Origin of the sequence: Aeromicrobium phragmitis, from assembly GCF_003674095.1 — a bacterium.
GTDB classification, from domain to species: Bacteria; Actinomycetota; Actinomycetes; order Propionibacteriales; family Nocardioidaceae; genus Aeromicrobium; species Aeromicrobium phragmitis.
Genome location: NZ_RDBF01000008.1, coordinates 55941 through 111555, shown reverse-complemented (window position 1 = coordinate 111555; position 55615 = coordinate 55941). Strand labels below are relative to the sequence as shown.

Here is a 55615-nt window from a genome sequence, read left to right as displayed (position 1 = left end):
GACCAACCGTACCGACACGCCGGGGATCGCAGCCAGGAGCTGCGTCGCGAAGTCGCGCGCCTTGGCGGCCGCGGCACCCTCGCGACCGGACAGGCCGACGGGCAGGCCGACGACGCACTCGATGGCCTCGTACTCGCGGACCAGCGCCGCGATCCGGGCGATCGGGTCGCCGCCACGGGCCGGGACGGTCTCGACCGGAGTGGCGATCGTGCCGTCGGGGTCGCAGCTCGCCACCCCGATGCGGACCTCGCCCACGTCGATCCCGAGCCGACGCCCTCGTCGCATGTTCAGAGCGCCGCCTCGACCGCGGCGAACGCGGCGTCGATTCCCGCGAGGTCGCTGCCGCCGCCCTGCGCGACGTCGGCCTTGCCGCCGCCGCGTCCGCCGATCTTCTCGCCGATGACGCCGACCAGCTGGTTCGCCGCAATGCCCCGCTCCTGCGCGGCCGGGTTGACCGCGACGACCACGCTCGGCTTGTCGCCCGCCGTGCCGATCACGACGACGACTGCCGGCCGGTCCTGGAGACGGCCGCGGATGTCGAGAGCCATCTGGCGAACGTCGCCGCCACCGACGCCGTCGGCCCGGTGGGCGACCAAGGCCACGCCGTCGACGTCCTTGGCGTTCTTGGCGAGGTCGCCGGCAGCACCGAGCAGCTGCGCGGACTTGAGTCGTTCGAGTTCCTTCTCGCTCGCCCGGAGCCGGCTGACGAGATCCTGGACTCGACCGGGCACGTCGTCGGGCTTGGTTTTGAGCAGGTCGGTCAGCTGGAGCACGAGGTCGCGTTCCTTGGCGAGGTAGCGGAAGCCCTCGATGCCGACGAGCGCCTCGACGCGGCGGTTACCCGCGCCGACCGAGGAGTCGGAGGTGACCACGACGGTGCCGATCTGGCTCGAGCGCTGCACATGGGTGCCACCGCACAGCTCCCGCGACCAAGGCCCGCCGATCTCGACGACGCGCACGTCCTCGCCATACGTCTCACCGAACAGGGCGAGCGCGCCGATCTCGCGGGCCTTGGGCAGCGGCATGATCGCCGCCGAGACCGGCAGATCCTCACGCAGAGCCCGGTTGGACGCTTCTTCGACGTCGTGGAGCTGTTCGGGCGACAGGGCGCCGTTCCAGCCGAAGTCGAGACGCAGGTAGCCGGGCCGGTTGTACGAGCCGGACTGCAGCGCCGTGGGGCCGAGGACCTCACGTAGCGCGGCGTGCACCACGTGGGTACCCGAGTGCGCCTGGCAGGCGCCGACGCGCCACTCGCGGTCGACGTCGGCGGACAGCAGCACGTCGACGGTGAGCTCGCCCTCGAGGACGCGCACCTGGTGTACGACGAGCCCGCGGACCGGCCGCTGGACGTCGAGGACCTCGGCGCGGCCGCCGTCCCACACCAGCGTGCCCGCGTCGGCATTCTGACCGCCGGACTCGGCGTAGAACGGGGTGCGATCGAGCACGACCTCGGCAAGAGTGCCTGCACCGGCCGCGGGTGTGGCGGCGCCCTGCGCGTACAGCGCCAGCACACGGGACTCGGTGCTGAGCGTCGTGTACGCCTGCCAGTCGGTGGGGCCGTGGGCGTCGAGCGTCTCGCGGTAGAGCGTCGTGTCGGCGTGACTGCCCTTCTTGGCCTTCGCATCGGCCTTGGCCCGCGCGCGCTGCTCGGCCATGAGCCCGCGGAAGCCCTCCTCGTCGACGCTGAGCCCCTGCTCGGCGGCCATCTCGAGGGTGAGATCGATCGGGAAGCCGTACGTGTCGTGCAGCTGAAAAGCCTTGTCGCCGCTGAGCCGCGAGGCACCGGTGCGCTTGGTCTCACCGGCGGCGAGGTCGAAGACCTGCGTGCCCTTGGCCAAGGTAGAGCGGAACGCTTCCTCTTCGGCGTAGGCGACCTGGCTGATCCGGGCGAAGTCGGCCTCCAGCTCGGGGTACGAACGCTTCATGCGGTCGAGGCTGACCGGGAGGAGCTCGGGCAGTGCCGGGCCCTCATAGCCCAGCAGGCGCATCGAGCGCACCGCGCGGCGCAGCAGCCGGCGCAGCACGTAGCCTCGCGCCTCGTTACCCGGCGTGACGCCGTCGCCGATGAGCATCAGGCCGCTGCGGACGTGATCGGCGATGACCCGGAAGCGCACGTCGTCGACGTGGTCGGCGCCGTAGCGCTTGCCCGAGAGCTCCGCGGCCCTGGCGATGACCGGGAAGACCTCGTCGATCTCGTACATGTTCTCCTTGCCCTGCAGGAGATACGCGACACGCTCGAGGCCCATGCCGGTGTCGATGTTCTTCTTCGGCAAGGGAGCGAGGACGTCGAAGTCGTCCTTCGCGCGGACCTCGCTCAGCTCCTCCTGCATGAAGACGAGGTTCCAGATCTCCAGGAACCGGTCCTCATCGGCCTCCGGCCCGCCGTCGGGGCCGTACTGCGGGCCGCGGTCGACATAGATCTCCGAGCACGGTCCGCCGGGACCGGGAACGCCCATGTTCCAGTAGTTGTCGAGCAGGCCGCGGTTCTGGATGCGTTCGCCGGGAAGCCCGGCGATCTTCTTCCACAGCTCGCGCGCCTCGGTGTCGCTGTGCAGCACGGTCACCCAGATCCGGTCCGGGTCGAACCCGAGGCCGCCGGCGTCGACGGGGTTGGTGATGAGCGACCACGCCAGCTCGATGGCGCCTTCCTTGAAGTAGTCGCCGAAGCTGAAGTTGCCGTTCATCTGGAAGAACGTGCCGTGCCGGGTGGTCTTGCCGACCTCCTCGATGTCGAGGGTGCGGACGCACTTTTGAACACTCGTCGCCCGATCGAACGGAGGCGTCTCCTGACCGAGGAAGTAGGGCTTGAACGGCACCATGCCCGCGTTGACGAACAGCAGATTGGGGTCGTCGAACAGCAGCGGCGCCGAGGGCACGACCGTGTGGCCGGCGGCCTCGAAATGCGCGAGGAATCGGCGCCGGATCTCTGCGGTGTCCATCAGGTGGGGTCCTTCTCGAGTGACAGTCGGGGCTGGTCGGTGGGGGCGGGATCGAGCTGCGGCGCGCCGAGCGCCTCGGAGCGCAGTTGGTACTCCTTGGCCTGCATGCCCTCCCGCATCTCGGCGTTGAAGGCGCGCACGCCCGAGCCGAGCGCGCTCGCCTGATCGATGAGGCCGGGCATCGACATGCGGTAGGCGGCGCGCCGGGCCTTGACCGAGGCGTACACCCCGGCGGCGGTTCCCGCGACGAACCACAGGACACGTGGGGTCATGAGCTCATCCATCCGTCGGTCTGGCCAGGAGGAGGTGGGGCGACGCGCGCGGCGCGGCGAGCCGCGCGCTGGCGTGCCCGGCGCCGCTGGCGGTACTCGCGGCGCATGAGGCCACCGATGCGGTCACGACTCTCGGGGCGCAGAGCATGCATCACCCCGGCGACGACGATGGCGATCCGCACACTGGGCCGAGTCATCTGCGCGGCCACGAGCTGCTCTTGGGTCGGCGGGACGATCACGCGCCCCTCGATGATGCGAGCCTCGGGGGCCGAGGCGGGTGCCACGAGCGATGCCTCCGCCGGGCGGACCTCGAGGTCCTGACCACCGTGCTGCTCGGGCTCGCCGGACGCCCGGACCGGTGCCGTGGAGGCGCGCAACGCCTTGACCTCCCGGACCGCGCGCAGGGCGACGAGCGCGGCGACAAGCGCGACCACGGCGAGCACCGCGGCCACGCCGAGCACGACGACGTCGACCGAAGAGGGCATACGACGAGGTTACCGGTCACGGAGGATGGCGCGAATACGGGCGAGGCGATCGGCAAGCGCGGCCTCAGCACCGTGACGCCCCGGGCGGAAGTACTCCGCACCGTCGACGTCGTCGGGCGCGTACTGCTGGGGGACCACACCGCGCGGGTCGTCGTGCGCGTAGACGTAGTCGTGCCCATGCCCGAGCTTCTTGGCCCCCGCGTAGTGGGCGTCCCGCAGGGCCGGTGGAACGGCTCCGACCTTGCCGGCTCGCACATCGGCGAGTGCCGCGTCGATCGCGGTGATGACGGCGTTCGACTTCGGTGCCGTGGCCAGGTGGATGACGGCCTGCGCGAGCGGGATCCGCGCCTCGGGAAAGCCGATCATCGCCACCGCCTGCGCGGTCGCCGTGGCCACCGGCAGGGCCGTGGGATCGGCCATGCCGATGTCCTCGCTCGCGTGGATCATGAGTCGGCGGGCGATGAACCGAGGGTCTTCCCCCGCCTCGATCATCCGGGCCAGATAGTGCAGCGCGGCGTCGACATCGGAGCCGCGGATCGACTTGATGAACGCGCTCGTGACGTCGTAGTGCTGATCGCCCTGGCGGTCGTATCGCACCGCGGCGCGGTCGACGGCGAGCGCGGCGTCCTCGACGGTGATCTCCGTCTTGCCCTGCGCCGTCGCCGCACCGGCTGCCGCCTCGAGATAGGTCAACGCCCGCCGGCCGTCGCCGCCGGCGAGCCGGACCACGTGCTCTCGGGCGTCGTCGGTGAGCGTGATCGCGCCGGCTAGACCGCGTTCGTCCGTGAGGGCGCGGTCGACGAGGGTGGCGACGTCGTCGTCGGTCAACGATTCCAGGGTGAGTAGCAGCGAGCGGCTCAGCAACGGCGAGATGACGCTGAAGTGCGGGTTCTCGGTCGTGGCCGCGACGAGGCTGACCCAGCGATTCTCCACGCCGGGGAGCAGCGCGTCCTGCTGGGCCTTACTGAACCGGTGCACCTCGTCGACGAACAGCACGGTCTCCTGGCCGGTGGCCGCCAGCGCTCGGCGGGCGCCGGCGATGACCTCACGAACCTCCTTGACCCCGGCGCTGACCGCCGAGACCTCGACGAACCGCCGTTCGGTCTGGGCGCTGATGAGGCTCGCCAGCGTCGTCTTGCCGGTGCCCGGAGGTCCCCAGAGCAAGATGGTGAGCGGCTTGTGACCGTCGATCATCTGCCGCAGCGGCGAACCCGGCGCGAGCAGATGCTGCTGCCCCACGAGCTCGTCGAGGCTGCGCGGTCGCATCCGCACCGCGAGTGGCGCCGAGGCGTGCTGGTTCCCGGCGAGCGTCCCGCCCGAATCGGGCCGGGACGGCGGCGCGTCGGGCAGGTCGAAAAGACCGTCAGAGGTCATGTTGCGAGCCTAGCCGCCACCCGCACCGCCCCGCCTCGGGCGGTGAGCTGTCCCGCACCGAAGCGCGTGCGCTGCGTGATAGCTCACCGCCCGCTGAGCGGGTGCGGGATGGCTCACCGCTCAGAGACCGACGTACGGGATAGGTCACCGCTCAGACGTCGCCCTCGGGGACCGCGTCGACGCCGGCTTCTTCGCGCTGCTGAGCGGTGATGGGTGCCGGAGCCGCAGTGAGCGGGTCGTAGCCGCCGCCGGACTTCGGGAACGCGATGACCTCTCGGATCGAGTCGGCGCCCGAGAGCAGCGCGCACGTACGGTCCCACCCGAAGGCGATGCCGCCGTGCGGCGGCGCGCCGAACCGGAAGGCGTCGAGCAGGAACCCGAACTTCTCCTGGGCCTCCTCAGCGCCGATCCCCATGATCTCGAAGACCTTGGACTGAACGTCGTCGCGGTGGATACGAATCGAACCGCCGCCGATCTCATTGCCGTTGCAGACGATGTCGTACGCCTGCGCGAGCGAGGTGCCCGGGTCGTCGAGGGTCGCGGGATCCTGCGGCGCGGTGAAGGCGTGGTGGACGGCAGTCCACTCCCCTGCACCCACGGCGACATCGCCGGAGTCCAGCTCGTTCACCGGCTCGAACATCGGCCAGTCCACGACCCAGCAGAACGCCCAGGCCGACTCGTCGATGAGCCCGCAACGGTGCCCGATCTCCAGGCGCGCGGCACCCAGCAGGTTCTGGCTCGACTTGCGCGCACCGGCCGCGAAGAAGACGCAGTCGCCGGGCTGGGCGCCGACGAACTCGGCCAGGCCGGCCTTCTCGTCATCGGACAGGTTCTTGGCGACCGGTCCGCTCAGCTCACCGTCCTCACCGATAAGCACGTATGCGAGGCCCTTGGCACCGCGCTGTTTCGCCCACTCCTGCCAGGCGTCGAGCTGGCGGCGCGGCTGGGAGGCACCGCCGGGCATGACCACCGCACCGACGTACGGCGCCTGGAACACGCGGAAGGGCGTGTCGGCGAAGTACTCGGTGCATTCGGTCAGCTCGAGGTCGAGGCGCAGGTCCGGCTTGTCCGAGCCGTACTTGGCCATCGCGTCCGCGTACGTGATTCGCGGGAACGGCGTGGGCAGGTCGACGCCGATGAGCTTCCACAGCTCGACGTAGATCTCCTCGGCGAGCGCCATGACGTCGTCGGGCTCGACGAAGCTCATCTCGAGGTCGAGCTGGGTGAACTCCGGCTGCCGGTCGGCCCGGAAGTCCTCGTCGCGGTAGCAGCGGGCGATCTGGTAGTACCGCTCCATGCCGCCGACCATGAGGAGCTGTTTGAACAACTGCGGGCTCTGCGGCAGCGCATACCAGCTGCCCGGCTTGAGCCGCGCCGGAACGAGGAAGTCCCGCGCGCCCTCGGGCGTCGAACGCGTGAGCGTCGGCGTCTCGATCTCGACGAAGGCGTGCCGCTCGAGCACCCGGCGGGCGGCCGCGTTGACCTTGCTGCGCAGCCGGATCGCAGCGGCCGGGCCGCTGCGGCGCAGGTCCAGGTAGCGATGCTTCAACCGCACCTCCTCGCCCACGTCGACAGCGTCGTCGATCGGGAACGGGAGCGGCGCGGCCGAGCTGAGGATCTCCACGTCGTCGGCGATGACCTCGATCTCGCCGGTCGCGATGCCCAGGTTCTCGTTGCCCTCGGGGCGCTTCTGCACCGTGCCGACGATCCGCAGGCAGTACTCGGCGCGGAGCTGATGCGCGACGTCCTCACGGACGACCACCTGGACGACGCCGGAGGCCTCGCGCAGGTCGATGAACGCGACGCCACCGTGGTCGCGGCGCCGGGCGACCCATCCGGCGAGCGTGACCTGCTCGCCGATGTTCGCGGCGGTCAGGGTTCCGGCGTCGTGCGTGCGGATCACTGCTGCTTCTCCTTCGTGACGACGACCTGCGGGCGCAGGTCGCTGGCGGGGGGCGCCCAGGCGGCGGGATCGGCCGCCTGCTGGTCGCCGGTGCGGATGTCCTTGACCTCGTGGCCGTCCTCGCCCTCCGCGGGCGGGAACCAGACGAACGGGATACCTCGCCGCTCGGCGTACCGGATCTGCTTGCCGAACTTCTGGGCGGTCGCGGCGACCTCGGCCGGGATGCCCCGCGCGCGCAACTGCTGAGCGACGGCGTCACTGACTGATCGGCTCTCCTCGGCGACCAGCGCGACGAGCACCGCGGACGGCACGCTGCGGCTCGCGGTCATGCCGTCGGCGAACAGCGGTGCAAGCAGGCGCGACACCCCGAGCGAGATGCCCACACCGGGGAACGTGCGCTTGCCGTCGCTCGCGAGCTGGTCGTATCGGCCACCGGAACAGATAGAACCGAGCGACTCGTAGCCGGCCATCCGCGTCTCGAACACCGTCCCGGTGTAGTAGTCGAGGCCGCGGGCGATCCGCAGGTCAGCCGTGACGACGACGCCCCGGACCTGCTCGCCGGCGCCGACGACCGCGGCCAGCTCCTCGAGGCCCTCATCGAGCATCGGATGCTCGACGCCGAGGGCACGCACCTGCTCGACGAACGACGTGTCGGTGGTACGGACGTCGGCGAGCGCCAGGCATTGGGCGGCCTGCTCGTCGCTGAGCCCCTGTTCGCACAGCAGCCCGGCGACCTTGTCCGCCGGGAGCTTGTCGAGCTTGTCGACGACCTGCATCACCGCGGTGGGATCGGCGATGCCGAGACCGCGATAGAACCCCTCGAGCACCTTGCGGTTGGACACCTGCAAGGTCAGCTCGGGTACGGGAAGGCCCGACAGCGCCTCGGCCATGACCCGGGCGACCTCCACGTCGAAGTGGAACGGCAGGGTGCCGTCACCGACGATGTCGATGTCGGCCTGGGTGAACTCGCGGAAACGTCCCTGCTGCGGCCGCTCACCGCGCCATACCTTCTGGATCTGGTAGCGGCGGAACGGGAAGGTCAGGTGGCCAGCGTTCTCGAGGACGTAGCGGGCGAACGGCACGGTGAGGTCGAAGTGCAGACCCATGCCGGCGTCGCCCTCGTCGTCGGCGGCGTGGACCCGCCGCAGGACGTAGACCTCCTTGTCGATCTCACCCTTGCGTGTGAGCTGGTCCATCGTCTCGACCGCGCGCGTCTCGATGTTGGCGAATCCGTGCAGTTCGAAGACACGGCGCAGGTGATCGAGCACGGCGAGCTCGGCGTTGCGCTGCGCCGGCAGGTACTCGGGGAACCCACTCAGCTTGCTCATGCCTTCAGCTCCGCGAGGAACGGGTTGGTGGCCTTCTCCTGGCCGACCGACGTCTGCTGTCCGTGACCGGGCAGGACGACGACGTCATCAGGCAGATTGAGCACCTTCTCGCGCAAGCTCTGCTGCATCTGGGCGTGATCTCCCCCGGTGAGGTCGGTGCGGCCGATCGAGCCGAAGAACAGGAAGTCACCGGAGAACGCCACCTGCGACACCGGTTCCGGCCCGGGGTAGTCGACGCGGTACATGACGGTTCCCGGCGTGTGCCCCGGGCAGTGGTCGACGGTGAGGACGAGCTCGCCGACCTCGATCCGGGCGCCGTCGACGGCATCGCGGACGTCGGCCGGCTCGCGGAAGTCGGGCAGGTCGATGCCCGCGAACTGCTCGCGGAGCATCGCCGCTGACTGCCCGGAGATCGCGGCCATCGGGTCGCTCAGCAGGTGACGGTCCGCCGGATGGATCCAGACCGGGCAGCCGTATGCGGCCGCGACGTCCTGAGCACACCACATGTGGTCGAAATGACCATGGGTCACGAGCACCGCGGCGACGGTGAAGCCGTACTGGTCGACGACCTTCTGGATCGCTTCGAAGGACTCCATCCCGGGGTCGACGATCGCGCACGGCGCGCCCTCGCCGGCGGCCACGAAATAGCAGTTCGCCTGCAGCGGACCGGCGGGAAAACTGGTGAGAAGCACGTCGGCCAGCCTACGCGAGCGCCGAGTTGCGGCGCGAGGCGTCCTCGCCGGGCGGGTCACCACTACACTCGTGGGCATGACTGCTGCCGCCGAGCACCCGTGGGGTCGCGTCGACGCCGAGGGAAATGTGTACGTCCGCGAGGCCGAGGGCGAGCGCCTCATCGGCCAATGGGTCGGTGGGGACCCCGCCGAGGCCATCGCCCTGTACACCCGGCGCTTCGACGGCCTCGAAACCGAGGTCGACCTCCTGGAGAAGCGGCTGTCCGCTGGAACCGTCGCGCCCGACGACGCCGCAAAGGCGCTCGCTGCGGTCCGTGAGCAGGTCGAGGGCGCGCAGGCGATGGGCGATCTGGCCGGGCTCCTCACCCGCCTGGACGCACTGGGGCCGTTGGTCGATCAGGCGCGCGAGAAGCGCCGCGTCGAGCGCGAGCAGCGGCAGCAGGAGGCCAAGGAGGCCAAGACCCGCATCGTGGCCGAGGCCGAGGCCCTCGCCAACGGCAACGACTGGCGTGCCGGCGCCGATCGCTTCCGTGAACTCCTCGAGGAGTGGAAGGGCCTCCCCCGGCTCCCCAAGTCGCAGGACGACGAGCTGTGGCACCGCTTCAGCTCGGCTCGCACCACGTACACCAAGCGGCGCAAGGCTCACTTCGCCGAGCAGTCCGCCCGCCGGGACGAGGCTGCCCGGGTCAAGGAGAAGCTCATCGCCGAGGCCGAGGCGCTCTCCGGCTCCACCGACTGGGGCCCGACGTCGGGCCGCTACCGCGATCTCATGCAGCAGTGGAAGAAAGCCGGGCCGGCACCGCGCAACGTCGAGGACAAGCTCTGGAAGCGATTCCGGGCCGCGCAGGATGTCTTCTTCTCCGCTCGCGACGCCGCCAACGCCGAGCTCGACGCCGAGTACGAGCGCAACGCCGAGGTCAAGGCCGAGCTCCTCGCCGAGGCCGAGGCGCTCCTGCCGATCACCGATCTGGACGCCGCACGCCGGGCCTGGCACTCCATCGCCGAGCGCTGGGAGGCTGCCGGCAAGGTGCCTCGGGCGAAGGTGAAGGAGTTCGAGAGCCGCATCCGCGCGGTCGAGAACGAGATCCGCAACGCCGACCAGCGCGAGTGGCAGCGCACGGACCCGGAGAAGTCCGCGCGCGCCGACGACATGATCGGCAAGCTGGAGGCGGCGATCGCCGAGACCGAGGCCAAACTCGACAAGGCGCGCGCGGACGGCAACGAGAAGAAGGTGCGCGAACTCACCGAGAACCTCGAGTCGCGCCGCGCCTTCCTCGACATCGCCCGCAAGACCGCCTCCGACTTCAGCTGAACGTATACCCAGGTAGCGACGGCGAGCGAAGAGATGACGAAGCCACAGAGGCGGAACGGTGAACTGTAGCCCTCATTGAGCGAGCCTTATTCGATGGCCACGCCCGTTGGTGTGGAAGGGTTGTTGACTACTCGCCCACCGAAACCCGAACTCATGTCACTCAACAGGCCTTCGACCGAAGTCCGGAGCGGCTCACACTCTCAAATTTACGAGGAAGACCCGGCACGCCTCTCGGGGTTCCGCGACAAACCGTGTGCCGCTCATCGTTGATGCCAGTCGATCCAGCACAGAACCGAAACAAGCACCAGCGCCAAATGGCCATCTGGCGAGAGCCTTATGAACCTAATAGACAAGGCTTAGGTTCATCCGACTGAGAGCATTCGGAACTCTGCTGTAGGCAGAGGCATAAGCTTGGCCGTTACTGAATGCACGACCGCTATAGATTCCCACCGCATACGAGGCACTAAAATAGGGGCCACCACTGTCTCCCGAGTTTGTATTGACCGGGGTCCCGTCCAAGGGGCCAATCGCCATTATCTCATTATACGGATGCGGACGCACGGCCCCGGTCATTCCCTTGTACAGAACCAGCGAACACCCGTATTGAGTAGTATGACCATACTTGCAAACGTTGGACCCGTAGGGGAGGTTGGCAGAGCGAGAGAACTTCCTAGTGCCCTGACCCATGTAGGTCCAGCCCGTGAGAAAGCGCTTGCTCCAATTCCACCGGAAGTCTCCGCCGGGGTGTGCCGTAGTGGTCCACAACGAACCATCCTGAGGTGGAAAGAAGGCATTAGAGACGCCGCCATACGTTCCCGTCCCAGGACAGTGACCAGCAGTGAGAAGACCCAAGGCAGTACTGCTGTTTCGCCTCACAGGAAATGACATCGTGCAAACGACATTTCCTCCATATACCAGCCCCCAACCACCATCGAAGTTGTCAGCTTCGAAGACTTCCGTGCCAGAATGTTTGAATTGCAACAAGAAGCCTGCATTCTCGAGCTCATCACCCAAAACTTCATTCTCGATCGCCGATTGGGCTCTCTGCAGTTCAGTCGAATCCTGAGTCACGCCGCTATAGCTGAGGGTGATCGTTCGGTCGCGGGCGTCCGGGACCGCCACCGCTGATGTCGCGCCGTGCTCGATGATCACTTGGGCTGCACGACTTGCGGCAGCCTCGATTTCGAGTTCAGTGAAGCCTGTGTGCTCCACCACCTTCACGCGACCGCCTAGCATAGTCAATCGCTTTTGAAGGTCGGCAGGAGCGACTTCACCGAACGCCAAAACCGCATCGCGCGGCGCGACGATTTCCGAGTACGAGTATTTCCGTTCCGCGTCCATCGAGTAGGAAGTGACGAGTTCAGAGAACTCGTTCTGCCACGCCAATTGATCAGAAGTCACCCCCGAGGATTCAGCATCCGTGTTGAGTGCTTCGACCTCTGAGCTCCGGCGGTCACTAAGCTCTCGAGGTGCCAAGCCTGATAGTGGCTCCGCACTCATGGACATTGGGATCAGGACAACGAGGACTGCAACAAGACCGACCAGTGCCGGTCTGACAGGTGTTCTTCGCATGGTCGGCTCCTACCTTCGCGATTCGGACGAATGCGACCGTTCCCGAGAGAGTAGCATTGAAAATCCGGATTATGGTCCGTTTCGCTAGCACGGGTAGCTGAGTCTCCCGATCGCCGACGTCTTGGACCGCCATGGGAGGGGCCCCAATGGTGGCACCGGCGGAGTTACTGGGTGGTGAGGCGGTAGACGTCGAAGACGCCGTCGATGGAGCGCACGGCGCTCAGCACGTGGCCGAGGTGCTTGGGATCGGCCATCTCGAAGGTGAACTTCGTCTTGGCGACGCGGTCGCGGCCGGTGCTGAGGCCCGCCGACAGGATGTTGACGTGCTGGTCGGAGATGACCCGGGTGATGTCGCTCAGCAGACGGGGACGATCGAGCGCCTCGACCTGGATCGCCACGAGGAACATGCTCTTGGCCGTCGGTGCCCACGACACTCGCACGATGCGCTCGGCCTCGCCCTGCAGCGCCTGGAAGTTGGGGCAGTTGCGGCGGTGCACCGACACACCCGACGTGCGGGTGACGAAGCCGGCGATGGAGTCACCTGGCACCGGCGTGCAACACCGCGCCAGCTTGACCATGATGTCGCCGTCGACGCCCTCGACCTCCACGCCCGCGACGCTGCGCGAGGTGGGCATGGGGCGCTGGAGCGAGGTGGGAATGCTCGTCGCCTCGGCGATGTCCTCCTCGGCGCCCTCCCGTCCGCCGGCCAGATCGATGACCCGCTCGACGACGTTCTGCGGCCCGACGTTGTTCTCACCGACCGCCGCGTACAACGCGGAGATGTCAGCGAGCCCGAGATCCTTCGCGACGGCGTCGAGGTTCTGCTGACTGAACAGCCGGTGGAGCGGCAGCCCCTCCTTGCGCATCTGCTTGGCGATGAGGTCCTTGCCGTGCTCGATGGCCTCTTCGCGACGTTCCTTGGTGAACCACTGCCGGATCTTGTTACGCGCGCGGGGACTCTTGACGAAGTCGAGCCAGTCGCGGCTGGGCCCGGCGTCGGGCGACTTGGACGTGAAGATCTCGACGACGTCGCCGCTCTCCAGCTCCGACTCCAGCGGGACGAGGCGGCCGTTGACCCGCGCGCCGATACACGCGTGCCCGACCTCCGTGTGCACGGCGTAGGCGAAGTCGACCGGGGTGGCCGCCGCCGGAAGCTGGATGAGGTCGCCACGCGGGGTGTAGGCGTAGACCCCCGCCGTGGTCATCTCGAAACGCAACGAGTCCAGGAAGTCGCTGGAGTCCGCGGTCTCGGACTGCCAGTCCATGAGCTCACGGAGCCAGACCATGTCCTCGGTGCCCGGCGCCTTGTTCTTGCCCGGCTTCCCGGCGGACGCCTTGGCGAGCGCGTCCTCCTTGTACTTCCAGTGCGCCGCGACACCGTATTCGGCGCGCCGGTGCATCGCGTAGGTGCGGATCTGCAACTCCACCGGCTTGCCCTGCGGGCCGATGACGGTGGTGTGCAGCGACTGGTACATGTTGAACTTCGGGACGCTGATGTAGTCCTTGAACCGGCCCGGGATCGGGTTCCACCGCGCATGGAGCACCCCGAGCACGGCATAGCAGTCGGCCACATCGTCGACGAGGATGCGTACGCCGACGAGGTCGAAGATGTCGGAGAACTCTCGGCCGCGCACGAGCATCTTCTGGTAGATCGAGTAGTAGTGCTTGGGCCGGCCGGTGACCTTGGCCTTGATCTTGGCGTGACCGAGGTCGGAGGTGACCTCGGTGATCACCCGCTCGAGGAAGCTCTCGCGCGAGGGTGCCCGTTCGGCGACGAGCCGCACGATCTCGTCGTAGACCTTGGGGTGCAAGGTGCCGAAGGCGAGGTCCTCCAGCTCCCACTTGATCGTGTTCATGCCGAGCCGGTGAGCCAGCGGGGCGTAGATCTCGATCGTCTCCCGGGCGATGCGCTCCTGCTTGTCCTGGCGCAGGTAGCGCAGCGTGCGCATGTTGTGCAGCCGATCGGCCAGCTTGATGACGAGCACACGGATGTCGCGGCTCATCGCGATGATCATCTTGCGGATCGTCTCGGACTGGGCCGAGTCGCCGTACTTGACCTTGTCGAGCTTGGTGACCCCGTCGACGAGGTGAACGACCTCCTCGCCGAAGTCGGCCTGCAGCTGGTCGATCGTGTAGGCGGTGTCCTCGACCGTGTCGTGCAGCAGTGCCGCGCACAGCGTGGGTGCGGTCATGCCGAGTTCGGCCAGAATCGTGGCGACGGCGAGCGGATGGGTGATGTAGGGGTCGCCGCTCTTACGGGTCTGCCCCTCGTGCATCTCCGCGGCGATGCCGTAGGCCTTCTGGATCGACTGGACGTCGCCCTTGGGGTGGGTGGCGCGATACACCTTCAGCAGCGGATCGAGCACCGGATGGGCGCTCGCCGACTTGCCGCCGATACGCGCCAGCCGGCTGCGGACGCGCGCGGACGCCGGGGCGGACTCGGGAGTCTTCGCCTCGCTGACCTTTCTACCGATCTGTGGATCTGCCACTGCACCTCCTTTCCATCCATCCTACGCAGGAGGGCGCGTCACGAAACCGGGATCACCACAGGATCGTCACGAGGGTGGCGGCGGAGCCGACCAGCAGCGCGCCGGCCGCCACGAGGGCGATCACGCGGATCGTACGTTTGCTCATCATCGATACGTCACCAATGCAGCCAAGGGGGTGTCGGACGCGAGACGTTCGCGCCCACCGAGGGCGGGAAGCTCGAGCAGGACCAGTTCGCCCACCACCACGCCGCCGAGCGCCGTCACGAGTTCGCGGGCGGCGGCGATCGTGCCGCCGGTGGCGAGGACGTCGTCCATGATCAGCACCCGATCACCGGGAGCGATCGCATCGCGATGCACCTCGACCGTCGCGCTGCCGTACTCGAGGTCGTACGTGCGCGATTCGGTCGGTGCAGGAAGCTTGCCCGCCTTGCGGATCGGCACGAAGCCGGCACCCAGCCGCAGCGCGACCGGCGGCGCCAGGACGAAACCGCGGGCCTCGATGCCGACGACGGTGTCGATCGGTCCCCAGGCGACCGCGACATCGGTGAGCGCGTCGATCGTGGCCGCCAGACCTTCAGGATCGGCGAGCAGTGGCGTGATGTCGCGGAACGTCACACCCGGCTCGGGCCAGTCCGGCACGGCGCGGATGCGCTCGGCGTGGGCGGCGAAATCGGTCACTGCTCGCCTCCCAGGGTGAGGTCGCACTCGGTTTCGGCGTGATCGGCGATCGCCTGGCTTGCACTGTCGAGCTCGTTGAGGTCCAGATCTTCCAGCGCGCCGTCGACCGCCTCCAGACGCTCCTGGTCCTCGGGGCTGACCTCGGGCTGCTGAGCGATCTCGAGCAGCTCCGCGATGGTCAGTCCCTGCGCGTCGACCGCGGCCTGCAACTCCCGGATGGTGCCGGCGAACGTCTCCCACTCGCCGGCGATGTCCTCAGGCGCGGTGTCCTCGATCTCGGTCATGTCGTCCATGACCTGGTCGATCTGACTGAAGTCGCCCTCACGCAGTTCGCCGAACGGCTCACTGACGTGTGCGAGCTGTTCGCAGTAGGCCTCGGTGCCGTCACCGCCGCACGCGGTCAGGAGACCGAGCGCACCGACGAGCGTGCCGGCCACGAGCAGGGAGCCGCGACCGGGCATCAGGCGGTCTCGTCGCCGCGCTCGTCGAGGTCGTCGGCGGGGTCCTGCAGCGGAGTGAAGACCTGCGCAACGGCCTGGCGGGCGGCCGTCACCACCGTTCCGGGCGCGATCTCGATGTCGACGGTCTGGTCCTCGACCTCGACGAGGGTGCCGTGGATACCGCTGGTCAGCATGACGCGCTTCCCCGGTTCGAGGGCGGTCTGGACCTCCTGGAACTGCTTCTGACGCTGGCGTGCGGGCCGCAGCACCAGCAAGAAGAACACGGCGAGCAGGGCCAAGAGAATGATGATGTCCACGCGGAGCTCTCCCGGTCGGTGAGGAACGATGTCCGAACGAGTCTACGGGTGGGGCCGCACGCGACGGTCAGTCGGCGTCGTCGAAGGAGAGCTGCGCGACCTCGGAGGGCGCAGCGAGGCCGAGGTGCTGCCACGCCGCGGGCGTGGCGATGCGGCCCCGCGGGGTGCGGGCGAGGAATCCGAGGCGCACGAGGAAGGGTTCGGCCAGCTCCTCGACGGTCTCGCGCTCCTCCCCCACGGCGACCGCGAGCGTGGAGATGCCGACCGGCCCGCCACCGAAACTGCCGCACAGCGCCTGCAGGACGGCACGATCGAGCCGGTCGAGACCGAGCTGATCGACCTCGTACAACTCCAGCGCGGCCTGCGCGACCGCGTGGTCGACATGGCCACCCGCGCGGACCTCCGCATAGTCGCGGACCCGGCGCAGCAGGCGATTGGCGATCCGGGGAGTGCCGCGCGAACGGGAGCCGATCTCGCGCGCCGCGTCGTCGTCGATGGACAGCTCGAGCAGCCGTGCGGAGCGCAGGACGATGCGGTGCAGGTCGGCCGGCTCGTAGTAGTCCAGTTGCGCGGTGAATCCGAAACGATCGCGCAGCGGTCCGGGCAGCAGCCCGGCTCGCGTGGTGGCGCCCACGACGGTGAAGGGCGGGATCTCCAGCGGAATCGCAGTCGCACCGGGTCCCTTACCGACGACGACGTCGACGCGGAAATCCTCCATCGCCATGTACAACAGCTCCTCGGCGGGCCGCGACATGCGGTGGATCTCGTCGATGAACAGCACGTCGCCCTCACCGATGCCTGACAGGATCGCCGCGAGGTCTCCGGCGTGCTGGATGGCCGGACCGGATGTCAGCCGCAGGGGTGCGGTGAGCTGGTTGGCGATGATCATCGCGATCGTGGTCTTGCCCAGGCCCGGAGGACCGGAGAGCAGGACGTGATCGGGCGTGCGCCCGCGGGCCGTGGCAGCGTCGATGACGAGCGCCAGCTGCTCGCGGACCCGCTCCTGACCGACCAGCTCCTCGAGCGTCTTGGGACGCAGTGCGGCTTCGAACGCTCGCTCCTCGGGCAGGGCCTCCGCGAGCACGGCGTCGGTGTAGTCGTCGGCAGCCATCAACGCGCCTTGGCGAGCGTGCGCAGGGCGTCGCGCAGGATCGTGGCGACATCGGGCTCGGCGTCGGCCGGCAGCTGCGCGGAGGTGGTCTCGATCGCGGCGTCCGCGTCCTTGGCGGACCAGCCGAGTCCGGTGAGCGCATCGTGGACCTGCGAGCGCCAGGCAGCGCCGCTGACCCCCGAACCGGCACTGGCGGCGCTCGCCACCCCGACCCGGTCCTTGAGCTCGAGGATGATCCGCTCGGCCCCCTTGCGACCGATGCCCGGAACGCTCGTGAGCGTGCTGACCTCCCCCGCTCCGATCGCGTGCCGCAGCCGCTCGGGGTCGAGCACCGCCAGCATGGCCTGGGCGACCTTGGGGCCCACACCGCTCGCGGTCTGGACGAGTTCGAACATGTCGCGCTCGTCGGCGTCGGCGAAGCCGTACACGGTGAGCGAGTCCTCGCGGACGACCATCGAGGTGAACAGCGTGGCGGGTTGGCGCGGGCGCAGCTCGGCGAGCGTGCGCGGCGTGCAGAGCACCTGGAATCCGACCCCACCGACCTCCACGACGGCGGCCGTGACGGTGAGGGCGGCCACCGTGCCTGTGAGGTGAGCGATCATCGTGCACTCCTTCCGGCTTGGGCCGCGACGGCGGCCGCGAGACGGTCCTGGGCGGCGCCGCGCCAAATCTGGCAGATCGCGAGAGCCAGCGCGTCGGCGGCGTCCGCGGGCTTGGGCGCCTGCGCCAGCCGCAGGAGCCGGGTGACCATGAGGGTGACCTGCGCCTTGTCGGCGCGACCGCTGCCGGTCACCGCCGCCTTGACCTCGCTCGGCGTGTGGAGCCGGACCGCGAGCCCGTGACGGGCGGCCACCAGCATGGCGATCCCGCTCGCCTGCGCGGTGCCCATGACCGTACTGACATTGTGTTGGCTGAAGACGCGTTCGACCGCGAGGATCTCGGGGCGATGCGTGCGCACCGCCTCGTCTAGGGCGTTCTCGAGCCGCAGCAGCCGACGCGCCAGGTCGAGGTCGGCCGGGGTCCGCACGACCGAGACGTCGACCATGGTGAGCGGTCGGCCCACGGTGCCGTCCACGACACCGATGCCGCAACGGGTCAGACCGGGGTCGACCCCCATGACGCGGACAGAACGCATGTTCGAAAGCCTATCGGCCTCGCGGCGGCCGTCCACCGCGCCACGCCGAGGCACTGGTCGGCGTCAGATCGTCACCTGGCGAGCGGTGCGCCATCACGCATCGGCGACGACGGCGGTGGGCGATCACGCACCCGAGCGCCTCGGGTGCGTGACAGCTCACCGCCCTCGGCGGGGGCGTGGAGCCGAGCCTCAGAGCTCGGCCATCACCTCGTCGGGGGCATCGAAGTTCGCGTAGACGTTCTGCACGTCGTCGCAGTCCTCGAGCGCGTCGATGAGCTTGACGACCTTGCCCGCGCCGTCGCCGTCGACCTCGACGTTGACGCTCGGCACGAAGGACGCGTCGGCCGAGTCGTAGTCGAGCCCGGCGTCCTGCAGCGCCGTGCGCACGGCGACGAGGTCACCGGCCTCACAGACGACCTCGAAGGAGCCGCCGAGGTCGTTGACCTCCTCGGCCCCGGCGTCCAGGACCGCCATGAGGACGTCGTCCTCGGTGGTCGGGCCGCCCTCCTGCTGCTCGGGCACGATGATGACGCCCTTGCGGTGGAACATGTACGACACCGATCCGGGGTCGGCCATGGTGCCGCCGTTGCGGGTCATCGCCGTACGGACCTCCATGGCCGCGCGGTTCTTGTTGTCGGTGAGGCACTCGATGAGCAGCGCGACGCCGTTCGGGCCGTAACCCTCGTACATGATCGTCGTGTAGTCGACGGCGCCGCCGTCGAGACCGCCGCCGCGCTTGACGGCGCGATCGATGTTGTCGTTGGGGACCGACTGCTTCTTGGCCTTCTGGATCGCGTCGTACAGCGTGGGGTTGCCGTCGGGATCGGGACCGCCGGTGCGTGCCGCCACCTCGATGTTCTTGATGAGCTTGGCGAACAGCTTGCCGCGCTTGGCGTCGATGACCGCCTTCTTGTGCTTGGTGGTCGCCCACTTGGAGTGGCCTGACATGGCGTCCTTCCCTACGACTTCGAGACGAGGTCGACGAAGAGCCCGTGGATGCGGTCGTCGTCGTGTGCCACCTCGGGGTGGAACGACGTCGCCATGAGCGGGCCGCGCCGAACAGCGACGATTCTACCGGCGGCGTCCTCTTCGGGCACCGACGCTGGCACACGGGCCAGCACCTCGACGTCCGGACCGACCTCTTCGACCCACGGAGCGCGGATGAAGACGGCGTGGACGTCGCGGTCGAGGCCGTCGAACTCCACCTCGGCCTCGAACGAGTCGACCTGGCGGCCGAAGGCGTTACGGCGGACGGTGATGTCGAGCCCGCCGATGGTCTCCTGGCCGGGGGCGCCGTCGCGAATCCGGTCGGCCAGCAGGATCATGCCGGCGCACGTACCGAACGCCGGCATTCCCTCGGACACTCGCTTGCGCAGCGGTTCGAGCAGCTCGAACGTGCGCGCGAGCTTGATCATGGTCGTCGATTCGCCGCCGGGCAGGACGACGCCGTGACAGCGCTCGAGCTCCTCCGGGCGGCGGACGGCGATCGCCTCGACGCCGAGCCGGTGGAGAGCCTGCAGATGCTCACGGACGTCGCCCTGCAGGGCGAAGACGCCGACGGTGGGAGCGGCGGTCACCAGCCGCGGGTCTCCAGGCGGTGCGGCTCGGGGATCTCGTCGACGTTGATGCCGACCATCGGCTCGCCGAGACCGCGCGACACCTTGGCGACGACGTCGGGGTCGTCGTAGAAGGTCGTGGCCTTGACGATCGCTTCGGCGCGCTTGGCCGGGTCGCCGGACTTGAAGATGCCCGATCCGACGAACACGCCCTCGGCACCGAGCTGCATCATCATCGCGGCGTCGGCGGGGGTGGCGATACCACCGGCGGTGAACAGCACCACCGGGAGCTTGCCGGCCTGCGCGACCTCCTTGACGAGCTCGTACGGCGCCTGCAGTTCCTTGGCGGCGACGTAGAGTTCGTCCTCGGCCAGCGTCTGGAGGCGGCGGATCTCCTTGCGGATCTTGCGCATGTGCCCCGTGGCGTTGGAGACGTCGCCGGTGCCCGCCTCACCCTTGGAACGGATCATCGCCGCACCCTCGGTGATGCGGCGCAGTGCCTCGCCCAGGTTGGTGGCGCCGCACACGAACGGCACCGTGAAGGCCCACTTGTCGATGTGGTTCTCGTAGTCGGCCGGCGTGAGGACCTCGGACTCGTCGATGTAGTCGACGCCGAGGCTCTGGAGCACCTGCGCCTCGGCGAAGTGACCGATCCGGGCCTTGGCCATGACGGGGATCGAGACCGTCTCGATGATGCCGTCGATGAGGTCGGGATCGCTCATGCGGGCGACGCCGCCCTGGGCGCGGATGTCGGCCGGAACGCGTTCGAGGGCCATCACGGCGACGGCGCCGGCGTCCTCGGCGATCTTGGCCTGCTCGGGGGTGACGACGTCCATGATGACGCCGCCCTTCAGCATCTCCGCCATGCCGCGCTTGACGCGCGCGGTGCCGGTGGTGCTGGTGGTCTCTTCGGTGCTCACCTGACCATTCTACGGTCCGGTCGCGAGCGACCCTAGGCCTGTCCGCCCCTCGAATGCAGCAGCTCGAGCTCGTCGGTGCGCGACAGTCCCGCGCGGCGCGGCCGGTCCACGCCGCGCTGCTGCTCGTCGGCGAGCACGTCGGTGAGCGTCGCGGCGATCGGGCGTCGTTCGAGACCGAGCTGCAGTGCCCGAGCGTCGTCCATCCGGCCCATGCCGTGATGGCTGGTCGGAAGCCACCAGGGCAGCGACCGCTCCCCCGCCCACGGGTTCGCCCCGCGGGCGGTCAGTTCGTCCGGCGAGAACTCGACCCGGTCGCCCGCGTGCTCCGCGACCTGCGCCGAGACGTCCAGCAGGTGCCCCACCGTCGTCCGCTCGCCGGCGCCGTGGACCACCCCGGTCACGCCCCGGTCGGCGAGTTCGACCACCCAGCCGGCGAGGTCGCGCACATCGACCATCTGCATCGGTTGGTCCCGCACCGCCGGAACCACGACGGGCTCCTCGCGTGCGGCGGACATCCGGGCGACGTAGTAGCCGCCACGATCGGACGGATCTCCCGGCCCGACGATGAGACCGGCGCGCACCACGAGGGCGTCCGGCCCGACGAACTGCTCGCACGCGACCTTCGCGCTGCCGTACTCCGCGTCGTCGTCACCGGCCGGCAGCAGCGGCGAGTCCTCGTGCAGCGGCACGCTCTGATCGGCGTACACCGAACCCGTCGAGATGAACGTCCACTGCGCAGCACGGCCACGGAGCGTCGCCACCGCACTCGCCACGTGCGAGGGGACGCGGGCCACGTCGATCACGTGGTCCCATTCGCCGTCGAGCTCGTCGTACGCATCGGGTCGCGACCGGTCGCCTCGCACCCACTCGACGCCGTCCGGTGGCGACCCGCTCTCACCGCGGGCCAGACACGTCACCGCAGCGCCGCGTTCGAGCGCGGCAGCGGCGAGGTGACGCCCCAACCAGGCCGTGCCACCGAGGATGAGGACGCGTGAGGTCATGTCCCGATGCAACCGCTCGGCACCGCGACACGCCAGGCGTGTTCGCTCTCGGCTCAGCCGCTCGCCGGGCCGAAGGCCGGCGTGCTGCGCTTAAGCGCTGGCTACGCGGGCCAGGAGCGTGCGCAAGGTGGAGACCTCGCTGGCCGACAGCGACGCGAGCCCGTGGCGCTCGACTTCGTCGATCAACGGCGCGATCTGGGTGACGAGCTTGTGCCCGCGGTCGGCGGCGTGGACGAGCACCCGTCGGCGGTCCCCGGCGTCGACGTTGCGGTAGACCAGGGCGCGCTCGGCCAGCTTGTCGACGACGCGGCTCAGCGTCGGTCCGGTGATCCGCGTGCGCTCGACGAGATCGCTCATCGACTGCGGCCCGGAGACCGTGAGCGAGCGGAGCACGTTCCACTGGTCGACGGTGAGCTCATGCTCGGCGAGCGTGGCGGCGACCCGGTCCGTCAACGCAGTGGTGACCTGCCGCAGCATCTCCAGATCGGAGACGCGCGGAGGGTGCGTCTGATCGCTCACGTGGCTCTTCTTCCCGTCGCCCTTCACAAAGCCTCTCCGCACCAGCATAGTTGTTGACACGCACCGAAAGGGGCCGCCTTCTCGCGTGCCGAGGGGGTTCGGCCCCGTCGAGCAGCAGGTTCGAAGGGCACCCCATGGACCGTCACGAGAACATCCGGGTCGCGCTCGTCATCCCCTTGCAGGGGCCGGCGGGCATCTTCGGCCCGTCCTGCGAGGCCGTGGCCGACACCGCCCTCAATCTCATCAACGAGGATCCGGTGTTGGGGCGGCGGATGACCGTCGACGTCGTCGACGGTGGTGCACCACCGGCCGTGGTCGCCTCCCGGCTCCGATCGCTCGTCGACCGTGGGCGGATCGACGCCGTCACCGGGTGGCACATCTCGGCCGTACGCCATGCTCTCGCTCCGGTGGTCGATGATCGGCTCCCCTACGTGTACACCTCGCTGTACGAGGGCGGGGAGTCGCGGCCCGGCATCTTCTGTTCGGGCGAGACGCCCGCCCATCAGATACAGCCCGCCCTGCGCTGGTTGTGCGACGAACTCGGCCTGCGCCGCTGGTTCATCGTGGGCGATGACTACGTCTGGCCGCGCGCCTCCGCGACCGTGACCCGGCAGTTCGCCCACGATCTCGGCCTCACGCTGAGCGGGATCGCCTACGTGAGGCTGGGGACGACGGACTTCTCGGAGGTCCTCGACGCGGTCCGCCGCAGTGACTGCCAGGGCGTGCTGCTGTATCTCGTCGGACAGGACGCGGTGCAGTTCAACCGGGCTTTCGCCACCGCTCCCGGCATGGACCATCTCGTGCGGTTCAGCCCGCTGATGGAGGAGAACATGCTGCTGGCCAGCGGACGGGCGGGCACCGAGAACCTCTATGTCGCTGCCGCATACTTCCGCTCCCTCGCGACCGCCTCTGCTCTCGAGCTCGGCCGGCGCTATGTGGCCGACCACGGCCCGGACGCTCCACCGCTCAACAACGCGGCGGAGTCGTGCTTCGAGGGCCTCCTGACGCTCGCGCAGCTGGCGAGGCGGGCCGGAAGTCTCGACGTACGGCGCATGGTGGCGACCGCCGAGGGGCTCGGGTTCGACGGCCCTCGGGGAGCCATGAGCATGGCGCAGTCCCACCTCCAGCAGCGGGTGCACCTCGCCAAGGCCAGCGACTTCGACTTCGACGTGGTCGCGCCATTGTGACCCTTGACACTTATTTTCATGTGAAATAGTCTGCACGTGAAACTAAGGAGGGCCGATGGCGACCTACACGTTCCGCTGCCCCACTTGTCAGTGCTTCGACGTGGTACAGCCGATGTCCGACGTCCGACCCCAGCACCCGTGTCCGGAGTGCGGGCAGGAAGCGCGCCGCGTCTACCAAGCGCCGCACCTGAGCACGACGCCCACGTCGCTGCGCCGCGCGGCTGACACCGCCGCCGCCAGTGCCGAGACGCCGACCGTCGTCCGGTCCATCCCCGGCGGCGCCGGCGCTCCCCGCCGTCCGCGCTGGAGTCCGGTGACCGGCGGATCCGCCGTGAACGCGTCGCGCCGCGCCCGCGGCCCCCACCAGCAACTGCCGAGGCTGTAGTCATGGCGGCGGTCGGACTGCTGTACGTCGGCATCGTGCTGTTCGTCAACGGCGTCATGCTGCTCGGTCACGTCACCCCGCGCGGCGCGGCACCGCTGAACCTCTTCGTCGGCGCGCTGCAGTGCGTCACGCCGACCTACCTCATCATCCAGGCCGACGGCGATCCGACCGCCATCTCGGCGGCAGCGGGCTTGTATCTGTTCGGCTTCACCTACCTGTGGGTCGGGATCAACGGCATCACCGGCTGGCCGGGCACCGGTCTCGGCTGGTTCTCACTGACGGTCGCGGTCAGTGCCATCGGTTTCGCCCTGCACTCCTGGACGGTGCTGGAGGACCGCGCCTTCGCCGTCATCTGGCTGCTGTGGTCCGTCCTGTGGTTCACCTTCTTCCTGCTCCTGGGGCTCGACAGAGAGCAGCTCGGCCCGATGGTCGGCGTCCTGGCGGCCGGCGAAGGCATCCTGACCGCCGGCGTCCCGGCCTTCCTGCTGATCGGCGGCTGGTGGGAGGACTCCACCACCCTCGCCCTCGCGATCGCCGCCTTCGGTCTCGCGCTCATCCTCGCCAGCGTTCCACTCGGCCGCCGCCTGGCGGCCGCATCCCCTCCCCCGTCGCCGCACGCCTCGCCGGCGCACTCCTAGAAAGGTGGCAACCATGCCCGACGTCGTCTTCAGCGTCGACCAGAGCAAGTCGATGCGCGACCAGTCCGTTCCCGGACACAACCGATGGCACCCCGACATCCCGCCGGCCGTGACCATCAAGCCCGGCTCGGACATCCGGGTCGAGTGCAAGGAATGGACCGACGGCCAGATTGGCAACAACGACTCGGCCAACGACGTGCGCGACGTCGACCTGTCGCACGCGCACATGCTGTCCGGCCCGATCGCGGTCGAAGGCGCTGAGCCGGGCGACCTGCTCGTCGTCGACATCCTCGATCTCGGCCCGGTGCCCCAGGCGCAGGGACCGAACTGCGGCGAAGGCTGGGGCTATTCAGGCATCTTCGCCAAGATCAACGGCGGCGGCTTCCTCACCGACTACTTCCCCGACGCGTACAAGGCGATCTGGGACTTCCGCGGTCAGGAGTGCACCTCCCGGCATGTGCCCGGAGTCCGGTACACCGGCATCACGCATCCGGGCCTGTTCGGCACCGCGCCTTCGCCGGACATGCTGGCGCGCTGGAACGCGCGTGAGCAGGCGCTCATCGACACCGATCCCGACCGCGTCCCGCCGCTGGCATTGCCGCCACTCACCGACGGGGTGCTCGGCGGCACGGCCGACGGTGATCTCCTGGCCAAGATCGGGCAGGAGGGCGCCCGCACCGTCCCACCGCGCGAGAACGGCGGCAACCACGACATCAAGAACTTCACCCGCGGCAGCCGGGTGTTCTACCCGGTGTACGTGAACGGCGGCCTGCTCTCCGGCGGCGACCTGCACTTCAGCCAGGGAGACGGCGAGATCAACTTCTGCGGCGCGATCGAGATGGGCGGCTACATCGACTTCCACGTCGACCTCATCAAGGGCGGGATGGAGACGTACGGGATCACCACCAACCCGGTCTTCATGCCGGGTCGGGTCGAGCCTCGCTATTCGGAGTGGCTCACGTTCATCGGCATCTCGGTCGACCACCGCGACGACACCAACCACTACATGGACGCCACGCTGGCGTACCGGAACGCCTGCCTCAACGCCATCGAGTACCTCAAGAAGTGGGGATACACCGGCGAGCAGGCCTACCTCATCCTCGGCACCTCACCCATCGAGGGGCGCATCGGCGGCGTCGTCGACCTGCCCAACGCGTGCTGCTCGGTGTTCCTGCCCACGGAGATCTTCGACGTGGACATCCGGCCCGGCGGGCAGGGGCCGCAGTTCCAGGATCGCGGCCAGGTGGCCGTGACCTCCTGAGCCGCTCGGTGCGATCCGTGGCCGGTTCCGGGCTCACGCCCACGTGACGCCGGAACCGGCCACGTTCACGCTCAAGCGTTTGCGGGGCCCGCCGCCTGCCGCCGGACCTTGACCATGCGCTGCACGACGGTGATCAGGCTGGCGACGGCGAGCACCCAGAGTGTCACCTGCTGGAGGATCGGCAGGTCGAAGATTCCCGACAGGCCCGTCATCACGAGGATCGCCACGAGGCGGTCGGAGCGTTCAGCGATGCCACCCTTGGCGTCCATGCCCAGGCTCTCGGCCCGGGCTCGCGTGTAGGAGGTCATCATGCCGAGCACGAGGCAGATCAGACTCAGGCACAGATAGAGCGGCGAGTCACCCTCCCACGCGTACCAGAGCGCGATGCCACCGAAGATCGCCGCGTCGCCGAACCGGTCCAGCGTCGAGTCCAGGAACGCTCCCCAGTTCGACGACCGGCCGAGTTTGCGCGCCATCGTGCCGTCGACGATGTCGCTGAACACGAACGCCGTGACGAACATTGTGCCCCAGAAGAACTCGCCTTGCGGGAACAGCCACAGGGCCCCGACGCACACGCCGGCCGTGCCGACGAACGTCACCGCGTCCGGGGAGACGCCGAGCTTGATGAGCCCGTCCGCGACCGGCGACATCAGCTTGTTCCAGAACTGACGGAAGCGTTCGAGCATTACTCCCCCTGCGCCGTCCAGGCCTCGCGCAGCAGCGCCGCGCTGTCCTCAATGAGCTGCGGGAGCGTCTTGGTGCGCCCGATCACGGTCATGAAGTTGGCGTCGCCGCCCCAGCGCGGTACCACGTGCTGGTGCAGGTGCTGCGAGATGGAGCCGCCGGCCACGCCGCCGAGGTTGAGCCCGACGTTGAAACCGTGCGGTGCGCTGACCGTCCGGATCGCGGCGATCGCGCGCTGGGTGAGCTCGGCGAGCTCGACCGTCTCCTCCGGCGACAGCGCCGTGTAGTCGGCCTCGTGCCGGTTCGGCAGCACCATGAGGTGCCCCGGGTTGTACGGGAAGAGATTCATGGTGACGAAGGTGTGCTTGCCATGCGCCACGATCAGCTCGCTTTGTCGCCCGCCATCGGCCATGACGCAGAACGGGCAGGCGTCACCGCCCGGCTTGGCCTCGTCACCGCGGACGTACGCCATCCGATACGGCGCCCAGAGCCGGTCCAGACCGTCGGCCTCCACCGCCATCAGACCTGCACCCGGTCGCGGACCGCCGCCACGATCTTGCTGACCGCGTCGTCGAGTGAGACACCGTTCTCCTGCTCACCGCTGCGGTAGCGGAACGACACCGCACCGGCTTCGACGTCCTTGTCGCCCGCCAGCACCATGAACGGGATCTTCTGGGTCTGGGCGTTGCGGATCTTCTTCTGCATCCGCTCGTCCGAGACGTCGACCTCGACCCGGATGCCCTCGGCACGAAGGCGACCCGCGAGCTCGTCCAGGTACTCCACGTGGCGCTCCGCCACGGGGATGCCGACGACCTGGACCGGTGCCAGCCACGGAGGGAAGGCGCCCGCGTAGTGCTCGACGAGAACGCCGAGGAACCGCTCGATGGAGCCGAACTTCGCCGAGTGGATCATCACCGGTTGCTGGCGCGAACCGTCCGAGGCGACGTACTCGAGGTTGAAGCGCTCGGGCGACGGCTGATTGAAGTCGTACTGCACGGTGCCCATCTGCCAGGTGCGGCCGATCGCGTCGCGCGCCTGCACCGAGATCTTCGGGCCGTAGTAGGCCGCTCCCCCAGGGTCGGGGACGAGTTCGATGCCGGTCTCGGCCGCGACGTCGGCCAGCACCTTCGTGGCCAGCTCCCAGTCCTCGTCGGACCCGATGAACTTGTCCTTGGTGTCGTCACGCGTGGACAGCTCCAGGTAGTAGTCGTCCAGGCCGAAGTCGCGCAGCAGGCTGAGCATGAAGTTCAGCAGGTGGCGTACCTCGTCGGGCGCCTGTTCGGGGGTGACGTAGGAGTGCGAGTCGTCTTGCGCGAATCCCCGCACGCGGGTCAGGCCGTGGATGACGCCCGACTTCTCGTTGCGGTATACGTGCCCGAACTCGAAGAGCCGCAACGGCAGCTCGCGGTACGACCGCTGCCGCGAGCGGTAGATGAGGTTGTGCATCGGGCAGTTCATCGCCTTGAGCCGGTAGTCCATGCCGTCGACGTCGAGCGCCGGGAACATGCCCTCGCCGTAGTACGGCAGGTGGCCCGAGGTGTAGAACAGCCCCTCCTTGGCGATGTGCGGGGTGCCGACGTACTCGAAGCCTTCCTCGATGTGCCGGCGGCGGACGTAGTCCTCCATCTCCCGCTTGATGACGCCGCCCTTGGGGTGGAACACCGGAAGGCCCGAACCGATCTCGTCGGGGAAGCTGAACAGGTCGAGCTCGGTGCCGAGCCGGCGGTGATCGCGGCGCTGCGCCTCCTCGAGCCGGTGGAGGTAGTCGTCGAGCTCCTCCTTACTCGGCCACGCCGTGCCGTAGATGCGCTGCAGCTGCTTGTTCTTCTCGTCACCGCGCCAGTAGGCGGCCGCCGAGCGCAACAGCGTGAACGCGGGGATGCGCTTGGTGGTGGGCAAGTGAGGCCCGCGGCAGAGGTCCTTCCACGCCACCGAACGGTCGCGCTTGAGGTTGTCGTAGATGCTCAGTCCCCCGGCACCGACCTCGACGCTGGCACCCTCCGCGGCCTCGCCTGCGGTGGACTTGAGCCCGATGAGTTCGAGCTTGTACGGCTCGTCGGTGAGCTCGTCGCGCGCGTCGTCGTCACTGATCTCGCGACGGGAGAACCGCTGGTTCTCCTTGATGATCTTCTTCATCCGCGACTCGATCTTGGTCAAATCGTCGGGTGTGAACGGCTCGGGAACGTCGAAGTCGTAGTAGAAGCCGTCGGTGATCGGCGGGCCGATCCCGAGCTTGGCCTCGGGAAAAAGTTCCTGGACCGCTTGCGCCATCACGTGCGCCGTGGAATGGCGCAGGATATCGAGGCCGTCCGGTGAGTCGATGACGACCGGTTCGACGGCATCGCCCTCGACCAGCTCGTACGACAGGTCCTTGAGGTCGCCGTTGACGCGCGCCGCGATCACCGAAGCGTCGTCGGCGAACAACTGCCAGGCCTTGGTGCCGGGCTCGACGGTCCTTGGTGCGGTCTCACCTCCCTCCGCGGCGGTCGAGCGGACGGAGAGGGTCAGGTCGGACATGACGCACCTTTGGTTGTCGGGACGCGCCCTACGGCTGGCGCGTGCTGTTCGGTCCCACTGTAGTCAGACGTCACCTGTCGTCCATCGCTACCCGTCTCAGCACCAGACGCGTGGTCGCGTCATCACCCCCGAGCCGGCGACGGCGGCGCCGCCTGGGTTCTCGCGGTGGGAGAATCGCGGCATGGCGCTTCACATCACTGACGACCCGGCAGCAGATCAGCTGCTCACCGACGATCCGCTCGCCCTGCTCATCGGCATGCTGCTCGATCAGCAGGTCGCGATGGAGACCGCCTTCACCGGCCCGCGCAAGATCGTCGAACGCATCGGTACGATCGACGCCGCGACGCTCGCCTCCTACGACCCCGAGGCACTCGAGGCCGCGTTCCGTCAGCCGCCCGCCGTGCACCGGTACCCCGGCTCGATGGCCAAACGCGTGCAAGCGCTGTGCGCGGACGTCGAGGAGCGCTGGGGCGGCCGCGCCGAGGCGATCTGGACCGAGGGCGAGCCGGACGGCGCCGAGGTGCTGCGGCGACTCAAGGCCCTGCCGGGCTTCGGCGATCAGAAGGCCAAGATCTTTCTGGCTCTGCTCGGCAAGCAGTGCGGCTTCGCCGGCGCCGGCTGGCGTGAGGCCGCCGGTGATTACGGCCAGGAAGGCTCGTTCCGCTCGGTCGCCGACATCACCAGCCCCGAGTCACTCACGAAGGTCCGCGAGTACAAGCGCGAGATGAAGGCCCGAGCCAAGGCCGGTCGATAACGTCATACGTTCTGCTGGGCGGGGGCCGCAGAACGTATGACGTCCGACACCTTCGCGGGACACCCGCCTACGCTCGGAGCATGGCGACTCCGGATTTCGTCCTGGCACTTCGTGAGAAAGTCGGCACCAGCCCGCTGTGGTTGTGCGGCGTGACGGCGGTCGTGGTCAAGGACGATGACGTGCTGCTCGTGCGACGCGCCGACAACGGCGCCTGGACGCCGGTCACGGGCATCGTCGACCCTGGTGAACATCCGGCGACGGCCGCTGCTCGCGAGGTGCTGGAGGAAGCCGCGCTCGAGGCCGAGTGCACGCGGCTGGCGCGGGTCGGTGTGACCGCGATGGTGACCTACGACAACGGCGATCAGACGCAGTACGTCGACCTCACGTTCCGCCTGGAGTGGCGTTCGGGGGATCCCCATCCGGCCGACGGTGAGAACACCGAAGCGCGCTGGTTCTCCCCCGGCGCGCTTCCGGCCATGAGCGATGACATGGCCGCGCGCGTCGCCGCAGCCCTTCCCCAGCGTGGCGAGACGCTGTTCTGAGCGAGAGGATCGGAACGTGCTTGACCTCGACCTTCCCCTGATCGCGGCACCGATGGCCGGTGGGCCGTCGACACCCGAACTGGTTGCCGCTGTCGCGCGGACCGGAGCGGGCGGATTCCTCGCAGCCGGGTATCTCACGACGGACGCCGTTGCCGCCCAGCTGCGACGCGCCGACGAGCTCGCCCGCGGGCGCCCGTTCGGCATCAACCTCTTCGTCGTGGAAGAGGCCCCCATCGACGACGCGGAACTTCAACGGTTCGCAGCGGCCCTCGAGCCGTATGCGTGCGAGGTCGGTGTCGAGCTCGCCGAACCGCGTTTCGACGACGACGCCTTCGCCGCGAAGCTCGAGCTCGTCCTCGAGGAGCGGCCGGCATGGGTGTCATTCACGTTCGGCTGTCCCGATGCCGAGGTCTTCGCCGCGCTGCGCGAGCGCGACATCGTCTCGGCGATGACGGTCACCGATATCGAGGAGGCGCGGCTCGCGGCGGATCGAGGCGCTGACGTGCTCGTCGTCCAAGGCCCGGAGGCCGGCGGGCATCGTGGCACCTTGCGCCAGGACGTCTGGCCGTCGGACACGCCCCTGACCGACCTGCTGCGCGACATCGATGCGATCGGCCTGCCGATGGTCGCGGCCGGCGGTATCGCCACGCGAGCCGACGTGCGCCGGGCCCTCGACCACGGGGCGCGGGCCGCGCAGATCGGCACCGCCCTGCTGCTCGCCGACGAAGCCGGAACGAACCCCACGCACCGCGCCGCCCTCCGCAGCGACGAGTTCGACACGACCGTGGTCACCCGAGCATTCACCGGTCGACCCGCCCGCGGCCTCGCCAACGCCGTCGCACGGCTCGACGCGCCCGCGGCCTACCCGCAGCTGCACACCATGACCAGCGCCTTCCGTAGGGCGGCCGCCTCCCGGGGCCGCGCGGATCTGACCCACCTGTGGGCCGGCACCCGGTATCGCGAGGCGCAGTCCGGTCCCGCCGCCGAGATCATCTCGGCGTTGGTGCCGTGAACAGCTGCGGGTGCGTCAGGTACGCCATCCGCGCTCCCGTCAGACCGCACGCAGCGCACAGGAGTGGAAGTGGCACGAAGCTGAGATCAGGCGCAGGACTTGCGCCTCGCACGACCCACAGCGGCGATACCGCCCCTCCTGCACCGATCAGCGTGGCGAGGAGGAGGAGCAGGTGGCGACGCACCGGCGCGGTCGCCCAACAGTGCACGAACAGTCCCGCGCCGCACAGCGCTGCGAGTGACACCGAGGCGAAGCTGGCCGATAGTTCCGATCCCCCAGCACGACAGCCCGGGGGCGCGGGGTAGATCGCCGGACACATCACCGGGACTCTCGTCGCGTACCACGTCGCGATGACCGCGGTGAACGTCGCAGCGGCCGCGAGCAGAGGCCAGGAGCTGACCGCTCGTCTCACGAGGGGTTCCATAGCGGTCGAGCGTAGAGCCCCGCGAGGCGCGTTATGCGTCACTTCACGCAAATGGGGCATGCCTTCTTCAGCCAAAGCTGAGCGAGGACGAAGGAGAACGACGATGGACACACACGGAGATCGTCCCGGACACGAGGACGACGGACGAATCACCCGCGCGGATCGCGGCGCGGAGGCACGCGCGACCTTCGGCGGGATGAGTTGGGGTGCGTGCTTCTTCGGATGGCTGGTGGCCATCGGCCTGGCCGTCCTGCTGACCAGCATCATCGGCGCCATCCTGAGCGCCGTCGGTTCCAACGTGAACCTGACGCAGGACGACGCGGAGAGCGAAGCGGGGACCATCGGCATCGCGACGGCCGTCGTTCTGCTCGTGGTGCTGGCGATCGGCCACTACGCCGGCGGCTACGTCGCCGGGCGGATGTCACGGTTCGACGGGGCTCGTCAAGGAGTCGGAGTATGGCTGATCGGCTTGATCGTCACCCTGATCGCGATCGGGTTGGGCGTCCTGTTCGGCTCGCAGTACAACATCTTGGATCGCGTCAACCTTCCCTCGCTCCCCGTCAGCGGAGACGCGATCGGGTGGGGCGCGGCGATCACCGCGCTGGCGATCCTCATCGTCACGTTCGTGGCCGCGCTCCTGGGCGGCAAGGTCGGCCAGCGATATCACCGCAGGGTGGACCGAGCGGTCGGCTACTGAGATCGGCGCCGGCGGCTATCCGACGGGACGCGCCGTGTCGATCACGCTCTGTGGGTCGAAGAAGGGTGCCAGCACGCCGCCACCGCTCTCGATCGCACCGCGCAGCCGGATCCCGTCGATGTTGATGCGTGCCTGGCGAAGATAGTCCCCGCCGAGCTGGTGCCAGGCGTTCGTCGACCCGTCGACACCGAAGAAGTACGAGAAGCCCAGTTCGCGGAAGAGGTCGTACTTCGGGCCGCCGTACGGCTCGGGACCCGCGATGTCGGCACCGAACGGGTAGATCAGCAGATCCGTCGGCCCCACGAGCGGCTCGACCTCGTCGCGCCACCGCTGCGCGTCTCGCTGGAACCGGGCGAAGTCGGCCGTTCCGAGATCGATGTGGCCCCAGCTGTGGGACGCGAACTCCCATCCGGTATCGCGAAGCGCCGCTGCGACCTCCTTCGCCTGCTCTTGATCCTCGGCGAAGGTGGGCGAAGGCGGATCGAAGGGAGACGTACGGTAACCGAGCACACCCTCGTAGCCGGTGACGGCGAGGACGCCCTTGTGCCCGTGATAGGCGAAGTCCGGGTGCTGCTCGACGAAGCGATCGACGATCGGCACGATGTCGTAATCGCCTTCATGCACGGCCCCCTCGGCGTCGATGTACTCGTTGACGACCCGGCCGTCGCGTAGCACCAGGCGGGTGGCGAAGCCGTCCCCTGACATGTAGTCGTAGTAGTTCGCATCGTCCTGAGAGAGCACGATCGGATGCTTGCCCTCAGGAAGCATGATCGGCCGGTACTGCATGCGCCCGGCGTCGTCCTTCGCGGCGATGTCGTGCGGGCTGACGAGGATGTAGCCGCGCTCGTACAAGGACTCGAGCGTGCGCTCGAACTCGGCCTGGGTCGCCATGTACAGGTCGTAGCCTGCGCTGTCCTCATCGCCGTCGAAGGCCAGCGCGGTGTCGACGATCAGACTGTGGAAGAAGATATGAGGAATCGTCGCGTTGTCCGGCCAGGGTCGCAGCGTCGCCTCGACGGCAGCGATCTCGGAACGCACTGTGTCGGCTTCCGGCGATCGCAACGGCGCGAGGAGCTCGGTCGCCGCCACCACGTTGTACTGGGCGAGGTGCCGTCGAGCCTCCTCGAGCGTCACCTGCTCAGGATCGACCTCGTCGTGAGCGCTGGGCTCTTCGCTCGTACCGGCGGGCGGGCTGGACGGCTCCTCGCCCGAACTACCGCCGATCAGGCCGCAGCCACCCGCGGTCAGCAGCAGAACGACCGCGACGACCACGACCGATGATCGCTTTCGGGCGACGCAGTGGAGTGCGGCCATGGTGCCCCCTTCTCGGGCTGGTGACGACGTCGTGCCCTGCCGTCTCGACGTGGCGCGAACGTCATGCGACAGATCCGGCATGTCGACCGTAACCGGACGACCGAGTTTTCCTCGACAAGAAGGCGGCGTGTCGGACCGAGCGTTGGATCGCAGTGACGGTCCGCCCGCGCAGGCTGGGCGCGAGCAAGGAAGAAGACGCCGCCACCCCTCAGCGGCCCCAGGTCACGGCCGAACGTGCGCAGGAGTGGGGCCGGGAGTCGCCTTCGCGCTCGTCCGCCCACGGCCGCGGATGGGACGCGACGACGGCCGAGAACGCGAACGCCGAGGCTGAAGCTGAAGTGCTCTCCGCTGAGCTACCCGAGAGCTACGCCTGTTGGTGCCGCTCCGCTCAGGTCACACCTATCTCCAACAAGAAGCTCGGCGTCCGTATGGGCAGGTTGGAGCAACGACTAAACGAGGTGCCGGAGGCGTCCGAAATGTTCACCGGATTGAAGCTCACCGATGGAGCCGTCACCTACTGAACGCGTCACCGAAAGCGTCACTATGCGTTACTCACACATGGTGTCCCTTCCGTTTTTGGGTCCGAAAAGTGACGTACTGGTGACGTGAGTTGCGCATCTTGAAGAAAGATGTGTACGGGAGGAAAAGGCGCATATGAACTATTCGCTTATAACAGCCGAAAAACGCGTCACTCGCGTGACTCGACCACACCGCGAGCTAGGACCGGGGCCTTCTACGCCAACACCCAGAACTGTAACCAGCGCCAAGGAGTCCTGTACCAAGCAATCTTTGGACTCTCTTCTCCAAAACGCTTGTTGTCCTCCCGGAGCCGTTCAAGGTAGAGGCGCTTGGCTTTGATCCTGTCGAAGAGCCCAATGGCTATGTCGATCCGAGCAGAGCATTTGAAGGCCTCAATCGCATAAATTCGATCCATCTCATCCGGACTGGTGCCGAACACGTAATCAGCTTCACCAGCGGTACGGCGTGACCCCATGAGATCCACTAGCGCGTGCGCCTCTGTTGTACGGAGTACATCAGGGTTTCGTGGCGCATCGTTCTCCGCCTCAACGCAGCGGAGGAAGTCAGCGTAGACCTCAGCCAGCTTCGCCTTACGTTCGCGCTCGTGGGTCTTCCGCGCTTGGTAGAAGGCCACGAACAGCACAGCGGCAGCACCAAGCACCGCACTCAACAGGCTCACGCTCGCACTCACGTTTGCACTGTAACCGCGAGAACCGGCGACGCGGAGCAGTCCAGCAGTACACACGCGGAGTGTGTACCGGCGCGCAACTTCCCACGAACCTCCCCCGTCTAGTACACGGCGATGTGTAGAAAGTGTGTACCTTTCGGCCTTCTGAGCCGTGCGAGGTCTTCGTCGTGACAAGAAAAAACCCCGGCGTACCGGGGTTCCTGCTCGGTGGGCGATACTGGGTTCGAACCAGTGACCTCTTCGGTGTGAACGAAGCGCGCTACCACTGCGCCAATCGCCCCTGAGTGCGTTGGACACTTTAGCGCACGCCCCCAGCCTCCTTCCACAGCACCTCCCCCGCCCGGGTTTTCCCACAGACACGCGTCCGCTTCGCCGTGTCATCGAACACGCGTTCGATAGACTGGGGTATGGCCGATAACCCCATCATCGAGACGCTCCGCGAAGCTGCCCGAGCACTCGCCGGTGGGGTCGGCGATCTGGACACGTTGCGGGCGATCCAGGCCGCGCAGGACGCACTCGACGCCGCGAAGGCCGAGGTCATCGGCCGGGTCGAGGAGACACGGGAGTACGAGACCGAGGGCGCCTCCGGCGTGCAGTCCTGGGCCCGGCGCGAACTACGGCTGTCGGCCCGCGACGCCCGCGCCCTCGTCGCGGCGGCACACTCCTTGCGCACGCTGCCCCACGTCGCGCAATCAGCCGCCGCCGGCCGGATACGGCTGGGCCACCTGCAGCAGTTCACCTACGGCCTGCGGCACGTGGGCGCTCGAACGATCACCGACGCGCAGGAGTGGCTGGTTCCGGTCGCCGAGACCTGCGAGCCCGGTGACCTGCACCGGGTGGTGCGGGCGCTGCGCGAAGCCGTGCACCCCGACGAGCTCGATGCCACGTGGGCGCGGGGGATGGACCGCGAGGACATCCAGGTCACGCCAGTGCCCTCGGGCTGGCATGTGAGCGGGTTCCTGGCCGCCGACCTCGGCGGCAAGCTCCGCGCGCTCCTGGGCAGCCTCGGCGCACCGCGTGAGGCCGGCGACACCCGCACCGGCAGCCAGCGACGCGTCGACGCCCTCAGCGAGCTTCTCGACACGATCCTCGAACACGGTCTGCCGTCCGACCGCGGCATCCGCCCGCACCTGTCCGTGCATGTCGACGCGGACGCGCTTCGCCCCGACGCGTCCGAGCCGCCCGCGTCGCTGTCCGGGTTCGGTGCCATCGGACCGCAGCTGCTGGAGTACCTCACCTGCACCGGGGACCTGACCGCGTTTCTCACCCGCCGCCACCGCGGCGGACATGCCGACGTCCTCGACGTCGGCCGCACCCGCCGCCTCGCCACCCGCACCCAACGCCGCGCCGTCCTCGCCCGACAGCGCGACGAATGCGCCGCACCCGGCTGCCGCAACACCCATCTGGAGATCCACCACGCCCACTGGTGGTCCCACGGCGGACCCACCGACCTCGACAATCTCATCGGTCTCTGCCCCAGGTGTCACCGACTCGTCCACCGCAGACTGCTGACCATCACCGCGACCGGCCAAGGCCGATTCGAATTCCACGACCACGACACCCGACGCATCCGCCGGGCCTGGCGCGAACGTCTCGCGCAGCACCGGCGTCAGCGCGGGGACCCCGCCCTCGCGCCGCCGTGAATCGGGACGAGCGGGAATGCTCGTCAGCGCTCGAGGCGCAGGCCCGTGGTCACCGGCGCGGCGAGTTCGACCCGCTCCCCGTAACGATCCGGGTGACTCATGTCGACGAGCTGCACGGTCACGTGGGACGGGCTGGCCTCGACCAGCTCCGCACGCATCCAGACGTCGTCACGCTGCACGGCCCATCGCTCGGCGAGATACGACAACCCCTTGCCGACGAGCGCATCCTCGCCGTCCTCGCGGGTCTCGTGCTCGCTCAACGGGTACCCGAAGACCGTTGCGGCCGTCCACCGGCCATCGCCCTCGGTCAGGAAACCCACGAGCTCGCCGTCCTCACGATGCACCGGCAGGGATTCGCTCATGCGCTGCACTGTACGGGTTTCGATTCTCACGGATCGACATTCTTGGCTGCCTCGCGCGCCCAGATCTCCTGAGCCCGCCGGGTCAGCGGGCCAGGTGCGGGCACGTCGCGGTCATCGACCCGCGCGATGGCCTGCACGTCACGCGTCGTGCCGAGCAAGATCACCTCGTCGGCTTCGTTCAGCACCTCCAACGGCGCGTCCCGCTCCACCACCTCGATCTCGTCCGCGAGCCATTCCAGCGCCAGCGCGCGCGTGACTCCCGCAAGACAGCCCGAGGCGAGTGTGGGGGTCACCAGCCGACCGTCGAGCGCGTACATGACATTCGATCCGGTGCCCTCGCACAGCTCGCCCCGCGTGTTGGCCATGACGGCTTCGGAGGCACCTCGCGACCGGGCGTACTCGATCATGAGGGCGTTCTCGGCGTAACTGGTCGTCTTCAGCCCGGCGAGCGCACCGCGCTCATTGCGCACCCACGGCACGGTCACGATCTCGGCGACATCGCCGGGCCGCTCCGCGGGCTCTGTGACAATGATCATGGTCGCCGGACCCTCGCCCCGGGGCGAGCCGAGCGGCCCCTCCCCCGACGTGACCGTGATCCGCACCCGGCCGAAGGGGAGATTCTGCCCCGCGATCGTCTCGCCGACCCCCGCGCGGATCGCGTCGATGTCCGGCGTCCCGATCCCGAGCCCCTCGGCGGAGCGGACCAGCCGATCGAGGTGACGGGTGAGGGCGAACGGCTGACCCTGCGAAACGGCCACCGTCTCGAACACACCGTCGCCCACCACGATCCCGTGATCGAGGACGTTCACCGCCAGATCGCGGGGAGAATCGAGCACCCGTCCGTTCACCCAAGCTTTCATGCCTCGACCCTATGCCGACCCCCTGTTGGACGCCTTGGGAGGACCGTGTAATGTTCTGTGACGCCTGCTGTTGAAGGCAGCGCGGATGTGGCTCAGTGGTAGAGCATCACCTTGCCAAGGTGAGGGTCGCGGGTTCGAATCCCGTCATCCGCTCGGAGCGGGTCTCGCCGGACCCATCCAGTGGTGGGTTGGCCGAGAGGCGAGGCAACGGACTGCAAATCCGTTTACACGGGTTCAAATCCCGTACCCACCTCGAACACAACTCAACATCACGGGCGATTGGCGCAGCGGTAGCGCGCTTCCCTGACACGGAAGAGGTCACTGGTTCAAACCCAGTATCGCCCACCTGAGAGGGCCCCTGGCATCGCCAGGGGCCCTCGCTTTCTCTCCCGAGCTCGCGTCGACACCGCGCGCCGACGCTCCCCGACGGCCGCGGGACAATATGATGTCGACATCAGGTTCGATGAAGGGAGACGCATGGAGGCGCGCCAATTCGTCCTCAGCAGTCGGCCGAGCGGTGCCCCGACGCGCGACAACTTCGCGTTGCAGCGGGTGGAGTTACCCGAGCTCGCCGAAGGACAGGTCCTCGTCCGCAACGAGGTGCTCTCCGTCGATCCCTATATGCGGCCACGGATGGACGATCGTCCGTCGTACGTTCCGCCGTACCGCCTTGACGCTCCGCTCGACGGCGGGGCGGTCGGCACCGTCGTGGCGTCGCGATCGCCGGACCGGCCGGTGGGCACCGCCGTCCGGCACATGCGCGGCTGGCGCGACCTAGCGATCCTCGACGCCGCGGCGACCGACCCGCTGCCGGAGACCTCCCTGCCGCTCTCGTACCACCTGGGCATCCTCGGCATGCCCGGCCTGACGGCCTACGCCGGGCTCCAGGAGGTGGCATCGCTGCGCGAAGGCGACACGCTCTTCGTCTCGGGTGCCGCCGGGGCGGTCGGTGGGTTGGTGGGTCAGTTCGCGCGCCTCATGGGCGCCACGCGCGTCGTGGGCAGCGCGGGCTCCGACGAGAAGGCTCGCCTCGTCGAGGACCTGCTCGGATTCGACGCCTGTTTCAACTACCGCAGCGGCCCCGTACGAGAGCTCCTGTCAGCTGTCGCGCCCGGCGGGCTGGACGTGTACTTCGACAACGTCGGCGGCGAGCACCTCGCGGCCGCCATCGAGGCGATGCGCCTCAACGGGCGCATCGCGATGTGCGGCATCATCGCCGATTACGACACCGCCCCACAGCAGCGGGCGCTGCAGGCCGACCTCTTCCAGGTCATCGGTCGACGCATCACGATCCGCGGGTTCATCTCGACCGATCATGCGAGTTTGCGCCCGGAGTTCCTCGATACCGTGACGCGGTGGGTGGAGGAAGGTCGGATCCACTATCGCGAGACGGTGACGGAGGGCCTCGACAAGACGCCCGACGCCTTCATCGAGATGCTGCGCGGCGGCAACATCGGCAAGGCCATCGTCCGGATCTGAGGCGAGGTGCCCGTGGCCGCCACGGCGGCCGGCCACGGGCCGGTGCTCACCCTCGAGCCCAGGTCACGCCGCCGTCGACGGCGACCGTCGTGCCGACGACGTAGTCGCCGGCACGCGACGCGAGGTAGATCGCCGCGGCGGCCATGTCCTCGGGTGTGCCGATGCGGCCAGCGGGGATCGACGACTTGATCTCCTCGGCGTGGTCGCGAGCGTCGCGGTTCATGTCCGACGCGAAGGCGCCCGGCGCGATGCCGTTGACGACGATGCCGTCCTCGATCAGCCGCAACCCCATCTTGCGGGTCAGATGGATCACCGCCGCCTTGCTGGCGTGGTAGCTGTACGTCTCCCCCGGGTTGACGCTCATGCCGTCGATGGACGCGATGTTGACGACCTTCGCGAGGTGACCGTTCGCCGCAGCAGCTTCGCGCAGCTCGGGAGCCAACGTCTGGGTCAGGAAGAACAGCGCCTTGACGTTGAGATCCATCACCTTGTCCCAGCCGTTCTCCGGGAACTCGTCGAACGGCGCTCCCCACGCGGCGCCGGCGTTGTTGACCAGGATGTCGAGGGTGGACTCGTGCTCGCGCAGCCGCGACACCACGTCGCCCATTCCCTCCGGGCTCGCGATGTCTCCCGGTAGCGAGACGCAGGTCCCCAGTTCGGAGAGCTCGCGAGCCGTCTGGTCGCACGCCTCCGCCTTCCGGGCGGTGATGTAGACGCGGGCGCCCTGCCGCAGGAAGCCCTCGGCGATCATGCGGCCGATGCCGCGAGACCCGCCGGTGACCAGCGCAGCGCGGCCCTCGAGTGAGAACAGAGAAGTGGTATCCATGAGACCTCCTGGGGTCGACGTGGGATCAGGCACGAGCGGTCAGTTTGGCGATCTCGCGCTTGGCGAGGGCGTTCTTGTGCACCTCGTCCGGCCCGTCGGCGAATCGCAGCGTCCGGACCTGGGCGAACCACTCGGCGACCGGGAAATCCTGACTGAGTCCGCCGCCGCCGTGGGTCTGGACGACCTTGTCCAGAATCCACTCGACGGTCTTCGGCGTCGCGATCTTGATCGCCTGGATCTCGGTGTGGGCGCCCTTGTTGCCCACGGTGTCCATGAGCCAGGCCGTCTTCAGCACCAGCAGCCGCAGCTGCTCGATCTTGACGCGGGCCTCGGCGATCCAGTCGCGGATGACGCCCTGATCGGTCAACGGCTTGCCGAACGCGACCCGATCCGCCGCGCGCCTGACCATGAGCTCGAGGCCCCGCTCGGCGATGCCGATGGCACGCATGCAGTGGTGAATGCGGCCGGGCCCGAGACGCGCCTGAGCGATGGCGAACCCGTCGCCCTCGCCCGCGAGAATGTTGGTGACGGGCACCCGGACGTCGGTGAACACGATCTCGGCGTGGCCACCGTGGTCCCGGTCGTCGTAGCCGAAGACCTTCATCCCGCGCTGGATGTCGACCCCGGGGGTGTCACGGGGGACGAGGATCATCGACTGCTGGCGGTGCCGGGCGGCACCGGGATCGGTCTTGCCCATGACGATGAGGATCGCGGCGTTGGGGTTCATCGCTCCGGAGATGAACCACTTGCGGCCGTTGATGACGTACTCGTCGCCGTCGCGCTCGATGCGGGTCTCGATGTTGGTGGCATCACTGGAGGCGACGGCCGGCTCCGTCATGGCGAAGGCGGAACGGATCTCGCCGGCGAGCAACGGCTTGAGCCACTGCTCCTTCTGCTCGTCGGTACCGAACAGGTGCAGCGTCTCCATGTTGCCGGTGTCGGGCGCCGCGCAGTTCGTGGCCGGCGGGGCGAGATGCAGGCTCCGCCCCATGATCTCGCACAGCGAGGCGTACTGGACGTTCGTCAGACCGGCGCCGGCCTCCCCCGGCAGCCACAGGTTCCACAGGCCCCGCTTCTTCGCCTCGGTCTTGAGCTCCTCGATGATCGGCGGCGGTCCCCAGACCCCGATGCGCTCCTCCATCTGGGCGTCGTAGATCGCTTCGGCAGGGTAAACGAACTCGTCCATGAAGGACTCGAGCTGCTGAACCAGTTCGGTGGTGGTCGCGTCCGGCGCGAATTCCATGGTGCCTCCTGTCGTCCGTCACCGCTGGACCACGGCGCCCCTTCACCGTACCTGAAACTAGATTCAACTTCAAGAAATCGGCCGGTGCCCCTCGCCCGGAGCGAGGTCGCGGCTCCCGTCAGGCCGTCGTCGCCGCCGACATGCGGGCGACCAGGCTCGTGTCGTGGGTACCCTCGACGAAGTCGGGCTCGCGCAGCACCCGCGCGAGGAACGCGAGATTCGCACCAGGACCTTCGATCGCCGTGGTATCGACGGCCTCGCGGGCACGAGCGATCGCTTCCGCGCGGGTCGTCGCGGACACGATGACCTTGGCCAGCAGGGGGTCGAAGAACGGAGTGACCGTCGTCGCTGGGCCGTAGCCCGCGTCGACGCGCACTCCCTCTCCCTGTGGCATCTCCCACCGCTCGATCGCGCCGGGCCGGGGCAGGAACCGCTCGGAGTCCTCGGCGTACAGCCGCAGCTCGATCGCGTGCCCCCGCGGCTGCACGTCGAACTCGGGGATGGTGGAGTCGCCTTCGGCGATGCGCAGCTGCCACGCCACCAGGTCGACGTCGTGGACGGCCTCGGTCACCGGGTGTTCGACCTGCAGGCGCGTGTTCATCTCGAGGAAGTACGACTCCCCCGAATCGAGATCGTGGATGAACTCGACCGTCCCCGCTCCCTGGTAACCGACCGCTTCGGCCAGTGCGCCCGCGCTCGCGAGGAGGCTGGCCCGCCCGGCCGCGTCGAGCGCCGGCGACGGACTCTCCTCGACGACCTTCTGGTGCCGCCGCTGCACCGAGCAGTCCCGCTCGGACAAGGCGACCGCCCGCCCGTCGGGCAGCCCCATCACCTGGACCTCGAGGTGACGTGAGCGTTCGATGAAGCGCTCGACGATGACGCGGTCGTCGCCGAAGACCGAACCCGCGCGGCCGGTGACGGAGGTGAACGCCCGGTCGAGTTCGTCCTCAGTACGCACCACCGCCATGCCGATGCCGCCGCCACCGGCGACCGCTTTCAGCATCACCGGATATCCCACGGCCCGGGCGACGTGCTGCGCCGCCTCGAGCGAGTTCACCGCGCCGTCCGAGCCGGGGGCGACCGACAGCCCGGCCTCGACCGCCGCGGCACGCGCGCTCGCCTTGTCCCCCATCAGCTCGATGACGTCGGGGCTCGGCCCCACGAAGACCATCCCGGCCGCCTCGACCGCGCGCGCGAAGTGCGCATTCTCCGACAGGAAGCCGTATCCGGGGTGCACCAGGTCGGCGCCGAGCGCTCGGGCCGCCGCGACCATGGCCTCGACGTCGCCGAACTCGCGCGGCCCCGCCAACTCGACCGCGGCATCTGCTGCCGACACGTACGGGAGTTCTGCGTCGACCTGCGGATACGCCACGGCGCCGGTATGACCCACGGCGCGGACGGTCCGCAGGATGCGCGCGGCGATCTCGCCCCGGTTGGCGACGAAGACGGTGGCCATGGTCACTTCCTCTTGGGGTCGAGCAGTCGCTGGATCTCGTCGCCGAGGATGTTGAACGCGAACACCGTCGCGGCGATCGCGAGACCCGGGATGAAGATCTGCATGGGGGCCTGGTCCAGGAACGTATAGGAGCGCGACAGCACCGCGCCCCAGGAGGACGTCGGCGGTTGCACACCGAGTTGCAGGAAGCTCAGGCTCGCCTCGGCGATGAGCGCGAACCCCATGAGCACCGCGATCTGCACGAGGATCGGCTGGATGATGTTCGGCACGACGTGCGTCACGACCATCCGGCGCAGACCACGCGCACCAAAGGACTTCGCGGCTTCGATGTAGGTCTCGGACCGAATCGCCATCGTCTGGGCACGAGCCAGGCGGAGAATCGACGGCGACAGGACGATACCGACGGCGGTCATCGCGGTGATGATGTTCGGGCCCATCGTCGCGGTGATGCCGATCGCCAGGACGATCGCCGGGAACGACATGACCGCGTCGACGATGCGCATCACGATCGCGTCCGTCCAGCCGCCCAGCCACCCCGCGGCGATACCGAGCGGAAGCCCGATGACCACCGCGATGGCCACGGCCAGCAAAGCCGCGAGGACCGAGACACGGGTGCCGTGCAGCATACGACTGAGGACGTCGCGGCCCAGGTCATCGGTGCCGAGCGGATGCGCGCCACTCATCGGCAGCAGGATCCTGTCGAGGTCCTGGGTATTCGGCGCATGCGGGGCGATCACCCCGGCGAAGACGACGACGATCAACACCACGGCCAAGATGGCGTAGCTCACCCAGACCGAAAGACGGCCGGCGCGGCGACGAGTGGTGGCGGTCTGAGCGCGGGTAGTGACGACGGTCATCAGGAGATCCTCGGGTCGAGCAGGCGGTAGGAGACGTCGACGATCAGGTTCGTCAACAGGACGATCAGCGCGGCCACGAACACCACCGCCTGGATCACGCCGTAGTCACGCTGGTTGGTCGCTTCGACGGCCAACGAACCGATGCCCGAGATCCCGAACACCGCCTCGACCACGACGGCGCCGCCGATGAGCCGCGACACCTGCAGGCCGATGATGGTGGCCAGCGGCAGGCTCGAGTTCTTGAGCGCGTGCTTCCACACGATGCTGCGATTGGTCAGGCCCTTCGCTCGGTGGGTGCGCACGTAGTCCGTCGACAGGCTCTCCACCATGGCGCTGCGCACTTGCCGGCAGATCTCCGCACCGCCGACGAGGCCGAGCGCGAGGGCAGGCAGCACCAGGCCGCGCAAAGCCTGCGCCGGGTCACTTTGGAGGCTGACGCCCCCCGGCCCGGGGAACCATCCGAGCGTCAGCGCGAAGACGATGATGAGCATCATGCCGAGCCAGAAGTTGGGGATGGCGATGCCCGCAGTCGCCGCCGTGGTGAGGAAGCGGTCGAAGGGTGTATCGACCTTCTGCGCCGCCCAGACGCCCGCGGGCAGGCCGATCACGACAGCGACGACGAGGGCCATCGTCGTCAGCACCAGGGTCACCGGCAGTCGCTGCAGGACCAGCGCCGTGATGGACTCACCGGTCTGGAAGGACGTCCCGAGGTCGCCCGTGAAGGCGTTCCCGATCCACGACAGGTACTGCATCACCAGCGGTTGATCCAGGCCGAGTTCCTCCCGGATGCGCGCGAGGTTCTCCGGCGTGGCGTAATCGCCGGCGATGGCGACTGCCGGGTCGCCGGGAATGAGGCGCTGGAGCAGGAAGACGATCAAGGTCGCCAGGATCAGCGTCGGCACGGCCGACAGCAGGCACGTGCCCACCACCCGGAAGATGCGCATCAGGCCGCTCCCTTCCCACGTCGTTCGCCGTACAACTCCTCGACGCGCAGGCACGCCGACGAGTGACCGGGCAACACCGGCAACAGCGCCGGCTTCTCCTCTCGGCACCCCTCCTGCGCGAACTGGCACCGAGTGTTGAAGCGGCACCCCGGCGGCGGAGAGACCGGGCTAGGGATGTCGCCCTTGAGCACGATCCGCCGTTCGGCGGAGGAGTCGTGGACGAGCGGTTGCGCCGACAGCAGCGCCTCGCTGTACGGGTGGAGACTGCGGCCGACGAGGGACTCGGTCGTGGCGTTCTCGACGATGTTGCCCAGGTACATGACGCTGATCCGGTCGGCCACGTAACCGACGACCGAGAGGTCGTGACTGATGAACAGCACCGTCAGCTCGTACTCGGCCTTGAGATCCTGCAGGAGATTGAGGATCTCCGCCTGCAGCGCCACGTCCAGCGCGGCCACCGACTCGTCGCACACGAGAACCTGGGGGTTCGTGACGAGCGCGCGGGCGATGTTCGCCCGCTGCTTCTGCCCGCCGCTGAGCTGGTGCGGATACCGCGACAGCATCTGGGTCGACAGCCCCACGTCCTCGAGCGCCTTGACGGCGATCTGCTCGCGGTCCTGGCGCTCACCGCGCTTCATGACGTCGAGCGGCTCGCGAACGCTCTGCAGGATCGTGCGGCGGGGGTCGAGCGCGCTGTGCGGGTCTTGGAACACCATCTGCACGGCTTGGGAGAATCCGCGGCGCTCCTTCGCTCCGAAGCCGGAGACGTCCTCTCCACGCCACCGCACCGTGCCGCCGCTGATCGGAACGAGGCCCATCGCCGCACGGGCGACGGTCGACTTGCCCGATCCGCTCTCGCCGATCAGGCCGAGTGTCTCGCCCTCACACAGTTCCAGGCTCACGCCGTCGACGGCAGTCACATGACGCCGCCCTCCGACGGGGAACCTGACCGAGACGTCCTCGAGGGACAACAAGGGGGTGCTCATCGGGCGACTCCTTGGAAATCGAGCTCGCGGGACCGGATGCAGCGCGCCTCGCGCGCGGTCGAGAGTGGGATGAGGTCTTGCGGCTTCGTGCACTCGTCGACGGCGAACGGGCACCGCGGACGGAAGACGCATCCCTCGACGGTGGTGCCCGGCGGCGGTACCCGGCCCGGGATGGTGGCGAGCCGTTCGCCGCGCGATCCCGGCGACGGGAGTGCCGCGAGCAGGCCCATCGTGTACGGATGCCCGGGCGAACCGAGCACCTCGGCCACCGGGCCACGCTCGACGATGCGCCCGGCGTACATCGTGATCATCCGATCGCACGTCTCCGAGACCACGCCGAGATCGTGAGTGACGAACAGCACCGACATCCCGCGTTCGCGCGCCAGCGACTTGATGAGGTCCAGCAACTGCGCCTGGATGGTCACGTCGACCGCCGTCGTCGGCTCGTCGGCGATGAGCAGCTTCGGGTCGCACGCCAACGCGATGGCGATCATCACGCGTTGCCGCATGCCGCCGGACAGCTCGTGCGGGTACGCCTTCATGCGCGCCTTCGGATCGGAGATCCCGACGGCGTCGAGCAACGCCACGGACTCGGCCCGGGCCTGCGCCTTGTCCATCCCGCGTCGGGTCCGCAACGTCTCCATGAGCTGGGAACCGACCGTGAAGACGGGGTCGAGCGCCGTCATGGGCTCCTGGAACACCATCGCCAGCGGGACGTCACGGCGGGCGGCATTGCGCTCTCCCCGCTCGTTCCAGAGCGGCTGGCCGTCCAGGACCGCGCGTCCCTCGATCCGCGAGCTGCGCGGATCGAGCAAGCCCATGAGGGCCAGGGAGGTGACGGTCTTGCCACTCCCGCTCTCGCCGACGAGTCCCACGATCTCGCCCGGCTCGATCGTCAGGTCGACGTCGTAGAGCGCTTGGACCTGGTTCTCGTCATGACCGAAGTGGACCTGCAGCCCTTCGACCGTGAGCAGCGCCATGACCGTCACCTCCTGTAGGCCTCGGCTCAGCCGAGGCTGACTCCGATGAACTTCGGCTTGCCGAGCAGGTTGCCCTCGAAGCCGTTGACGTCGTCGCTGAGACCGACGAGCGAGTCGCCGAACACGAGCGGCAGCCACGGGGTGTCGGCGAAGACCGCCTCGGCGGCCTCGTCGAACCCGGGCTTGCGCTCCTGCGGTTCCGTCGAGACGTCGGCCTTGTCGAGCGCCTCCTCCAGGCCCGGCGTCCCCTCGTCGGAGGTGTTGAAGTACCCCTCGGCGGAGAACATCAGCCGGTAGCTCATCGCCGGGTCGGGCCGTCCGGTCCACTGCGACAGCAGGGCGGGTGCCTTGCGATCGTTGAAGTAGTCGTTCGTCGCCTGGACGATCTCCAGCGGGCGGATGTTGACGGTGACACCGACCGCGGCCCACTGCTCCTTGAGGATCTCCGCCACGCGAATCGTCGCCGAGTCGGCGTTCGCGATCATGTCGAACGACAGGTCGCTCGCACCGGCTTCGCCGAGCAAGGTCTGGGCCTCGTCCGGGTCATACTCGGACTTCACCGACGACGGCGGCGCCGCCCAGTAGTCACCGCCGGGGACGATGCCGTCCGCGACCACCCCGCGATCGAAGTAGCCGCTCTTGAGCAGTGCCTCGCGATCGATGGCCAGGGACAGCGCCTTGCGCACTCGCGGATCGCTGAACTCGGGTGCGGCCTTGTTCAGGTAGACCTGGTTCAGATTCACGCGCGGCGACGCATGGAGCGAGACGTTCGAAGCACTCTCGAGCGAGTCGCTGTCGGACGGGGAGACCTCCATCACGACGTCCTGCTGGCCCGAGCGCAGCGACGTCACGCGGGTCTTCGGGTCCGGCATGATGTTGAAATCGATCGCCGACACGCGCTCGGCGTCCTCGTCCCAGTAGTCGGCGAACTTCGTCACCTTGAGGACGTTGCCGCGCTTCCACTCCTGGAACTCCCATCCGCCGGCGCCCACGGGCTGGGTGCTGAGGTCGCCGCCGGCGGCCTCGGCCGCCTTGGGTGAGACCATCATGCCGGCGCGATCGGCCAGCACGAGCAGCAGTGACGCGTCCGGGTTCGTGAGGTGGTAGGTGACGGTCAGTTCGTCGTCGGCAGTGACCCTCTCGACCGACGCGAGGTCCGCCTGGATGTTCGAGCCCTCCGCCTTGGCGCGCTCGAAGTTGTAGACCACGGCCTCGGCGTTGAACGGCTCGCCGTCGTGGAACGTGACGCCCTCGCGAAGGGTGAGCGTCAGCTCGGTCGGGGACTTCTGTTCCCACGACTCAGCGAGACCGGGCTCGGGCTCGAGGCCCTCGGTGAAGGAGATGAGGGTGTCGTACAACGGGTAGAGCAGCACGTGGTCGGTGCCGGCATTGCCGCGGATCGGGTCGAGCGACGAAGCGTCGGCCGCGGCCGCCACCCGCAGCGCCCGGTCGGCGTCACCGGCACCGCCACCACCGCCGCAGGCGGCCAACACAGTGAGGAGTAGCGCCGCAGCGACTGCGCTCCCCCGGGATCGAATGGTCATGAGGCGTGTCCTTCCGTCCACTGCTTGCGCAGCTTGTACTTTTCGATCTTGTTGGTCGGGGTACGGGGAATCTGGTCCACCGCGATCACGTCGCGCGGCCGCATGAACTTCGGCATCGCGTCTCGACAGTGCTGGTCGATCGCGTCGCGATCGAAGTCGTGGCCGTCGGCCACCTCGACGAACGCCACGACGTCGTCCTCGTCGCCCTCGGCGCTCGGCACGGCGATGACCGCCGCGAGCGCGATCGACGGGTGTTTGACGAGGAGCTCCTCGATGTGGAAGCCCGAGATGTTCTCACCCCGCACCCGGATGCGGTCGCCCATGCGGTCGATGTAGGCGAGCACGCCGTTCTCGTCGCGGACGGCGGCATCACCGGTGTGGAACCACAGATTGCGCCAGGCCTTGACGGTGGCCTCGGGCTTGGCCAGGTACTGCTCGAAGAACAAGGCGGGCAGCCGCGGGCGCATGGAGAGCTGGCCCACCACGCCGACCGGGCAGACCCGGTCGTGCTCGTCCAGGATCTCGACCTCGACGAACGGCGCCGGCGTCCCCATGATCCCCTTGGGCATCGGGTCCGCACCGCGCTGCACGAGCAGGCCGTACTCCTCGAAGACCGCACGCAGCTGTTCGTGCGAGTGGCCCCGGTACAGCTCCTCGGGGGTGCCCTCGCCGGCGGCGGTCTCCTCAGTCAGGGTCATGATCGACGCCCCGGTCTCGGATTGACCGAAGCCGGACGTGACGAAGTCGATGCCGAACCGCTGGGCGAAGCTGTGGTGGTTCGCCGGCAGCGGCTGCATGTGCACCTTGTTGAGCGGATTGCGGCGGTCCTCATCCGAAGGTTCGGCGTTCAGCAACCACGGAGTCATCACGTCCAGCAGCACCGCCGCGGTGCAGCCGGTGTCCTTGATGCGGCGCCAGAAATCGCTCGGGCTGAAGCGGTCCCACAGGCTGACGGAGGCGCCGGACCACAGGGCGCGCGCGACGTTGAAGTGCGCCCCACCGACGTGGTACATCGGCAGGTCGTTGTAGACGACGTCCTCGGGGGTGAGCATCCGGCGACCGACCCAGCAGTAGCCGTTGACCCAGCGATGAGACTGGACGACGCCCTTGGAGGGGCCGGTGGTGCCGGAGGTGTAGATGACGTTCGCCGGATCGTCGAACGCGACGTGGACGTCGGGGCGCGGCGCCGGCGAGAGGAGTTCGGCGAACTCGCCCTCGCGAAGACCGTCGAGCACGACGGTGCGTGGCACGGACTCCAGCCGGGTGCGCACCTGCTCGACCCGGTCGCGCATCGTCCGATCGACGAACAAGGCGGCCGGACGGGTGTCGTTCACCTGGTAGGCCAGCAGGTCCCCGGAGTACTGGAAGTTGATCGGCGCGTACACGGCGCCGAGCTTCCACAGGCCGTACATGAGGACCGTCGACACGAGCGGATTGGTCGTGAGGAGGCTGACTCGCTCACCGGGCGCGAGGCCGAGGCGGGCCAGGTTGCCCGCCACCCGGTCGGTGAGGCCACCGAACTCGCCGTAGGTCAGCGACTCACCCGTTTCGCCGTACAGGACGGCAGGCCGATCGGGGTGGTGCGCCACGTGATGGTCGAGCGCCTCGACGGCCGTCGCGAAGTCGAACTCGAGGATCTGCTCGAGCTCGGCGCTGGTGTGGAGGACATCAGTCATGTCAGGGCCTCGTTCCGAACGATGGTGGACCGACCAGTTCCGGGAGCACTCGGTAGGCGTCGCGCACCCATCGCGTGAGCAGTTCGCGGCTGCGGCGGGGGTCGATCAGGTCCTGAACCCCGTAGCGCTCGGCGGTGCGGAAGGGCGAGCGGGCAACCTCGAGTCGTTGGTGGATCGTCGCCATCAGCGCCTCAGGATCGTCCGAGGCCTCCAGGTCAGCCCGGTACGCCGCCTCGACGCCCCCCTCGACGGGAAGCGATCCCCAGTCGCCCGAGGGCCACGCCCACTGGCGGTTGTAACGGTGGCGATTGATCTGACCGGCGCCTCCGACGCCGAACACCCGGCGCACGATGATCTCCGCCATCGGAACGCGCGCCTGGTAGGCGGCGACGACGGCGCGAGCGCCCCGACGGATCGAGGCGGTCTTCTCCGCCTGGAGACCGATCATCATCCCGGACTGGTCCGTGAGACTGACGATCGGCAGGTGGAACGTCTCACACAGGTCGACGAGACGGGTCAGTGCGTCGGCGCCGTTCGGCGTCATGGTGGCGCCCTTGTAGGGGTCTGTCGCGATCACACCCACGGGATGGCCGTCGAGGCGCGCCAGTCCGGTATAGACGGAGGCGCCGTACCCCGCATACTCGAAGTTCGAACCGGCGTCGAAGATCGCATCGAGAATCGCGCGGAGCCGATACGGCTGTCGGCGGTTGCGCGGCACGACGTCGGCGAGGGTGTCGGCGGACGTCGCGGGTTCGGCTCCGGCGATGACCGGCGGCAACTCGTACACGCTCGACGGCAGGAACGACAAGAAGTCCCGAATGGCCTGCAAGGCCGCCTTCTCATCGGGCACGATGCGGTCGATGGCCCCGCTGCGCCGGTGCACCTCGGCGCCACCGAGTTGCTCCTTGTCGAGGGCTTCCCCGGTCGCGTGTCTGACCACGGCCGGCCCCGCCACGAACATCTGCGCGATGCTCTCGATCAAGACGCTGAAGTGGCTCATCACCACGCGGCCCGACCCCAGGCCAGCGACCGGACCCATGCACGCGGCGACGACCGGGACCAACGAGAGGTTCTCGACGACCGAGTCCCAGCCGGGGTTCGCCGGAACGTAGGTGTAGCCGGCGTCCTCGATCATCCGGACGCTGCCGCCCCCGCCGGTGCCCTCGACGAGGCGTACCAGCGGAACCCGCATCGCCCCGGCCATCCGCTCGGAGTCGACCTGCTTGGCCATGATCGAGGCGTCAGCGGCTCCACCACGGATGGTGAAGTCGTCGGCCCCCAGCGCCACCCGGCGTCCATCGATCGAACCGAGGCCGAACACGAAGTTCGCCGGCATCACGCTGACCGTCGAACCGTCGTCGGCCACGGTCGCGAATCCGGCGAGGGCGCCGACCTCCTCGAAACTCCCGGCATCGAGCAATTCACTGATGCGCTCGCGCACCGTGCTGCGGCCGGCGTCGTGCTGGCGACGGATCTTCTCCTCGCCGCCGAGCAGCTCGGCCATGCGAAGTCGGCGGGAGATCTCCTCGATCTCGTCGGACCAGACGTGGCTCACGGGTGCCCCTTCGTCCTTCGCAGGTCGGGATCGACCCGCGGCGTGGATGAGACCTAAGCACTCGCTTAGGTCGGTTGCAGACTAGACCGTAGGTGATGCAGCTCACAGATGCAACGCTTTTTGACGCACGTGTCAATCCGTGGACACCCGCCCGGGCGCCACGCGGCCCTGGGCGCGGTCACCCAGGGCCACCGGGCGGATCAGTCGGCGAGACGGACGACGACCGCACCCTCGTCCACGACTTCCCCCTCGGATGCCAGTACCTCGCCGACCACTCCGGCGCGTGGAGCGACGACCGGGATCTCCATCTTCATCGACTCGAGCACCAGGAGCGGCTGGCCCTCCTGAACCTGGTCACCCACGGCCACCTCGACCTTGAACACCGAAGCCGTCAGCTCGGCTCGCACATCGGACATGACACGCCCTTTCACCTGTTATGTTTCATGGAACGAAAGCTAAGCGTACGCTTATGTCGAGCCGAAGGTGATGGACCGCACACTCACGGCCCATCGGAGGGGAATCACGCGTGACCGACACGACCAGCCGCGATCCGGTCCGTCCGTCGGCCGCGCAGTTCGATCGCGAGCGCGCCGAGCGGCGCATCGAGGAGTTCTGGGACGAGCGCGCGACGGGTGCCTCACGCCGCATCCTCTGCGGTGCCACCTTGGCGTTCGCCGACCTGGGCTACCACGGCGCGTCGACACGCGAGATCGCCAACCGGGCCGGCATGAGTTCGGCGGCGGTCTACATCCATTTCGAGTCCAAGCAGGAACTGCTGCACTGCATCGCCCTCGAGGGCCACAAGGCGTCCACGGGAGCCTTCAGCGATCCCGCGCGACAGGCGGCGGACCCGGTGAGCCAGCTTCGGCTCGGCGTCGCCTCGTTCGCGACATGGAACGCGGAGATGAACCTGCTCTCCCGCTCGATCGAGTACGAGATCCGGCTGCACCGAGGGCCGGAGTTCGCCGACGTCTGGGACCTGCGCCGGGGGGTCGACGCTCACGTACTCGAGATCCTCCACGCCGGCATGGCCGAGGGCGTCTTCCGGCTCGCCGATCCCGAATGGGCCAAGATCACGATTCTGTCGACGTGCATCGACGTCGCGCGCTGGTACCGGCACGGCTCGTCGCGCACTCCGACGGCGATCGGCTTCCAGTACGCGGACCTCGCGATGATGCTCGCCGGCGCCCGCTGACCATCTCCCCCCGCCACCTATTGACACCGACGTCAAACTACGGTTTATTCCTTGACGTCGACGTCAATGAGACCGCGATCACATCGTGCGGTCCCCCTGCAGATCTCGGAGGTCAGCCGTCCCATGACCAGTCAGAAGTCACTCGACGCCTACGTGGACGAGGTCCGCCAGCTGCACGCGGCACTGCGACCGGCGGGCATTCCCGCCGAGCCCCGTTACCCGGCCGGCCTCATCACGATTCCGGCGCACGTCTCCCATTGGGCGGCCGAGCGTCCCGACCTCCTTGCGCTCGCCCTCGGCGACAGCCGCTACACCTACGCCGAACTCGACGAGATCCACCGCCGCGTCGCCACCTGGATGTCCCAGCACGGCGTCCGCCGCGGCGACCGCGTCGCGATCTACCTCGGCAACTCGGTCGAATTCGCGATCGCCTTCCTGGCCGTGCTCCGGCTCGGCGCCGTCCACGTCCCGGTCAACCCGATGTTCCAGCCGGCCGAACTCGCTTACGAGCTGCTCGACAGCGAACCCGTGCTGATCGTGACCAACAGCGCGCTGTCGGAGGTCATCGAGGCGTGCGAGGACCGCGTTCCGGAGATCCCGGTCCTGCTGACCGACGGCACCGGTGAACTCAGCTGGCAGTCCGCGGTCGCCGCCGAGCCGTACGCGGGCGACGACGGTGATCTCGACTCGCTCGCGGCGCTCAATTACACCGGCGGGACGACCGGCATGCCCAAGGGCTGTCAGCACACCCAAGGGCACATGCTCTACACGGTGGCGAGCGCGGCGACAGCAACCGAGATGGCGTACGACGGCGACTACGTGTCGTTGTGCTACCTGCCGATCTTCTGGATCGCGGGCGAGGACCTGGGCATCCTCATCCCGTTCGTGCTCGGTGGGACGAGCATCCTCATGTCGCGGTGGAACGCCGGCGAGGCGGTCGACCTCATCGAGCGCTACCGCGTCACACTCATGACCGGGACGGTCGAGAACTACCTCGAACTCATGGACACGCAGGACCTCGCGTCGCGCGACCTCAGCTCGCTCGTCGACCCGCAGGCCGTGTCGTTCGTGCGGAAGATGACGCCGGAGGTGCGCCGCCGCTGGGCGGAGCTCGTGCCCGGCTCGGTCCTGCGCGAGTCCTCCTACGGCATGACCGAGACCCACACCATCGACTGCGTCCCCTACGGGTTCGCCGAGAACGACTTCGATCTGCTGTCCGAACCGGTCTTCTGCGGCGTGCCCGTGCCCGGTACCGACATCGCCGTCGTCGAACTCGGGACGCAGAACCCGGTGCCGCTCGGGGAGGTCGGCGAGATCATCGTGCGCAGTCCCTCCGTGACGGACGGGTATTGGCGCAACGAGGAGGCGACCCGAGAGCAGCTCGTCGACGGCTGGATCCACACCGGCGACAACGGGCGGATCGACGAGCAGGGCTTCCTGCATTACCTCGGCCGGCGCAAGGAGATGATCAAGGTCAACGGGATGAGCGTGTTCCCGGCCGACGTGGAGATGCTGTTGACCCAGCATCCCGCGGTCGACTCGGTCGCCGTCGTGCCCACCGAGGACCCGGAGACCGGCCAGCGTCCGGTCGCTTTCGTCGTACCCCGGGAGGGCACCGACGTGACCGCCGAGGAGCTGACGGCGTGGGCCCGGGACAACATGGCGACCTACAAGGTCCCCCTCGTCGCGGTTCTCGACGCGTTGCCGATGACGGCGACCGGCAAGGTGCGAAAGAACGAACTCGCCGGGGACGCCGCGGCCCTCAACACGGTGCAGCCCTCATGAGCGCGCTGCCGGCCCTGGACGACGTCGACGCGCTGGGGACCCTCTTCACGAGCACGGTGCCCGAGCGCTACCGGGACCTCAACGGGCACGTCAACGTACGCGGGCACTACGACCTGCACATGGACGGTGCCGAGCACGCTTTCGAGAAGCTGCTCGGGATCGACCAGGCGTTCCTCGACCGTACGGGCCACAGTTCGTTCAGCGTCGCCCACCACGTCCAGTTCCATCACGAGATCATGGTCGGACATGAGGTGTCAGTGCATCTGCGCGTCCTGGGTCGCGGCCCGAAGACGGTGCACGCCGTCACCGTGCTGGCGAACCGGACGACGGGCGAGATCGCCAGCACGCTCGAATTCGTCGAGGCCTACGTCGATCTCACGACGCGCCGCGCCGTGGCCATCGCGGACGAGGTCGCCGAACGTCTGGACGCGCTGCTCGAACAGCACCGGGAGCTGCCGTGGTCGTTGCCGCCGAGCCATCAGCTCGGGACCTCGCGGCCGCCGTCACCTGAGCAGCCCTGAAGCGTCGAGGTCAGCGCCCGAGGCAGGCCATCCAGATGCGGTGCATCTCCTCGACCGCCGCGTCGATCTCGATCGTGCCGTTGACGACGAGTGGTGCGTAACGGTCGTTCATTCCGGCGCCCATCAGGCCGAGCGACTCGGGATCGGCGACCGGATGGACCCGGCCGGCCCGCGCCTGCTGGGCCACGTACGTCGCCGTACGATGGACCGCTTCGCGCTGGATCTCCACCCATAGGTCGCGAATCTCGGGGTCGGCCACCGCCTGGTGATTGAGCACGGCCATCAGCGCCATGTGCTCGACGGTGACCTCGAGTGTCGTCTCGATCGTGCGCCGCAGCACGGCGTCGACGTCATCGGCGTCGATCCCGGTCAGGTCCTGGGCGCGCGTGAAGCGATCGCGCACCTGCTCGGCGAGCACGGCGAACACCTGCTCCTTCGACGCGAAGTACACGTAGAACGTGGCCCGACTGGCACCCGCCCGTCGGGTGACCTCGGCGATCGTCGTGGCGCCGTAGCCGAGCTCCTCGAACGCCGACCGAGCCGCCGCGAGCAGTTCGCGGTAACGCTCCGCATCCGCGCGATCATGGTCCTCGCGAACTGCCCAACCCGTCGTCATACGGTCAGTCTAGCCGCTGCGTTGACGCGGACGTCAAACTCTCACTCGACGCCCCCCGCCCGGAGGCGATCAGGAGACCTGTTCACCGACCGGTTTGAGTACGGTGATCACCGGCTCCGCCGCCAGAAGGTCCTCGACCTCGCGATTCAGCGCGGCGAACGCCTCGAGCTCGCCGTGGCGGCGGATGGCCTCGGCGGAGTCGTACGTCTCGAGCAGCACGTAGTCGCTCGTACTCCTCCCGACCCGCTGCAGGTCATAGCGCAAACATCCTTCGTCGGCGAGCATGTGCGGCCTGGCGGCCGCGACGGCCTGCTCGAACGCCTCGTTCTGGCCCTCGCGGACGCTGAAGGTCGCGGTCACGTTGATCATGTCGGTGCTCTTTCCTCTGCGGTAGCGGTCAGCGCGGGCGACCGAAGGTGGGG

General features: G+C 68.4%; 57 protein-coding genes and 4 tRNA genes (2 of these 61 only partly in view). 18 read left to right on the top strand and 43 right to left on the bottom strand.

Going from position 1 to position 55615, the window contains the following annotated elements; genetic code table 11:
- The 8 genes from ruvX to D9V41_RS11650 all read right to left on the bottom strand — a co-directional run.
- Positions 1–285, bottom strand: the 5' portion of a protein-coding gene (gene ruvX, locus D9V41_RS11685) for a Holliday junction resolvase RuvX (protein ID WP_121794750.1). The gene continues 186 nt to the left of window position 1, outside the view; only the first 285 of its 471 coding nucleotides appear in the window; its start codon is at positions 283–285; its stop codon lies off the left edge, out of view.
- Between the two features lie 2 nt (positions 286–287).
- On the bottom strand, positions 288–2939 hold the full coding sequence (gene alaS / locus D9V41_RS11680; protein ID WP_121794749.1) for an alanine--tRNA ligase: 2652 nt from the start codon (positions 2937–2939) through the stop codon (positions 288–290).
- A complete protein-coding gene (locus D9V41_RS11675) occupies positions 2939–3211 on the bottom strand; it encodes a DUF6167 family protein (protein ID WP_121794748.1) in 273 nt (90 codons plus the stop codon). Before D9V41_RS11675 ends, alaS begins: the two co-directional genes overlap by 1 nt.
- Complete coding sequence (locus tag D9V41_RS11670) at positions 3208–3696, bottom strand: hypothetical protein (RefSeq protein WP_121794747.1); 489 nt, start codon at positions 3694–3696, stop codon at positions 3208–3210. The genes D9V41_RS11675 and D9V41_RS11670 overlap by 4 nt, the downstream gene beginning before the upstream one ends.
- A 9-nt stretch (positions 3697–3705) precedes the next feature.
- Positions 3706–5070 carry a replication-associated recombination protein A gene (locus D9V41_RS11665; protein WP_121794746.1) on the bottom strand — a complete coding sequence of 455 codons (1365 nt, stop codon included), beginning with the start codon at positions 5068–5070 and terminating at the stop codon, positions 3706–3708.
- A 151-nt stretch (positions 5071–5221) separates the two neighbouring features.
- Positions 5222–6973, bottom strand: a complete 1752-nt coding sequence (aspS, locus tag D9V41_RS11660) for an aspartate--tRNA ligase (protein ID WP_121794745.1) — start codon at positions 6971–6973, stop codon at positions 5222–5224.
- Positions 6970–8301, bottom strand: a complete 1332-nt coding sequence (hisS, locus tag D9V41_RS11655; protein ID WP_121794744.1) for a histidine--tRNA ligase — start codon at positions 8299–8301, stop codon at positions 6970–6972. The genes aspS and hisS overlap by 4 nt, the downstream gene beginning before the upstream one ends.
- Positions 8298–8993 carry an MBL fold metallo-hydrolase gene (locus D9V41_RS11650; protein WP_121794743.1) on the bottom strand — a complete coding sequence of 232 codons (696 nt, stop codon included), beginning with the start codon at positions 8991–8993 and terminating at the stop codon, positions 8298–8300. The genes hisS and D9V41_RS11650 overlap by 4 nt, the downstream gene beginning before the upstream one ends.
- A gap of 76 nt (positions 8994–9069) precedes the next feature.
- Here D9V41_RS11650 and D9V41_RS11645 point away from each other — a divergent pair, with 76 nt between their 5' ends.
- Entirely contained in the window at positions 9070–10305 is a 1236-nt protein-coding gene (locus D9V41_RS11645; protein WP_121794742.1) for a DUF349 domain-containing protein, read from the top strand.
- A 342-nt stretch (positions 10306–10647) separates the two neighbouring features.
- Here the strand turns inward: D9V41_RS11645 and D9V41_RS11640 are convergent, their stop codons facing one another.
- The 13 genes from D9V41_RS11640 to D9V41_RS11580 form a co-directional block, all read right to left on the bottom strand.
- On the bottom strand, positions 10648–11706 hold the full coding sequence (locus D9V41_RS11640) for a S1 family peptidase (protein WP_166376017.1): 1059 nt from the start codon (positions 11704–11706) through the stop codon (positions 10648–10650).
- A gap of 335 nt (positions 11707–12041) precedes the next feature.
- Positions 12042–14366, bottom strand: coding sequence for a RelA/SpoT family protein (locus D9V41_RS11635; RefSeq protein ID WP_121794740.1), 2325 nt, complete (start codon positions 14364–14366; stop codon positions 12042–12044).
- A 144-nt stretch (positions 14367–14510) separates the two neighbouring features.
- On the bottom strand, positions 14511–15044 hold the full coding sequence (locus tag D9V41_RS11630; protein ID WP_121794739.1) for an adenine phosphoribosyltransferase: 534 nt from the start codon (positions 15042–15044) through the stop codon (positions 14511–14513).
- Positions 15041–15505: a hypothetical protein gene (locus D9V41_RS11625; protein ID WP_121794738.1), complete on the bottom strand. Its 465-nt coding sequence runs from the start codon at positions 15503–15505 to the stop codon at positions 15041–15043. The genes D9V41_RS11630 and D9V41_RS11625 overlap by 4 nt, the downstream gene beginning before the upstream one ends.
- On the bottom strand, positions 15505–15801 hold the full coding sequence (gene yajC / locus D9V41_RS11620; protein ID WP_166376016.1) for a preprotein translocase subunit YajC: 297 nt from the start codon (positions 15799–15801) through the stop codon (positions 15505–15507). Before yajC ends, D9V41_RS11625 begins: the two co-directional genes overlap by 1 nt.
- A gap of 67 nt (positions 15802–15868) precedes the next feature.
- Entirely contained in the window at positions 15869–16912 is a 1044-nt protein-coding gene (gene ruvB, locus D9V41_RS11615; protein ID WP_121794736.1) for a Holliday junction branch migration DNA helicase RuvB, read from the bottom strand.
- Positions 16912–17514, bottom strand: a complete 603-nt coding sequence (ruvA, locus tag D9V41_RS11610) for a Holliday junction branch migration protein RuvA (protein WP_121794735.1) — start codon at positions 17512–17514, stop codon at positions 16912–16914. Before ruvA ends, ruvB begins: the two co-directional genes overlap by 1 nt.
- Complete coding sequence (gene ruvC / locus D9V41_RS11605) at positions 17511–18029, bottom strand: crossover junction endodeoxyribonuclease RuvC (RefSeq protein WP_121794734.1); 519 nt, start codon at positions 18027–18029, stop codon at positions 17511–17513. The genes ruvA and ruvC overlap by 4 nt, the downstream gene beginning before the upstream one ends.
- Positions 18030–18236: 207 nt before the next feature.
- On the bottom strand, positions 18237–18995 hold the full coding sequence (locus tag D9V41_RS11600; RefSeq protein ID WP_121794733.1) for a YebC/PmpR family DNA-binding transcriptional regulator: 759 nt from the start codon (positions 18993–18995) through the stop codon (positions 18237–18239).
- An 11-nt stretch (positions 18996–19006) separates the two neighbouring features.
- Positions 19007–19624 (bottom strand): pyridoxal 5'-phosphate synthase glutaminase subunit PdxT, encoded by a 618-nt coding sequence (pdxT, locus tag D9V41_RS11595; RefSeq protein WP_121794732.1) that lies wholly within the window; start codon positions 19622–19624, stop codon positions 19007–19009.
- Entirely contained in the window at positions 19621–20523 is a 903-nt protein-coding gene (gene pdxS / locus D9V41_RS11590) for a pyridoxal 5'-phosphate synthase lyase subunit PdxS (protein WP_121794731.1), read from the bottom strand. Before pdxS ends, pdxT begins: the two co-directional genes overlap by 4 nt.
- 32 nt (positions 20524–20555) lie before the next feature.
- Positions 20556–21524 carry an NAD-dependent epimerase/dehydratase family protein gene (locus tag D9V41_RS11585; protein ID WP_121794730.1) on the bottom strand — a complete coding sequence of 323 codons (969 nt, stop codon included), beginning with the start codon at positions 21522–21524 and terminating at the stop codon, positions 20556–20558.
- Positions 21525–21614: 90 nt separating this feature from the next.
- Positions 21615–22043, bottom strand: a complete 429-nt coding sequence (locus D9V41_RS11580; protein WP_166376015.1) for a MarR family winged helix-turn-helix transcriptional regulator — start codon at positions 22041–22043, stop codon at positions 21615–21617.
- Positions 22044–22177: 134 nt separating this feature from the next.
- Between D9V41_RS11580 and D9V41_RS11575 the strand changes: the two genes are divergently transcribed.
- From D9V41_RS11575 to fmdA, 4 genes are read left to right on the top strand one after another with little or no spacing between them, the layout of a single operon-like run.
- A complete protein-coding gene (locus tag D9V41_RS11575; protein ID WP_121794728.1) occupies positions 22178–23230 on the top strand; it encodes a substrate-binding domain-containing protein in 1053 nt (350 codons plus the stop codon).
- Between the two features lie 55 nt (positions 23231–23285).
- The gene (locus D9V41_RS11570) at positions 23286–23615 is read left to right on the top strand and encodes an FmdB family zinc ribbon protein (RefSeq protein ID WP_121794727.1); all 330 of its coding nucleotides are present in this window, start codon (positions 23286–23288) and stop codon (positions 23613–23615) included.
- Positions 23616–23617: 2 nt separating this feature from the next.
- Positions 23618–24253, top strand: a complete 636-nt coding sequence (locus tag D9V41_RS11565; RefSeq protein ID WP_121794726.1) for an AmiS/UreI family transporter — start codon at positions 23618–23620, stop codon at positions 24251–24253.
- 13 nt (positions 24254–24266) lie between these two features.
- A complete protein-coding gene (fmdA, locus tag D9V41_RS11560; protein ID WP_121794725.1) occupies positions 24267–25514 on the top strand; it encodes a formamidase in 1248 nt (415 codons plus the stop codon).
- Between the two features lie 71 nt (positions 25515–25585).
- Here fmdA and pgsA read toward each other — a convergent pair whose 3' ends face one another.
- The 3 genes from pgsA to thrS are packed head-to-tail and all read right to left on the bottom strand — an operon-like array spanning position 25586 to position 28715.
- Positions 25586–26200, bottom strand: a complete 615-nt coding sequence (pgsA, locus tag D9V41_RS11555) for a phosphatidylinositol phosphate synthase (protein WP_121794724.1) — start codon at positions 26198–26200, stop codon at positions 25586–25588.
- Positions 26200–26718, bottom strand: coding sequence for an HIT family protein (locus D9V41_RS11550; protein ID WP_121794723.1), 519 nt, complete (start codon positions 26716–26718; stop codon positions 26200–26202). The genes pgsA and D9V41_RS11550 overlap by 1 nt, the downstream gene beginning before the upstream one ends.
- A complete protein-coding gene (gene thrS, locus D9V41_RS11545; RefSeq protein ID WP_121794722.1) occupies positions 26718–28715 on the bottom strand; it encodes a threonine--tRNA ligase in 1998 nt (665 codons plus the stop codon). The genes D9V41_RS11550 and thrS overlap by 1 nt, the downstream gene beginning before the upstream one ends.
- A gap of 181 nt (positions 28716–28896) precedes the next feature.
- On the opposite strand from thrS, the gene D9V41_RS11540 reads away from it, so the two are divergent.
- The 4 genes from D9V41_RS11540 (at position 28897) to D9V41_RS11525 (ending at position 32144) form a co-directional block, all read left to right on the top strand.
- The gene (locus D9V41_RS11540; RefSeq protein ID WP_121794721.1) at positions 28897–29469 is read left to right on the top strand and encodes an HhH-GPD-type base excision DNA repair protein; all 573 of its coding nucleotides are present in this window, start codon (positions 28897–28899) and stop codon (positions 29467–29469) included.
- A gap of 80 nt (positions 29470–29549) precedes the next feature.
- The gene (locus D9V41_RS11535) at positions 29550–30011 is read left to right on the top strand and encodes an NUDIX hydrolase (RefSeq protein WP_121794720.1); all 462 of its coding nucleotides are present in this window, start codon (positions 29550–29552) and stop codon (positions 30009–30011) included.
- A gap of 16 nt (positions 30012–30027) precedes the next feature.
- Positions 30028–31023, top strand: a complete 996-nt coding sequence (locus tag D9V41_RS11530) for an NAD(P)H-dependent flavin oxidoreductase (RefSeq protein ID WP_243697247.1) — start codon at positions 30028–30030, stop codon at positions 31021–31023.
- A gap of 527 nt (positions 31024–31550) precedes the next feature.
- Positions 31551–32144: a hypothetical protein gene (locus D9V41_RS11525; RefSeq protein ID WP_121794718.1), complete on the top strand. Its 594-nt coding sequence runs from the start codon at positions 31551–31553 to the stop codon at positions 32142–32144.
- A gap of 15 nt (positions 32145–32159) precedes the next feature.
- On the opposite strand, the gene D9V41_RS11520 is transcribed toward D9V41_RS11525, so the two are convergent.
- Positions 32160–33458 (bottom strand): polysaccharide deacetylase family protein, encoded by a 1299-nt coding sequence (locus tag D9V41_RS11520; RefSeq protein ID WP_121794717.1) that lies wholly within the window; start codon positions 33456–33458, stop codon positions 32160–32162.
- Between the two features lie 152 nt (positions 33459–33610).
- Between D9V41_RS11520 and D9V41_RS11515 the strand changes: the two genes are divergently transcribed.
- The gene (locus D9V41_RS11515) at positions 33611–33979 is read left to right on the top strand and encodes a hypothetical protein (protein ID WP_121794716.1); all 369 of its coding nucleotides are present in this window, start codon (positions 33611–33613) and stop codon (positions 33977–33979) included.
- A 212-nt stretch (positions 33980–34191) separates the two neighbouring features.
- Here the strand turns inward: D9V41_RS11515 and D9V41_RS11510 are convergent, their stop codons facing one another.
- Positions 34192–34668 (bottom strand): hypothetical protein, encoded by a 477-nt coding sequence (locus D9V41_RS11510; RefSeq protein ID WP_133434176.1) that lies wholly within the window; start codon positions 34666–34668, stop codon positions 34192–34194.
- A gap of 205 nt (positions 34669–34873) precedes the next feature.
- Positions 34874–34945: transfer RNA gene (locus D9V41_RS11505), tRNA-Val, on the bottom strand.
- Between the two features lie 127 nt (positions 34946–35072).
- Between D9V41_RS11505 and D9V41_RS11500 the strand changes: the two genes are divergently transcribed.
- Positions 35073–36308 carry an HNH endonuclease signature motif containing protein gene (locus D9V41_RS11500; RefSeq protein WP_121794714.1) on the top strand — a complete coding sequence of 412 codons (1236 nt, stop codon included), beginning with the start codon at positions 35073–35075 and terminating at the stop codon, positions 36306–36308.
- Between the two features lie 23 nt (positions 36309–36331).
- Here the strand turns inward: D9V41_RS11500 and D9V41_RS11495 are convergent, their stop codons facing one another.
- Together D9V41_RS11495 and D9V41_RS11490 are read right to left on the bottom strand one after the other, a co-directional pair.
- Positions 36332–36670, bottom strand: coding sequence for a hypothetical protein (locus D9V41_RS11495; RefSeq protein WP_121794713.1), 339 nt, complete (start codon positions 36668–36670; stop codon positions 36332–36334).
- Positions 36671–36696: 26 nt separating this feature from the next.
- On the bottom strand, positions 36697–37530 hold the full coding sequence (locus tag D9V41_RS11490) for an aminotransferase class IV (RefSeq protein WP_121794712.1): 834 nt from the start codon (positions 37528–37530) through the stop codon (positions 36697–36699).
- An 81-nt stretch (positions 37531–37611) separates the two neighbouring features.
- On the opposite strand from D9V41_RS11490, the gene D9V41_RS11485 reads away from it, so the two are divergent.
- The 4 genes from D9V41_RS11485 to D9V41_RS11470 all read left to right on the top strand — a co-directional run bounded on the left by D9V41_RS11485 (position 37612) and on the right by D9V41_RS11470 (position 39009).
- A tRNA-Gly gene (locus tag D9V41_RS11485) sits at positions 37612–37683 on the top strand.
- Between the two features lie 29 nt (positions 37684–37712).
- Positions 37713–37783: transfer RNA gene (locus D9V41_RS11480), tRNA-Cys, on the top strand.
- Between the two features lie 20 nt (positions 37784–37803).
- Positions 37804–37875 (top strand) — tRNA-Val (locus D9V41_RS11475).
- A 132-nt stretch (positions 37876–38007) separates the two neighbouring features.
- Positions 38008–39009, top strand: coding sequence for an NADP-dependent oxidoreductase (locus D9V41_RS11470; protein WP_121794711.1), 1002 nt, complete (start codon positions 38008–38010; stop codon positions 39007–39009).
- Positions 39010–39055: 46 nt separating this feature from the next.
- Here D9V41_RS11470 and D9V41_RS11465 read toward each other — a convergent pair whose 3' ends face one another.
- The 11 genes from D9V41_RS11465 to D9V41_RS11415 all read right to left on the bottom strand — a co-directional run bounded on the left by D9V41_RS11465 (position 39056) and on the right by D9V41_RS11415 (position 51492).
- Positions 39056–39835, bottom strand: coding sequence for an SDR family oxidoreductase (locus D9V41_RS11465; RefSeq protein WP_121794710.1), 780 nt, complete (start codon positions 39833–39835; stop codon positions 39056–39058).
- Between the two features lie 25 nt (positions 39836–39860).
- Entirely contained in the window at positions 39861–41078 is a 1218-nt protein-coding gene (locus tag D9V41_RS11460; RefSeq protein ID WP_121794709.1) for an acyl-CoA dehydrogenase family protein, read from the bottom strand.
- A 118-nt stretch (positions 41079–41196) separates the two neighbouring features.
- Positions 41197–42534 carry an acetyl-CoA carboxylase biotin carboxylase subunit gene (locus D9V41_RS11455; protein ID WP_121794708.1) on the bottom strand — a complete coding sequence of 446 codons (1338 nt, stop codon included), beginning with the start codon at positions 42532–42534 and terminating at the stop codon, positions 41197–41199.
- 2 nt (positions 42535–42536) lie between these two features.
- Complete coding sequence (locus D9V41_RS11450; RefSeq protein ID WP_121794707.1) at positions 42537–43391, bottom strand: ABC transporter permease; 855 nt, start codon at positions 43389–43391, stop codon at positions 42537–42539.
- Positions 43391–44335, bottom strand: coding sequence for an ABC transporter permease (locus D9V41_RS11445; RefSeq protein WP_121794706.1), 945 nt, complete (start codon positions 44333–44335; stop codon positions 43391–43393). Before D9V41_RS11445 ends, D9V41_RS11450 begins: the two co-directional genes overlap by 1 nt.
- Positions 44335–45321, bottom strand: coding sequence for an ABC transporter ATP-binding protein (locus D9V41_RS11440; RefSeq protein WP_121794705.1), 987 nt, complete (start codon positions 45319–45321; stop codon positions 44335–44337). Before D9V41_RS11440 ends, D9V41_RS11445 begins: the two co-directional genes overlap by 1 nt.
- Entirely contained in the window at positions 45318–46301 is a 984-nt protein-coding gene (locus tag D9V41_RS11435) for an ABC transporter ATP-binding protein (protein ID WP_208006840.1), read from the bottom strand. The genes D9V41_RS11440 and D9V41_RS11435 overlap by 4 nt, the downstream gene beginning before the upstream one ends.
- Before the next feature lie 26 nt (positions 46302–46327).
- A complete protein-coding gene (locus D9V41_RS11430) occupies positions 46328–47845 on the bottom strand; it encodes an ABC transporter substrate-binding protein (protein ID WP_121794703.1) in 1518 nt (505 codons plus the stop codon).
- A complete protein-coding gene (locus D9V41_RS11425) occupies positions 47842–49521 on the bottom strand; it encodes a class I adenylate-forming enzyme family protein (protein WP_121794702.1) in 1680 nt (559 codons plus the stop codon). The genes D9V41_RS11430 and D9V41_RS11425 overlap by 4 nt, the downstream gene beginning before the upstream one ends.
- A 1-nt stretch (position 49522) precedes the next feature.
- Positions 49523–51076: an acyl-CoA carboxylase subunit beta gene (locus D9V41_RS11420; RefSeq protein WP_243697246.1), complete on the bottom strand. Its 1554-nt coding sequence runs from the start codon at positions 51074–51076 to the stop codon at positions 49523–49525.
- A 200-nt stretch (positions 51077–51276) separates the two neighbouring features.
- Positions 51277–51492 (bottom strand): biotin/lipoyl-binding carrier protein, encoded by a 216-nt coding sequence (locus D9V41_RS11415; RefSeq protein ID WP_121794701.1) that lies wholly within the window; start codon positions 51490–51492, stop codon positions 51277–51279.
- Positions 51493–51602: 110 nt separating this feature from the next.
- Here D9V41_RS11415 and D9V41_RS11410 point away from each other — a divergent pair, with 110 nt between their 5' ends.
- The 3 genes from D9V41_RS11410 (at position 51603) to D9V41_RS11400 (ending at position 54577) form a co-directional block, all read left to right on the top strand.
- Entirely contained in the window at positions 51603–52271 is a 669-nt protein-coding gene (locus D9V41_RS11410) for a TetR/AcrR family transcriptional regulator (RefSeq protein WP_166376014.1), read from the top strand.
- A 123-nt stretch (positions 52272–52394) separates the two neighbouring features.
- Complete coding sequence (locus D9V41_RS11405; protein ID WP_121794699.1) at positions 52395–54056, top strand: AMP-binding protein; 1662 nt, start codon at positions 52395–52397, stop codon at positions 54054–54056.
- The gene (locus D9V41_RS11400) at positions 54053–54577 is read left to right on the top strand and encodes an acyl-CoA thioesterase (RefSeq protein ID WP_121794698.1); all 525 of its coding nucleotides are present in this window, start codon (positions 54053–54055) and stop codon (positions 54575–54577) included. The genes D9V41_RS11405 and D9V41_RS11400 overlap by 4 nt, the downstream gene beginning before the upstream one ends.
- 10 nt (positions 54578–54587) lie before the next feature.
- On the opposite strand, the gene D9V41_RS11395 is transcribed toward D9V41_RS11400, so the two are convergent.
- The 3 genes from D9V41_RS11395 to D9V41_RS11385 form a co-directional block, all read right to left on the bottom strand.
- Positions 54588–55193, bottom strand: coding sequence for a TetR/AcrR family transcriptional regulator (locus D9V41_RS11395; protein ID WP_121794697.1), 606 nt, complete (start codon positions 55191–55193; stop codon positions 54588–54590).
- A 69-nt stretch (positions 55194–55262) separates the two neighbouring features.
- Positions 55263–55562 (bottom strand): putative quinol monooxygenase, encoded by a 300-nt coding sequence (locus D9V41_RS11390; protein WP_121794696.1) that lies wholly within the window; start codon positions 55560–55562, stop codon positions 55263–55265.
- Between the two features lie 28 nt (positions 55563–55590).
- Positions 55591–55615 carry the end of an enoyl-CoA hydratase-related protein gene (locus D9V41_RS11385; RefSeq protein ID WP_121794807.1) on the bottom strand. Its footprint extends 797 nt past the window's final position, so only the last 25 of its 822 coding nucleotides appear in the window; its start codon lies off the right edge, out of view; the stop codon is at positions 55591–55593.

What these genes read in the sequence shown, in the direction of transcription:
- D9V41_RS11525 (WP_121794718.1), top strand. Translation starts at nt 31,551, where the DNA reads ATGGACACACACGGAGATCGTCCCGGACACGAGGACGACGGACGAATC.
- ruvC (WP_121794734.1), bottom strand. Translation starts at nt 18,029, where the DNA reads ATGGGGGTCGACCCCGGTCTGACCCGTTGCGGCATCGGTGTCGTGGAC.
- D9V41_RS11675 (WP_121794748.1), bottom strand. Translation starts at nt 3,211, where the DNA reads ATGACCCCACGTGTCCTGTGGTTCGTCGCGGGAACCGCCGCCGGGGTG.
- D9V41_RS11600 (WP_121794733.1), bottom strand. Translation starts at nt 18,995, where the DNA reads ATGTCAGGCCACTCCAAGTGGGCGACCACCAAGCACAAGAAGGCGGTC.
- ruvA (WP_121794735.1), bottom strand. Translation starts at nt 17,514, where the DNA reads ATGATCGCTCACCTCACAGGCACGGTGGCCGCCCTCACCGTCACGGCC.
- D9V41_RS11470 (WP_121794711.1), top strand. Translation starts at nt 38,008, where the DNA reads ATGGAGGCGCGCCAATTCGTCCTCAGCAGTCGGCCGAGCGGTGCCCCG.
- D9V41_RS11565 (WP_121794726.1), top strand. Translation starts at nt 23,618, where the DNA reads ATGGCGGCGGTCGGACTGCTGTACGTCGGCATCGTGCTGTTCGTCAAC.
- D9V41_RS11445 (WP_121794706.1), bottom strand. Translation starts at nt 44,335, where the DNA reads ATGCGCATCTTCCGGGTGGTGGGCACGTGCCTGCTGTCGGCCGTGCCG.
- D9V41_RS11425 (WP_121794702.1), bottom strand. Translation starts at nt 49,521, where the DNA reads ATGACTGATGTCCTCCACACCAGCGCCGAGCTCGAGCAGATCCTCGAG.
- D9V41_RS11455 (WP_121794708.1), bottom strand. Translation starts at nt 42,534, where the DNA reads ATGGCCACCGTCTTCGTCGCCAACCGGGGCGAGATCGCCGCGCGCATC.
- D9V41_RS11575 (WP_121794728.1), top strand. Translation starts at nt 22,178, where the DNA reads ATGGACCGTCACGAGAACATCCGGGTCGCGCTCGTCATCCCCTTGCAG.
- D9V41_RS11670 (WP_121794747.1), bottom strand. Translation starts at nt 3,696, where the DNA reads ATGCCCTCTTCGGTCGACGTCGTCGTGCTCGGCGTGGCCGCGGTGCTC.
- D9V41_RS11405 (WP_121794699.1), top strand. Translation starts at nt 52,395, where the DNA reads ATGACCAGTCAGAAGTCACTCGACGCCTACGTGGACGAGGTCCGCCAG.
- pgsA (WP_121794724.1), bottom strand. Translation starts at nt 26,200, where the DNA reads ATGCTCGAACGCTTCCGTCAGTTCTGGAACAAGCTGATGTCGCCGGTC.
- D9V41_RS11390 (WP_121794696.1), bottom strand. Translation starts at nt 55,562, where the DNA reads ATGATCAACGTGACCGCGACCTTCAGCGTCCGCGAGGGCCAGAACGAG.
- hisS (WP_121794744.1), bottom strand. Translation starts at nt 8,301, where the DNA reads ATGAGCAAGCTGAGTGGGTTCCCCGAGTACCTGCCGGCGCAGCGCAAC.
- D9V41_RS11415 (WP_121794701.1), bottom strand. Translation starts at nt 51,492, where the DNA reads ATGTCCGATGTGCGAGCCGAGCTGACGGCTTCGGTGTTCAAGGTCGAG.
- D9V41_RS11570 (WP_121794727.1), top strand. Translation starts at nt 23,286, where the DNA reads ATGGCGACCTACACGTTCCGCTGCCCCACTTGTCAGTGCTTCGACGTG.
- D9V41_RS11550 (WP_121794723.1), bottom strand. Translation starts at nt 26,718, where the DNA reads ATGGCGGTGGAGGCCGACGGTCTGGACCGGCTCTGGGCGCCGTATCGG.
- D9V41_RS11435 (WP_208006840.1), bottom strand. Translation starts at nt 46,301, where the DNA reads ATGGCGCTGCTCACGGTCGAAGGGCTGCAGGTCCACTTCGGTCATGAC.
- D9V41_RS11500 (WP_121794714.1), top strand. Translation starts at nt 35,073, where the DNA reads ATGGCCGATAACCCCATCATCGAGACGCTCCGCGAAGCTGCCCGAGCA.
- D9V41_RS11430 (WP_121794703.1), bottom strand. Translation starts at nt 47,845, where the DNA reads ATGACCATTCGATCCCGGGGGAGCGCAGTCGCTGCGGCGCTACTCCTC.
- ruvB (WP_121794736.1), bottom strand. Translation starts at nt 16,912, where the DNA reads ATGGCTGCCGACGACTACACCGACGCCGTGCTCGCGGAGGCCCTGCCC.
- D9V41_RS11465 (WP_121794710.1), bottom strand. Translation starts at nt 39,835, where the DNA reads ATGGATACCACTTCTCTGTTCTCACTCGAGGGCCGCGCTGCGCTGGTC.
- fmdA (WP_121794725.1), top strand. Translation starts at nt 24,267, where the DNA reads ATGCCCGACGTCGTCTTCAGCGTCGACCAGAGCAAGTCGATGCGCGAC.
- thrS (WP_121794722.1), bottom strand. Translation starts at nt 28,715, where the DNA reads ATGTCCGACCTGACCCTCTCCGTCCGCTCGACCGCCGCGGAGGGAGGT.
- D9V41_RS11490 (WP_121794712.1), bottom strand. Translation starts at nt 37,530, where the DNA reads ATGAAAGCTTGGGTGAACGGACGGGTGCTCGATTCTCCCCGCGATCTG.
- D9V41_RS11395 (WP_121794697.1), bottom strand. Translation starts at nt 55,193, where the DNA reads ATGACGACGGGTTGGGCAGTTCGCGAGGACCATGATCGCGCGGATGCG.
- D9V41_RS11520 (WP_121794717.1), bottom strand. Translation starts at nt 33,458, where the DNA reads ATGGCCGCACTCCACTGCGTCGCCCGAAAGCGATCATCGGTCGTGGTC.
- D9V41_RS11460 (WP_121794709.1), bottom strand. Translation starts at nt 41,078, where the DNA reads ATGGAATTCGCGCCGGACGCGACCACCACCGAACTGGTTCAGCAGCTC.
- D9V41_RS11440 (WP_121794705.1), bottom strand. Translation starts at nt 45,321, where the DNA reads ATGAGCACCCCCTTGTTGTCCCTCGAGGACGTCTCGGTCAGGTTCCCC.
- alaS (WP_121794749.1), bottom strand. Translation starts at nt 2,939, where the DNA reads ATGGACACCGCAGAGATCCGGCGCCGATTCCTCGCGCATTTCGAGGCC.
- D9V41_RS11585 (WP_121794730.1), bottom strand. Translation starts at nt 21,524, where the DNA reads ATGACCTCACGCGTCCTCATCCTCGGTGGCACGGCCTGGTTGGGGCGT.
- D9V41_RS11535 (WP_121794720.1), top strand. Translation starts at nt 29,550, where the DNA reads ATGGCGACTCCGGATTTCGTCCTGGCACTTCGTGAGAAAGTCGGCACC.
- D9V41_RS11625 (WP_121794738.1), bottom strand. Translation starts at nt 15,505, where the DNA reads ATGCCCGGTCGCGGCTCCCTGCTCGTGGCCGGCACGCTCGTCGGTGCG.
- D9V41_RS11645 (WP_121794742.1), top strand. Translation starts at nt 9,070, where the DNA reads ATGACTGCTGCCGCCGAGCACCCGTGGGGTCGCGTCGACGCCGAGGGA.
- D9V41_RS11450 (WP_121794707.1), bottom strand. Translation starts at nt 43,391, where the DNA reads ATGACCGTCGTCACTACCCGCGCTCAGACCGCCACCACTCGTCGCCGC.
- D9V41_RS11665 (WP_121794746.1), bottom strand. Translation starts at nt 5,070, where the DNA reads ATGACCTCTGACGGTCTTTTCGACCTGCCCGACGCGCCGCCGTCCCGG.
- D9V41_RS11495 (WP_121794713.1), bottom strand. Translation starts at nt 36,670, where the DNA reads ATGAGCGAATCCCTGCCGGTGCATCGTGAGGACGGCGAGCTCGTGGGT.
- D9V41_RS11400 (WP_121794698.1), top strand. Translation starts at nt 54,053, where the DNA reads ATGAGCGCGCTGCCGGCCCTGGACGACGTCGACGCGCTGGGGACCCTC.
- D9V41_RS11540 (WP_121794721.1), top strand. Translation starts at nt 28,897, where the DNA reads ATGGCGCTTCACATCACTGACGACCCGGCAGCAGATCAGCTGCTCACC.